General features: G+C 67.4%; 52 protein-coding genes and 1 pseudogene (1 of these 53 running past the window's edge). 17 read left to right on the plus strand and 36 right to left on the minus strand.

What is annotated here, in order from left to right; all coding sequences use genetic code 11:
• Positions 1–152 precede the first annotated feature (152 nt).
• The gene (locus F4Y45_05840) at positions 153–635 is read left to right on the plus strand and encodes a hypothetical protein (GenBank protein MXY24029.1); all 483 of its coding nucleotides are present in this window, start codon (positions 153–155) and stop codon (positions 633–635) included.
• Positions 636–1,004: 369 nt separating this feature from the next.
• Here F4Y45_05840 and F4Y45_05845 read toward each other — a convergent pair whose 3' ends face one another.
• The 8 genes from F4Y45_05845 to F4Y45_05880 form a co-directional block, all read right to left on the minus strand.
• Complete coding sequence (locus tag F4Y45_05845; GenBank protein ID MXY24030.1) at positions 1,005–2,108, minus strand: hypothetical protein; 1,104 nt, start codon at positions 2,106–2,108, stop codon at positions 1,005–1,007.
• 412 nt (positions 2,109–2,520) lie between these two features.
• A complete protein-coding gene (locus tag F4Y45_05850) occupies positions 2,521–6,057 on the minus strand; it encodes a DEAD/DEAH box helicase (protein MXY24031.1) in 3,537 nt (1,178 codons plus the stop codon).
• A complete protein-coding gene (locus tag F4Y45_05855; GenBank protein ID MXY24032.1) occupies positions 6,054–7,451 on the minus strand; it encodes a hypothetical protein in 1,398 nt (465 codons plus the stop codon). The genes F4Y45_05850 and F4Y45_05855 overlap by 4 nt, the downstream gene beginning before the upstream one ends.
• Complete coding sequence (locus tag F4Y45_05860; GenBank protein ID MXY24033.1) at positions 7,435–8,406, minus strand: nucleotidyl transferase AbiEii/AbiGii toxin family protein; 972 nt, start codon at positions 8,404–8,406, stop codon at positions 7,435–7,437. Before F4Y45_05860 ends, F4Y45_05855 begins: the two co-directional genes overlap by 17 nt.
• Positions 8,403–9,125, minus strand: coding sequence for a transcriptional regulator (locus F4Y45_05865; protein MXY24034.1), 723 nt, complete (start codon positions 9,123–9,125; stop codon positions 8,403–8,405). The genes F4Y45_05860 and F4Y45_05865 overlap by 4 nt, the downstream gene beginning before the upstream one ends.
• A gap of 9 nt (positions 9,126–9,134) precedes the next feature.
• Positions 9,135–11,246: an SAM-dependent DNA methyltransferase gene (locus F4Y45_05870; GenBank protein ID MXY24035.1), complete on the minus strand. Its 2,112-nt coding sequence runs from the start codon at positions 11,244–11,246 to the stop codon at positions 9,135–9,137.
• Between the two features lie 90 nt (positions 11,247–11,336).
• Positions 11,337–11,852, minus strand: a complete 516-nt coding sequence (locus F4Y45_05875) for a hypothetical protein (GenBank protein MXY24036.1) — start codon at positions 11,850–11,852, stop codon at positions 11,337–11,339.
• A 99-nt stretch (positions 11,853–11,951) separates the two neighbouring features.
• The gene (locus F4Y45_05880) at positions 11,952–12,734 is read right to left on the minus strand and encodes a DUF1828 domain-containing protein (protein ID MXY24037.1); all 783 of its coding nucleotides are present in this window, start codon (positions 12,732–12,734) and stop codon (positions 11,952–11,954) included.
• A gap of 233 nt (positions 12,735–12,967) precedes the next feature.
• Here F4Y45_05880 and F4Y45_05885 point away from each other — a divergent pair, with 233 nt between their 5' ends.
• Positions 12,968–13,180: a type II toxin-antitoxin system HicB family antitoxin gene (locus F4Y45_05885; protein MXY24038.1), complete on the plus strand. Its 213-nt coding sequence runs from the start codon at positions 12,968–12,970 to the stop codon at positions 13,178–13,180.
• 181 nt (positions 13,181–13,361) lie between these two features.
• Here the strand turns inward: F4Y45_05885 and F4Y45_05890 are convergent.
• The 7 genes and pseudogenes from F4Y45_05890 to F4Y45_05920 all read right to left on the minus strand — a co-directional run bounded on the left by F4Y45_05890 (position 13,362) and on the right by F4Y45_05920 (position 19,520).
• Positions 13,362–13,775, minus strand: a pseudogene (locus F4Y45_05890) (MaoC family dehydratase).
• A 71-nt stretch (positions 13,776–13,846) separates the two neighbouring features.
• Complete coding sequence (locus F4Y45_05895; GenBank protein MXY24039.1) at positions 13,847–14,512, minus strand: hypothetical protein; 666 nt, start codon at positions 14,510–14,512, stop codon at positions 13,847–13,849.
• A 29-nt stretch (positions 14,513–14,541) separates the two neighbouring features.
• A complete protein-coding gene (locus tag F4Y45_05900; protein ID MXY24040.1) occupies positions 14,542–15,642 on the minus strand; it encodes an alpha/beta fold hydrolase in 1,101 nt (366 codons plus the stop codon).
• Between the two features lie 63 nt (positions 15,643–15,705).
• Entirely contained in the window at positions 15,706–16,242 is a 537-nt protein-coding gene (locus tag F4Y45_05905; GenBank protein MXY24041.1) for a hypothetical protein, read from the minus strand.
• Positions 16,243–16,414: 172 nt separating this feature from the next.
• Positions 16,415–16,774: a helix-turn-helix transcriptional regulator gene (locus tag F4Y45_05910; protein ID MXY24042.1), complete on the minus strand. Its 360-nt coding sequence runs from the start codon at positions 16,772–16,774 to the stop codon at positions 16,415–16,417.
• A gap of 23 nt (positions 16,775–16,797) precedes the next feature.
• On the minus strand, positions 16,798–17,538 hold the full coding sequence (locus tag F4Y45_05915) for a beta-ketoacyl-ACP reductase (GenBank protein ID MXY24043.1): 741 nt from the start codon (positions 17,536–17,538) through the stop codon (positions 16,798–16,800).
• 26 nt (positions 17,539–17,564) lie between these two features.
• Positions 17,565–19,520 (minus strand): ketoacyl-ACP synthase III, encoded by a 1,956-nt coding sequence (locus F4Y45_05920; protein MXY24044.1) that lies wholly within the window; start codon positions 19,518–19,520, stop codon positions 17,565–17,567.
• A gap of 380 nt (positions 19,521–19,900) precedes the next feature.
• Here F4Y45_05920 and F4Y45_05925 point away from each other — a divergent pair, with 380 nt between their 5' ends.
• Together F4Y45_05925 and F4Y45_05930 are read left to right on the plus strand one after the other, a co-directional pair.
• A complete protein-coding gene (locus F4Y45_05925) occupies positions 19,901–20,125 on the plus strand; it encodes a ribbon-helix-helix protein, CopG family (protein ID MXY24045.1) in 225 nt (74 codons plus the stop codon).
• Between the two features lie 4 nt (positions 20,126–20,129).
• The gene (locus tag F4Y45_05930) at positions 20,130–20,333 is read left to right on the plus strand and encodes a hypothetical protein (protein ID MXY24046.1); all 204 of its coding nucleotides are present in this window, start codon (positions 20,130–20,132) and stop codon (positions 20,331–20,333) included.
• A 34-nt stretch (positions 20,334–20,367) separates the two neighbouring features.
• On the opposite strand, the gene F4Y45_05935 is transcribed toward F4Y45_05930, so the two are convergent.
• Positions 20,368–21,297 carry an alpha/beta hydrolase gene (locus F4Y45_05935; protein ID MXY24047.1) on the minus strand — a complete coding sequence of 310 codons (930 nt, stop codon included), beginning with the start codon at positions 21,295–21,297 and terminating at the stop codon, positions 20,368–20,370.
• 4 nt (positions 21,298–21,301) lie between these two features.
• On the minus strand, positions 21,302–22,525 hold the full coding sequence (locus F4Y45_05940) for an ATP-binding protein (GenBank protein ID MXY24048.1): 1,224 nt from the start codon (positions 22,523–22,525) through the stop codon (positions 21,302–21,304).
• A 138-nt stretch (positions 22,526–22,663) separates the two neighbouring features.
• Here F4Y45_05940 and F4Y45_05945 point away from each other — a divergent pair, with 138 nt between their 5' ends.
• Positions 22,664–23,032, plus strand: coding sequence for a helix-turn-helix transcriptional regulator (locus F4Y45_05945; protein MXY24049.1), 369 nt, complete (start codon positions 22,664–22,666; stop codon positions 23,030–23,032).
• A gap of 50 nt (positions 23,033–23,082) precedes the next feature.
• Here F4Y45_05945 and F4Y45_05950 read toward each other — a convergent pair whose 3' ends face one another.
• From F4Y45_05950 to pcaH, 5 genes are all read right to left on the minus strand, one after another.
• Positions 23,083–24,627 carry a DASS family sodium-coupled anion symporter gene (locus F4Y45_05950; protein MXY24050.1) on the minus strand — a complete coding sequence of 515 codons (1,545 nt, stop codon included), beginning with the start codon at positions 24,625–24,627 and terminating at the stop codon, positions 23,083–23,085.
• Positions 24,624–25,013 (minus strand): gamma-carboxymuconolactone decarboxylase, encoded by a 390-nt coding sequence (locus F4Y45_05955; GenBank protein ID MXY24051.1) that lies wholly within the window; start codon positions 25,011–25,013, stop codon positions 24,624–24,626. The genes F4Y45_05950 and F4Y45_05955 overlap by 4 nt, the downstream gene beginning before the upstream one ends.
• 65 nt (positions 25,014–25,078) lie before the next feature.
• Positions 25,079–26,440 (minus strand): 3-carboxy-cis,cis-muconate cycloisomerase, encoded by a 1,362-nt coding sequence (gene pcaB, locus F4Y45_05960; protein ID MXY24052.1) that lies wholly within the window; start codon positions 26,438–26,440, stop codon positions 25,079–25,081.
• Entirely contained in the window at positions 26,433–26,993 is a 561-nt protein-coding gene (pcaG, locus tag F4Y45_05965) for a protocatechuate 3,4-dioxygenase subunit alpha (protein MXY24053.1), read from the minus strand. Before pcaG ends, pcaB begins: the two co-directional genes overlap by 8 nt.
• Positions 26,994–27,052: 59 nt before the next feature.
• Entirely contained in the window at positions 27,053–27,760 is a 708-nt protein-coding gene (gene pcaH / locus F4Y45_05970) for a protocatechuate 3,4-dioxygenase subunit beta (protein MXY24054.1), read from the minus strand.
• A 93-nt stretch (positions 27,761–27,853) separates the two neighbouring features.
• Here pcaH and F4Y45_05975 point away from each other — a divergent pair, with 93 nt between their 5' ends.
• A complete protein-coding gene (locus F4Y45_05975) occupies positions 27,854–29,113 on the plus strand; it encodes a valine--pyruvate transaminase (GenBank protein ID MXY24055.1) in 1,260 nt (419 codons plus the stop codon).
• Here the strand turns inward: F4Y45_05975 and F4Y45_05980 are convergent.
• The 5 genes from F4Y45_05980 to F4Y45_06000 all read right to left on the minus strand — a co-directional run bounded on the left by F4Y45_05980 (position 29,110) and on the right by F4Y45_06000 (position 36,492).
• On the minus strand, positions 29,110–30,117 hold the full coding sequence (locus F4Y45_05980; GenBank protein MXY24056.1) for a cyclase family protein: 1,008 nt from the start codon (positions 30,115–30,117) through the stop codon (positions 29,110–29,112). The two genes, F4Y45_05975 and F4Y45_05980, sit on opposite strands and share 4 nt — an antisense overlap.
• A 24-nt stretch (positions 30,118–30,141) precedes the next feature.
• Positions 30,142–30,642, minus strand: coding sequence for a DUF4440 domain-containing protein (locus F4Y45_05985; protein ID MXY24057.1), 501 nt, complete (start codon positions 30,640–30,642; stop codon positions 30,142–30,144).
• A gap of 48 nt (positions 30,643–30,690) precedes the next feature.
• Positions 30,691–31,878 (minus strand): ATP-binding protein, encoded by a 1,188-nt coding sequence (locus tag F4Y45_05990; GenBank protein MXY24058.1) that lies wholly within the window; start codon positions 31,876–31,878, stop codon positions 30,691–30,693.
• Between the two features lie 142 nt (positions 31,879–32,020).
• Positions 32,021–33,487, minus strand: coding sequence for an amidohydrolase family protein (locus F4Y45_05995; protein ID MXY24059.1), 1,467 nt, complete (start codon positions 33,485–33,487; stop codon positions 32,021–32,023).
• 59 nt (positions 33,488–33,546) lie between these two features.
• Positions 33,547–36,492 carry a S9 family peptidase gene (locus tag F4Y45_06000; GenBank protein ID MXY24060.1) on the minus strand — a complete coding sequence of 982 codons (2,946 nt, stop codon included), beginning with the start codon at positions 36,490–36,492 and terminating at the stop codon, positions 33,547–33,549.
• A gap of 137 nt (positions 36,493–36,629) precedes the next feature.
• Here F4Y45_06000 and F4Y45_06005 point away from each other — a divergent pair, with 137 nt between their 5' ends.
• From F4Y45_06005 to F4Y45_06020, 4 genes are all read left to right on the plus strand, one after another.
• Entirely contained in the window at positions 36,630–36,962 is a 333-nt protein-coding gene (locus F4Y45_06005) for a PadR family transcriptional regulator (protein ID MXY24061.1), read from the plus strand.
• Positions 36,963–37,036: 74 nt separating this feature from the next.
• A complete protein-coding gene (locus F4Y45_06010) occupies positions 37,037–37,246 on the plus strand; it encodes a hypothetical protein (protein ID MXY24062.1) in 210 nt (69 codons plus the stop codon).
• Positions 37,247–37,260: 14 nt separating this feature from the next.
• Entirely contained in the window at positions 37,261–38,217 is a 957-nt protein-coding gene (locus F4Y45_06015) for a hypothetical protein (protein MXY24063.1), read from the plus strand.
• Positions 38,151–39,458, plus strand: coding sequence for a carboxylate-amine ligase (locus tag F4Y45_06020; protein ID MXY24064.1), 1,308 nt, complete (start codon positions 38,151–38,153; stop codon positions 39,456–39,458). Before F4Y45_06015 ends, F4Y45_06020 begins: the two co-directional genes overlap by 67 nt.
• A 15-nt stretch (positions 39,459–39,473) precedes the next feature.
• Here the strand turns inward: F4Y45_06020 and F4Y45_06025 are convergent, their stop codons facing one another.
• On the minus strand, positions 39,474–40,427 hold the full coding sequence (locus F4Y45_06025) for a PepSY domain-containing protein (GenBank protein ID MXY24065.1): 954 nt from the start codon (positions 40,425–40,427) through the stop codon (positions 39,474–39,476).
• On the opposite strand from F4Y45_06025, the gene F4Y45_06030 reads away from it, so the two are divergent.
• On the plus strand, positions 40,339–42,498 hold the full coding sequence (locus F4Y45_06030) for a hypothetical protein (GenBank protein MXY24066.1): 2,160 nt from the start codon (positions 40,339–40,341) through the stop codon (positions 42,496–42,498). The genes F4Y45_06025 and F4Y45_06030 overlap by 89 nt on opposite strands.
• Before the next feature lie 69 nt (positions 42,499–42,567).
• Positions 42,568–44,565, plus strand: a complete 1,998-nt coding sequence (locus tag F4Y45_06035; GenBank protein MXY24067.1) for a pyrroloquinoline quinone-dependent dehydrogenase — start codon at positions 42,568–42,570, stop codon at positions 44,563–44,565.
• Positions 44,566–44,574: 9 nt separating this feature from the next.
• Here the strand turns inward: F4Y45_06035 and F4Y45_06040 are convergent, their stop codons facing one another.
• Entirely contained in the window at positions 44,575–44,874 is a 300-nt protein-coding gene (locus F4Y45_06040; protein MXY24068.1) for a hypothetical protein, read from the minus strand.
• A 173-nt stretch (positions 44,875–45,047) separates the two neighbouring features.
• On the opposite strand from F4Y45_06040, the gene F4Y45_06045 reads away from it, so the two are divergent.
• Together F4Y45_06045 and F4Y45_06050 are read left to right on the plus strand one after the other, a co-directional pair.
• On the plus strand, positions 45,048–46,538 hold the full coding sequence (locus tag F4Y45_06045; protein ID MXY24069.1) for an amidase: 1,491 nt from the start codon (positions 45,048–45,050) through the stop codon (positions 46,536–46,538).
• 120 nt (positions 46,539–46,658) lie between these two features.
• Positions 46,659–49,001, plus strand: a complete 2,343-nt coding sequence (locus tag F4Y45_06050) for an amidase (GenBank protein ID MXY24070.1) — start codon at positions 46,659–46,661, stop codon at positions 48,999–49,001.
• Positions 49,002–49,130: 129 nt separating this feature from the next.
• Here the strand turns inward: F4Y45_06050 and F4Y45_06055 are convergent, their stop codons facing one another.
• The 7 genes from F4Y45_06055 to F4Y45_06085 form a co-directional block, all read right to left on the minus strand.
• Positions 49,131–49,514 (minus strand): hypothetical protein, encoded by a 384-nt coding sequence (locus tag F4Y45_06055; GenBank protein ID MXY24071.1) that lies wholly within the window; start codon positions 49,512–49,514, stop codon positions 49,131–49,133.
• Positions 49,515–49,594: 80 nt separating this feature from the next.
• Positions 49,595–50,191 carry a response regulator transcription factor gene (locus tag F4Y45_06060; GenBank protein ID MXY24072.1) on the minus strand — a complete coding sequence of 199 codons (597 nt, stop codon included), beginning with the start codon at positions 50,189–50,191 and terminating at the stop codon, positions 49,595–49,597.
• A complete protein-coding gene (locus F4Y45_06065; protein ID MXY24073.1) occupies positions 50,188–51,372 on the minus strand; it encodes a sensor histidine kinase in 1,185 nt (394 codons plus the stop codon). Before F4Y45_06065 ends, F4Y45_06060 begins: the two co-directional genes overlap by 4 nt.
• Positions 51,373–53,226 carry an amidohydrolase family protein gene (locus F4Y45_06070; GenBank protein MXY24074.1) on the minus strand — a complete coding sequence of 618 codons (1,854 nt, stop codon included), beginning with the start codon at positions 53,224–53,226 and terminating at the stop codon, positions 51,373–51,375. It lies immediately after the preceding gene.
• A gap of 16 nt (positions 53,227–53,242) precedes the next feature.
• Positions 53,243–54,031, minus strand: coding sequence for an ABC transporter permease (locus F4Y45_06075; protein MXY24075.1), 789 nt, complete (start codon positions 54,029–54,031; stop codon positions 53,243–53,245).
• Positions 54,031–54,936, minus strand: a complete 906-nt coding sequence (locus F4Y45_06080; GenBank protein MXY24076.1) for an ABC transporter ATP-binding protein — start codon at positions 54,934–54,936, stop codon at positions 54,031–54,033. The genes F4Y45_06075 and F4Y45_06080 overlap by 1 nt, the downstream gene beginning before the upstream one ends.
• A gap of 72 nt (positions 54,937–55,008) precedes the next feature.
• Complete coding sequence (locus F4Y45_06085) at positions 55,009–55,722, minus strand: hypothetical protein (protein ID MXY24077.1); 714 nt, start codon at positions 55,720–55,722, stop codon at positions 55,009–55,011.
• 92 nt (positions 55,723–55,814) lie between these two features.
• On the opposite strand from F4Y45_06085, the gene F4Y45_06090 reads away from it, so the two are divergent.
• The 3 genes in view from F4Y45_06090 to F4Y45_06100 are tightly spaced (at most 31 nt apart) and all read left to right on the plus strand, a layout consistent with a single transcriptional unit that may run on beyond the window.
• Positions 55,815–56,381 (plus strand): helix-turn-helix transcriptional regulator, encoded by a 567-nt coding sequence (locus F4Y45_06090; protein ID MXY24078.1) that lies wholly within the window; start codon positions 55,815–55,817, stop codon positions 56,379–56,381.
• A 1-nt stretch (position 56,382) separates the two neighbouring features.
• Complete coding sequence (locus F4Y45_06095) at positions 56,383–56,898, plus strand: hypothetical protein (GenBank protein MXY24079.1); 516 nt, start codon at positions 56,383–56,385, stop codon at positions 56,896–56,898.
• 31 nt (positions 56,899–56,929) lie between these two features.
• Positions 56,930–57,191, plus strand: the 5' portion of a protein-coding gene (locus F4Y45_06100) for a nuclear transport factor 2 family protein (GenBank protein MXY24080.1). Its footprint extends 188 nt past the window's final position; the window shows 262 of its 450 coding nt (coding positions 1–262); the start codon lies at positions 56,930–56,932; its stop codon lies off the right edge, out of view.

Genomic DNA, 57,191 nt, shown 5'->3' on the forward strand with positions numbered 1-57,191 from the left:
GGAGGCTGACGCCGGCAGCATAGTCAACCCGTCCACGAAAGTGGATCAAGCCCACTTGGTGCTCTTCTTGGGTCGGATGCAGTTGTCGGCGTCGTGGCCTGACGACGGTGCGGAGTTGTTACACTGTTTTGGGAGATTGAGGGGATGCGCGGATGCCTACGCTAGATGAAGTCTACAGGAAGTTCGGCGAAGTATCCGAAGGCGCGCAGCTTCTGGAGACAGAGCTCGGTAATTTGCTCCTGACCCACAAGTGCATCGAAGCGGGTCTCCTCGATAACCCGGACTCGAACAGAGCGACTGATATATACGATCGCCTCAATAGGCAAACTCTCGGCCAACTAGTGCGGAGCCTCGGACAGGCGGGGCTGCCGATTGGGAATATCGAGCAACTGCTCAGCGATGCCTTAGTGTCACGCAATCGATTGGTACACTCCTTTTACCTCAAACACAACTTCCGCCGCAATTCAGATGCTGGTCGTGAAGTAATGCTTCGCGACTTGGAAGCAATACACGGGACTTTGCTGGATGCTTACAAGGCGGTCTTGCTCCATTCGGGCGTCGACTTGGACGAGCTTGCTGCAGAAGACCTCGGCGATGGCGAATTGCCGACGGGCCATTTGCCGATTCGGACATAAGCCGGCGAAATCGGATTGCACATGGACGTGGCCGATGCGCTACAACAGTCGACAATTCGAACGGGCCGGACTCCACTCGCTCCGCTCCCTGCGTCCAGCCCGAAACGCGTGGTCGGCATCAACGGGAGAACATCCGCTGAGCCCGAGACGTCTCCCCCAAGAGTGTGCAGTTTTCGATTGCCATTGACAACACCGCGAACAGCGCCGCGTGGTGTAGATCCGGTAATGATTTCTGGTCGACGGCCCGACCGGGCGATTGGTCGCGACCACGGCGACGGTGACATATACGCTCGCCAGCCATCACTGACACCCGACTTCCACGCCCGGCGCCAGCTACGCGGTGCGTGTGGGTGTTGCGCGGCAGATTGCCTACCTTCCCGCCGCATGCACCAGCAACACTATCGCAGCGGCCGTGGTCGTGATGGCGTATTGGGCAGTATGTCGCTCAACGTCCCGGACAGCCGTCCCGCCACCGTGGGAGCTGCTCAGCTTGTTTCGCATAGTTGCGATCAGCGCGAGAGGATCCTTAAAGAACTTGTCGAGAGTTGAATGAGAGATGATGGTATCCAAGAGTAGCCAAGCCGTCGCTTTATTTTCGTCGAACGGCCATTGGTGACGCTGACAAAGAGCCTTCATCACGCTTTCGAACGCGCTGTTACATTTCGTGAGGCAGTCGCCGTAATGGCCTTTGCGGTATTCCTCTAACGCATCACGGAATTCGAGATTGGCCGCCTTGAAGTGCGGTGCCGCCAGGACCGACAGAGCTGGGGCGACCGCTTCGGAATGCGTCACCTCGTCCTCCACCCTGACAATCTTTGGCAACGCAACGGTATGGATGTACGTTCCGCCGCCAGGTGCCTCTTCGTGCTCCGTCACCACCGGCGTCAGCTGGTATGGCGCGTCCTCTACACGGAATATCTCATTGATCGCATCGACGAGTTCATTACGATCGAAAATGACGTGCCGGAGACACTCTGTCTTGAAAGTCAGCTCCAGAAAATCGAAGAAGTGGGCAGGGTCGCATTCGTAGACGAAGCGGTGGGCATCCTCCGCGGCTGAATGAGTCCGCGTCGTTGACAGCCTGGGCCGGCCGTAGAGGTGCTGGAGGAGCCTGGCTATGTCTTCCCAGAATTCTCTGGTGAAGCCGCCTTGCGAGGCATAGCGATTCGGCCATTGACCCGACAGCAGGTCACGGTATAACAGCAACACTCGATTTCGCAGCGTGTCGGAGATTGCGTCTGGCTTGTATCCCTTCGCCTGAGGCGCTGAGCGCCTGGAGAATGCGTCAAAGATGGAAACGAGCTTGTCCTTGAGTGCCATAAGGCCACTTCCGAGCAGTTGTTGATCTGTAGCGTCCAGCAGTCCGAGTTGCCCGTCATTTCGATCGTATCCTGGCGCGCTGGTTGTCAGCCCGGCGGTCTCAAGCCATTCGAGCAGTTCAAGAAACGCGAGTTGGCGGCTGGCGGGTGGCATACAACAACGGCTCCAGAAAAACTGTTGAATTCAGTTCATCGCCCATGGTGGCACGGCAGCCTTGGCTCTTCCGCCAGTTCGCCGATTGCATATGCGCGGCGTTGCCAACGTGCTCGAGCGACTGCTCGTGCATGTCTGCGGGGGCGAATCTGGATGTGCTCATGCGGGAACTGGCCGGTGTCGGGACGCCGCGCAGCCTCCAGGGCCGCGCCGCGGCACTTCTGGACGGCCTGATCCGGGCTCTCAGCCGCCATTGGCACCTCGTAGCGCCTTCCCGAGCGGCAGAGCCGCTTGATCCGCACCCTGCATCGTGGATTGTGCCCGCCACGCAGCGTCATCGACTTGGTCCGCTCACGTTACAGAGTGGCTGTTCTGCCAGAGCCTGCGAGCGCGGTGTGTTTCCTGGCAGGGGCTATTGCGAGTTGAATCGGGTGGCGACGTACTTGTTGGCGTCCTCTTCGCCGAGTCGCACGGAGCCAGGACCCGTCCGAACGTAGAGGTCGCCGCCATCGGTCTTCTCAACACCCTTCCAGCGCAGGTACACGGGCTCGGGGCTGCGCTGGCAGCTCACGAGGCAGACGGTCTTGCCGTCGACGATCTGCGTCTTGGGATCGATGCAGGTGCCGGCGCGGTCGCCGAGGCCGTTGCGCACGGCCTGGGTCAGGTGGCGCATGAACTTGTCGTCGCCCTCCAGGCGGTCGTGCTCGATGCCGAGCACTTTGCGGTCGTCGTCCACGCCTATGAGGAGGTCGCCGCCCTCGGTGTTGAGGAACGCGGCGATGGTCTTGAGCGCCGCGTGGGTCACATGCCGGTCGTCCTTGCGATCCTCCTGCAGGTTCCAGCGCAGGCTCGACTTGAACTCGAGTGTCTTCGATTCCTGCAGCTTGAGCAGTTCCTCGGCGCGCCTGTGCCGCCGGATGTAGTCGTCGAAAAGGAAGTTCTTGAGCGCTTGGCCGAAGTCCGGGTCGTCGGTGATGCGCTTGTAGAGGTCGAAGTTGGTTTCGACGATCTCCTGGATCTTGTCCTCGACCTTGGGATCGAAGGTCAGCCGCACGTTCTCGCGGGTGTTCACGCGGGCGCTGGCATCCAGGCCGGCGTCCTCGTCGAGAGCCGAGCGGATCTGCTCCAGGGCGACGCGGTGCTCGGGACCCAGGTTCAGGCCGAAGCGTTCGTTCAGCGCCTCGATGATCCGTGAGAGCGACTCGATCTCCTCCGCGACCCCGCCTCCAGACGGCTTGCTTCCGGCGGGGTCAAGGGCCTGCCCTTGCCGTTCCAACTTGATCCGGCCGCGACTCGTTTGCTGGATGCGGAACGACTCCATGTCGATGTTCTGCTGGACCTCGCGAGGCAGCTCGTCGGGGTCGGGCGGGAGCAGGCGCCGGAGGTACCGGGCGAAGACGTTGAGCTTCTCCAGGTCCGGGTCGGCGAAGGTCAACACTTGGGAGAGGAACGAGTACAGGCGTACGTAGTCGGTGAGCTGGCCGCGGAAGTCGCCACGCTCGTCGGGACCGAGCTCGACGAAGCGCTGGCGAGCGGGTTCCAGTGCCGCGTAGAGCCGGTCCTGGTTCGACTTTGGGTCGAAATAGACCCGCGCGAAAGACTCGACATCGTATGCGGTGAAGACGCCGAAATCGAGCAGCCGGCCCTGGACTTCGTAGAGTAGGTTGGGGTCGGTTTCTTCGGAGAGCAGCGTGGTCTCGTAGTACGGCTCGAAGGCCTTCTTGATCTCGTCCGCCTCGTTCGCGAAGTCGAGCACCATCGTGCCCTGCTTGCCGGGGTGGGTGCGGTTCAGACGGGACAGCGTCTGCACCGCGTTCACGCCGCCGAGCTTCTTGTCCACGTACATGGTGTGGAGCAGCGGCTGGTCGAAGCCGGTCTGGAACTTGCTGGCTACCACCAGGAAGCGGTACTCGGGCTTGTCGAACTCGGCCGCCGTTTGCCGGTCGCTGATGACGCGATCCTCTCCGGCCGAGTTCATGCCCGACTCCGTGTAGGACTCGCCGCCGTCCTTCACGGTGCCGGAGAACGCGACGAGCGCCCTCCACGGATGGCCCTGCCCGGCGAGGTAACTGTCCAAGGCGATCTTGGTGCGGACCGCGTGAAGCCGCGAGCGCGTGACGATCATCGCCTTGGCCCGGCCGTCGATCTCTGCGGCAACCTGGGCGGCGAAGTGCTCGACGCAGATGGCGATCTTCTCGCCGATGGCGTGCGGGTGCAGCTCGACGAACGACTTGAGCAGGTACTCCGCCTTGCGCTTGTCGTAGCGGGGGTCGTTCTCGATCTTCTTCAGCAGCCGCCAGTAGGCCCGATAGGTCGAATAGCTCCGGAGCACGTCGAGGATGAATCCTTCCTCGATGGCCTGGCGCATGCTGTAGCGATGGAACGGCTCGAACTTCCCGTCGGGCCGCTTGCTGCCGAACAGCTCCAGGGTCTTGGGCTTCGGGGTGGCCGTGAAGGCGAACGTCGACAGGTTCGGCAGCCGCCCACGTTTACGGATCTCCTCGAGGACTCGATCCTCGATCTCCTCCTCCGGGGTCTCGGCGCCCGCTTCTTCCCGTTCGGCGTCCTCCAGGCTTCCTGACGCGAGCACCGCCTTGAGGCTCTTCGTGCTTTCGCCGGACTGCGACGAATGCGCCTCGTCCACGATCACGGCGAAGCGCTTGCCGGGAAGCTCGCCGATCTGCTCCGCGATGACGGGGAACTTCTGGAGCGTGGTGACGATGATCGTCCGTCCTGCTTCGAGCGCCTCGCGGAGCTGGCGCGACGTCTCGTCGATGTTCTCCACCACACCGAGGGTCTGCTCGAACTGCCGGATGGTGCGCTGTAGCTGGCGGTCAAGCACGCGCCGGTCGGTCACCACGACCACCGAGTCGAAGACGCGGCGGTCGTCGGCATCGTGCAGGACCGAGAGTCGGTGGGCGAGCCAGGCGATGGTGAAGCTCTTGCCGCTGCCGGCCGAGTGCTGAATCAGGTAGCGCTGGCCCGCACCGTGGTTGCGTGCGTGGCCCACGAGCCGGCGCACGCAGTCGAGCTGCTGGTAGCGGGGGAAGATCAGGAAGCGCTTGCCGGTCCTTCGTCCACGGTCGTCCTCCACCTCGACCTCGTGGATGAACTGGCGGACGAGGTCGAGCACGCTGTCGCGAGCCCAGACGCGTTCCCACAGGTAGTCGGTCGGGAGGCCTTTGCGGGTGGGCGGGACCGGTGGGTTGCCCGCCCCGCCGAAGCGGCCCTGGTTGAACGGCAGGAAGCGCGTCTTCGGACCGGCGAGCGCCGTCGTCACGAACACTTGCTCTGGGTCCACCGCGAAGTGGGCGAGACAGCGCCCATAGGCGAACAGTGGCTCGCGTGGATCGCGGTCTTCGCAGTACTGCTGGATGGCGTCCTGGACGTCCTGCCCGTTGAACCGGTTCTTGAGCTCGGCCGTGAAGATGGGGATGCCATTCAGGAAGAGCGCGAGATCGAGGCTCTGCTCGCCCTGTTCGCTGTAGCGGAGCTGGCGCGCGACGGCGAAGAGGTTGGCCGCGTGCAGGCGCTGCAGTTCTTCGTTGAGACCGCTCGCGGGGCGGAAGTAAGCCAAGTCGAACTTGCAGCCGGAGTCCTTGACGCCGTTGCGAAGCACGTCGAGGGCGCCGCGCCGGGCGATCTCGCGCGAGAGCCGGCCGAGGAAGCGCGGCTTGATGTCGGCGCCGTGGTGCTGCCGTAGCCGCTCCCATTCCTTTGGCTGTGTGGCCAGGAGGAAGTCGACGACGTCCGTTGGGAGCAGGCAAAGCCCCCGGTCGTAATCCTCCGGACGCCGCTTGCGGTAGCCACCCGGCAACGGATCGTCGCCGTAGGTCGGCGATGATTCCCGTGCCCGTGTTGAGCTGCTGCGACGGGCGCTGGGGCCGTGGCGCAGCAGGGTCGCCTCGATCGTGTCCTCAAAGGCTCGCTCGGACACATCGGGGGTCACAGCGCGCCTCCCTGAGTCGTTGCTTGGTCGGGGGCGTCTCGGACGTCGATCTTACCGGTCACCGCAGCGGAGATCAGGGTGGTGCGGAACTCCTTGAGGTGGTCGACGGCTTCGCGGATCTTGGTGACGAGAGCGTCGAGCTTCGTGGTCCTGAGGTCGAGGAAAGCGGCAATCTCCCGCTGCTCGGATGCAGGAGCCAATGGGACCACGAACTCTACAGCGTGAGCGACGTTGAACTGTTCCTGGGCAGCACCGTACTGAACGAGTTCAACCTGATGCCGGACGATCCTACTGTTCATCGCATAGCAGAGCCACTGTGAATCGAAGGTGCTCGCGTGGCGGACGATCAGAACGGAAGCGCAGTTGGCCCCTTCGAGCTCAGGCGAGATGACAGCAGTGACACCGGGTGCGCCCACGCGCACGCACACTAGGTCGCCGGCGCTCAGACGAGACTTGCTGAGCGACTTACTATCCTCGTCGCTCATGCGTCTTGCAGTAGCGGCAACTGCGCGCCCTTCGCGAATGTCGCTACCGTACAAGAACGGAACCCCTTCCGTCTGGACGTACGTGGACGGATTGACTACCACTCCAACGGTGATTTCGGGAGAAATCCGCTTGAGTGGTCCGAGCTGCCACTGGGCGGGGATCTTGTCCAGCCACTGCACACCGGAGTCCTTCATGGGGACGTTCGGGTCGAGGCCCCGGGTGACAGCGCGGGTGACTAGAGCCGTGCGTTTTTCCTGAAGCAGTTCGATCAGTCGCTCCTTTTTCGCCAAGAGCGCATCGATCTTCGCCGTCTCACCGTCGAGGAAGTCGGCGATGACGCGTTGTTCGTACAGCGGTGGTACGGCGAGCTCAGTTGATTGCAGGTCTTCGCTCCCGAGTTCCTTGAACGTGCTACCTCGACCTGCCGCCTCGAGCACAGGTCTTGCCGCATGGAGTTGGAAGTAGAAGTACCTCTCGTCACCTAGGCGTCGAAATACGAGCGATCGGCAACCTTGATTCGTGCAGACCGCAGTGCCGGCAATCCCAAGATGACCGATCGGGGCGCGAGTAGATAGAACAAGGCTTCCGGCACGCACCATCTGTGTGCCGCAACTCTCGTATCCCTTGCGTGTGAGGTGCCGTGAGGGCTCGTTGATCACGCGGTCGTTCATCTTGCCGAGGTCGTCCGGAGTGACCCAGGGGATGTCACCATCCCAGTTCTCAGCCGCACCGCTCTTGGGGGTAGACCCGTTCACAACGCGAAACTGGCGTTTCACCGCCTTGGACTCCCAGTGCTCCGGGATCTCGCCCAGCCACTCGACACCGGACTCCGTGTATTTGGGGTACGGCCGGAAGCCACGATGTCGCACCTCCGGAACCGAATCGGTCGCGTCAGTCACCGCCCTCACCTACGGCTCGAACCTGTTCTGTCGGCAGCCACGGCCCGCCAGCGGGCCACGCGTGCGTGAACGGACGCTTCTCGATCAGGCTGTCGCAGACCGGGCCGAGGAAGCGCCGCAGATCGTCGCCTGCATCCTCAAGGCGGTCTGGCCCATCGATGTCGCTCGCGATCTGCCGTCTCAGTTCGCGCCAGCGTTGCCCGCGGGCGGGTGACTCGTGCTCGTCGTAGTAGGCGGGGAGCAGAGCCGTCGGCCGGCCGCCCGCGAGCGACGTCCCGCGGTGACGGAACGCCTCTTCGATGGCGGTGCGCAAGGTGTCGCCGTCGAACGCGAAGCGGCGTGCGAGGCAGGCCACGTCCCAGAGATCCTTCACGCGCGAGTTCGCGTCGCCCAGGCTAGCCATCGCGTGGAACTTTTCGGCGACCATCGTCTCGCGCGGGTATGTCCAGAGGCGGGGGGCAGGCAGATCGAGGAGCGTGGGGTAGTCATCCTCCCTACGCCCGAGTGTGAGGACGTCGCCGAAGCCGATGTCGATCGGAACCGTGAGTCGGACCCGGCCGAGGCTGCCCCGGATGTGGACCCGAAGGCCGCCGTTCGGCTGATCGATACGGATGCTTGTGATCGCGATCGTCGCAGGGTCGAAGACGACGCCGTCCTGTAGGCAGGAAACGCCGCAGATATCGCGCAGGCCGGCGCGAATGGCGGCCTCGTCGCGGTCGCCGCAGGCCAGGAAGTCGATGTCGCGGGTCGGCCGCAGCTCGTGTCCGGTCCACATGCGGAGGAGCGCCGCGCCCTTCAGGGTGTATCGGTCCACCTCGTCCGAGGCGGAGAGGCGGTAGAGGAAGCGCTCGACGGCGAAGCGCTGGAGCACGGCTTCGAAGCGGAGTTGCTGCTCGCGGGCGAGGTTCAGCAGGTGCTGGCGAACGGACGCGGGTACGTCCCGGATGGCCTTCTTGGGAGTCATGCCACCAGCGCTTCGAGCGCCGGGCCGACGAGCGACTTCGCGCGGCACACTTCGGCCGCCCGCCAGATCTGGTCGACGCTCGCCTTGCGGTCGAACAGGGCGTCGCGCAGCGCCTCGATCGCGACGTCCTTGCCGACCAGCCGACGGAAGCGGAAGCAGTCCACGACGGTGCGGGCCGGGCTGGTGATGCGGACGGGCACCCCCTCAAAGGTCGTGTTCACGACGCCGTAGTGCAGCGCGGCGCCGGAGAAGCGCACCACCCGGACCGGAAGTCCGGGCAGGCGGGGCACGCGGGCCTTGTGGGGGATGGCGATCCACTCCTGCCACGCAATCTGCGTGGTGAGCTCGTGGACGCTCAGAGCGGAGAGCAGGCAGACGATGGCGTCCGGGACCCGGGCGCAGACAGCGGCCAGGGTGTAGTGTTCGGTCACCTCGGCATCCGCGACGCGGTAGAGGCCGCGCGCTACGCGCTCGACGGATCCATCGTCTACCAGTCGCCGCAGCGTACGGGAGTCGACGCCCATTGCGGCCGCATCGCGCTGGCGGAAGAACGTCTTCCTGCCGAGGTTCTCCAGGCCGACGGCGCCAGGCCCGGAATCATGTCTTGAAATGTCGGCAGATACAGACAGTTGCCTGCTGTTCGGATCGGTCACCTTGCAATCATAGCTCGGGCGTCCGGATGAATCAAATTGTCGGCATGTGTTTGCAACTGCCGACATTAAACTGCATCAGCCCGTCATCTCCCGGAGCATGGCCACGATGTCTTCCTCTACCTTCTTGATGTCGGCCTCGATCTCCTCCAGCGGCCGGGGCGGGCGGTACTCGTAGAAGTACCGGTTGAAGTTGATCTCGTAGCCGACGAGCCCGACCTCGCCGTCCTGCGGATCCCGGCGCGTCGTGTCGATCCAGGCGTCGGGAACGTGGGGCCTTACCTCGCGTTCGAAGAACGACTCGACAGACTCCCGGAGAGGTACGTTCTCCGTGTCGCGCAGTTCCGGATCGGGTTCGGGGCGGCCCTCCCGATCGCGGCAGATTTCCGCCTTGGCGTTACGCTCCGACAGTGCGGAAAGAATCGCCTTCCGGATGGGGGCGGCGAGCTTGAGTTCAGCGTCTCGGGCGGCGCGGGAGAGCTCCTCGTTGAAGTCCGCCCGATCCAGAAACAGCTTGTCCGGCAGGCTCCGGAGCAGGGCCCGGATGGCGTCTTGCTGCTGCCGGCCATCTTGTTCGTCGCGAGCCTTGGCGTCGCCCTTCTTGCGCGAGACAGCCAGGTTGGCGAAGGCGCTTTGGTCGTCCACCCGTGCGATCCGCTCGGAGTTGGCCTGGAAATCGAGTCGTAACGGTCTCTCGACCGTGATCTTGCGGAACCCGAAGTGCGTAGTGGGGTAGACGCGGCTGACGACGGTCCCTCGCTCTTCGTCGTCCTGATCCACGTTGCGCGTGGCGCCGTCCTCGAAGTCGGCCAGCAGACGCAGAATGTCCTCCTTCCGCTCGAACGGTACCTCGCGGCGCTTGGCGCCCAGACTCTTGCGCAGCAGGATCCAGAACGAGGTAGCGTCGATGAGCTGGACCATGCCGCGCCGTTCCGGCCGCTTGCGGTTCGTCAGCACCCAGACGTAGGTGGCGATGCCCGTGTTGTAGAAGAGCTGTTCGGGTAAGGCTATCAGCGCTTCGAGGAGGTCGTTCTCCAGGACCCAGCGCCGGATCTCGCTCTCGCCGCTGCCGGCGTCGCCGGTGAATAGCGGCGATCCGTTCATGATGATCGCCACGCGTGAGCCACCCTGGGACGGCTCGTTGACGTGCGCCAGCATGTGCTGCAGGAACAGGAGTTGGCCGTCGCTGATCCGCGGCAGCCCCGGCCCGAAACGGCCGCTCCCACCCCGGTCGTGCTCGTTCCGCACGGCGTCTTGGTCGCGCTTCCAGTCCTTGCCGTAGGGCGGATTGGCGATCATGTAGTCAAAGCCGCGTCCGCCGTGCCGGTCGTTGGAGAGCGTGCTGCCGAACAGGATGTTCTCGGCGTCACGGCCGTCCGCGGACTTCATGAAGAGGTCGGACTTGCAGATGGCGAAGGTCTCCGGGTTGACCTCCTGCCCGAACAGGTGGATGTCGGCGTCCGGGTTCACCGCCTCGCCGCGACGTTCGCCGTCGCGCGTCTCGCCGTCCGTGATGTGTTCCTTGGCGATGGTGAGCATCCCGCCCGAGCCGCAGCACGGGTCGTAGACGCTGAGCACGACCCCCTTGGTCCGCAGCCGGTCCTCGTCGCCTGCCAGCAGCAGGTCGACCATCAGGTGGACGACGTCGCGGGGCGTGAAGTGCTCGCCGGGGTTTTCGTTCAGCGCCTCGTTGAACTTGCGAATGAGCTCTTCGAAGATGGTGCCCATCGCGGCGTTGTCGACCGCATCGGGGTGGAGGTTCACCTTCGGGTCGCCGAAGCGCTGGACGACCTGGAACAGGAGGCCAGCCTCGTCGAGTTTTGAGATCGTGTTGTCGAAATCGAACTTCTCGAGCACCTCCCGCATGTTGGGACTGAAACCGGCTTTGTAGTTGCGCAGGTTCTGGGCGATGTGGGGAGCATCGGCCAGCAGCTTCTCGAAGTCGTAGCGCGACGTGTTGTAAAAGGCGAATCCGGAGGCGCCCTGGAGCAGTTGATCCGGGTTGTCGATCTTGCCCGCGTACTTGGCCTGGACATCGAGGACTCGCCGCTTGGTGGGAGCCAGCACGCAGTCGAGCCGGCGCAGCACCGTGAGCGGCAGGATCACGTCCTGGTACTTGCCCCGCTTGAAGGTGTCGCGGATCAGGTCCGCCACGCCCCAGATGAAGCTGACGATCTGGCTGTGGTTCATGGGTTGGTCTTGAGTTTATAGGCGCATAGTGTCGCCCTCGTTGGCAACATGTCGAACATCGGTCCTTGCGTTCGGTTGTCTCCCAGCGCGTCACGCGCCGTCATCAGCGAACAGCTTCAGCGCCTGCCGCTGTGCATCGGTTAGCGTCAGTAACGCTTCGGGCGCTGCCTCCGGATAGATCCTCGCCGCCTCCCACTCGTGTTGCCGCACGTAGGCGGCGACGCCAAGTTTGCGCTTCTGAACCCGGAAGCGCTCATGAAGCGCTCGCGCCTCGAACAGGAACACCTCCGTGATCAGCCACGGCAGCGTTTGGCCCCGCGAAGTCGTCGCTGCCGCCTTCGGCCCGGTCATTACCAGGTAGCAGTGCGGGATGCCATCGGGATTGATGTCGAGTATCCCCTCGCGCTTGCCATACCACTTCGCATTCACCGTCTTTCCGGCCAACCGACCGTCGGTAAATCGGCCGTCGAAGCCCTTCTGAGTCGCGGATTCCTCCAGCTTCACCGCAAAGATCTGCTGCGCGATCCACTCCCCGACATGACCCCTGAGAGCTGGACGGCCGATCAGCTCCGCAATCCTCTCGTCGATGGTGTTGCGGTTCGCCAAGAGGGAGGCCAGTTGCTGCAGTTCGCCGGGCGCTGCGGAGTCAGCAGAATCGTCGCCAACGTTGTCAGCCGCTCTCCGCAACCGGGGCACCTCTTCGAGCTACGCGACGCGCTTGAACAGCTTCCGGTCGAGATCGGCCCTGGACTCCAAAGACGAGATCATCTCGCCGCCGACGTCGGACAACCGCGCCAGATCGAGTCGCGGGATTTCCGATTGATCCTCGAAAACAAGAATGGACTCGAACTCCAGGTCCTGCCGATGGAAGTGCGAGAGCATGACCGTTGTCAGGCGCGCCTTGTCCCGGTTCGGCACCCCGTACAGGAACAAGGGAGTGTTGAACTTGCCCTCGATCCTGTAGTCGACGCGGTACGCCTCGGGGTTCGGAAGTTCATCCGGCAGGTAGTCCGCCTGCATCTTGTCCTCGTCGATCAGGCTCTTCAGTATCTCGGCGAGGTCGTCGTAGAACGTCGACTTGACCCGGGATCGGGACAGGAAGGTCAGGTCGTACACACGCGTCAGCGCCTGGCCGAAGCGGAATACCGCCTCCGGGAGTTTCTCGATGGGTGTGTCAAGGCGGAAGGTGCCCCCCTCTCGTTCCACTCCCATTTCGGCCACGATCCGTTCGAGCAACTGTCCTCTTGTGCCATCCAGAAACGCGTCGACATCGTGGTCGTAGCTGATGTGCATAAGCGTGTGACCGCGATCCGACAGACGCACGCCACCCACGCCGGCGTCGGACACGTGGATCGGAAACCTGTCTCCGTCGGGGAACTCGAAGTGCGTTCGCAACATCAGTGCGCCGTCGGGGCGCGTCGTTAGTTGCACGTCCGTGCACAGTCTCTCGCAGAGGCGTTTCTGCAGAGCGTCGACATCAAGATCCATACGGCAACCGTTGTTCGTCGCCTCGGCTCGTACCGAGCGTCCTTCGTGAAGCCCCGGTGCTCACGTAGAGCATCGATCGTCCGGACGCCTACCGCCAAGAAAGGACCGATCTCTTCGGCTCCCATGGTAGAGCCTCGCGGACGCTTGCCCTCGACGAGTATCCTTGGCAGCCATGCGAAACCCTATCAGGTGCGGCGGATCCTGATGAAGTACGAACTGGCCGGGTAAGAGTGATGTACAAGTACGAGATCATCCTCTACTGGAGCAACGAAGACGACGCGTTCGTCGCCGAAGTGCCGGAGCTCCCCGGCTGTATGGCGCACGGGCGCACGCAGGAGACGGCGCTCCGGGAAATCCAAGAGGCGATACGTCTTTGGATCGAGACAGCCCGCGAGGGTGGTGATCCGGTGCCGGAACCGAAGGGCGAACGGTTGATGCTCGCCTGAAGAGCTACTCAGGGACGCGGTTCGACCGCGTTCCGTGCGGCTTCTTGTGCCACGCGGACACCCACGCGGTGCCCAGCCGCGCCCAGGCGCTGGTGGCATGCGCGGCCCAGAGGGTCGGCTGCAGGGTCCAGTGGGCGACGTGGGCAGATCCGGTCTTCGGCTTGACGTAGGCGACAGCGGCCTTCGGCGGCAACAGCACGGATTCGCCGGTGAGGACCTCTTTGCCGTCCTGGTTGGTGCACGCGATGTTCAGCCGTAACCGGTTGCGCTCCGGCAGCCGTTCGACGACCTCCGCCCGCGCGGTGATGCGGTCGCCGAAGTAGACGGGACGGGTGAACTGGATCTGCAGGTTGACGTAGATGCAGCCGGGTCCGGGAAGCTGCGTGCCCAGGACGGCGGAGACGAGGCTGGCCGTCCACATACCGGGCACGATGGGTTCCTTGAAGTGGGTTGAGGCGGCGTAGGCGCGGTCGTGGTGGATGGGGTTGCGGTCGCCGACGGAGTCGATGAATCCGGCGACGTCACCGGGGCTGGCGACCCGCGTCAGTTCCGCGGAGTCGCCGACGGCGATTTCCTCTATCGGGAGTCCTCGCATCCGCGCCATCCATCCGTCACCGGCCACCCAAAGAGGGGGGCGACGGGCGGCGAATTATACACGGAGGGCGGCTACGCGGGCTTCTTTGGTGTCTTGGCGCCGCCGGCGGGTTTCCGGCGGGTCGGCCGGCGGCGTGGCGCTGAGCCGGCCGCTTTGGGTGGCGCTGGGCCAGCCGCTTTGGGCGCCGCCGCGGGAGGGGTCGTGGCCGCAGGGGCCGCTGCCGCGGGCGGGCGAGCCGCGAGGGCGTCGAGCTTGTCGGCCAGCGACTCGATGCGATCTTCGAGATCCATCATCTGCCGCGAGAGGCCGACCACTTGGTCGCGGGACGGGAGTCCGAGCGAGTCGATCACGGTCTTGGTCGTGCTCTCCGTCGCCTGCCTGGCCTTGGCCTGGACGTTGAGGAACTGGTCGAGGGTCTTGCCGAGGGCTTGGGCGAACTCCTCGGTCTGCATCACCTGCTCGAGGGCGCGGCTCCACGCCGCGAGCCATTCGTCGAGGAAGCGCTTCCACTGGGCGAGTACGTCGGGATCGATCGGTCCGGTCCCCGGGAACGGAGACGCGCCCGGCATGCCGAAGCTCGAGAACTGACGCCAGAACTGGGTGGGATCCGGTGGGTTGGGGACCTGGCCCTGGCTCGTCATCTGCTGGGCCGCCTTGACCCAGGCCTCGGTGCCGGCCTCCACCTGCTTCCGCCACATCGCGAACAGATCGTCGGGCGACGAAGTGGGTTCTGCCATCGGTTCAAATCCTCCCGGAGTGACGGGCGCTACTGCGCTACGGCGGACTCGTGCGAGCGCGCCGCGAGCCAACTCGCCACGTGCGGCCAGCAGTCGCGGGACGCGCTCCGCCCGGCGATGAGCGAGATATGGCCGCCGGGAAGCTCCTTGTACTCCTTGTCCCGGCTGCCGACCAGGTCGACGAGCGCCCTGACGCCCGCTGGCGGGGCGATGTTGTCTTCGCTGGCGCCGACGACGAGCAGGGGACAGGTGATGCTGCCGACGTCGACGGGCCGTCCGTTGAGCCGCAGCGTGCCCTGGGCCAGGCGGTTCTCCTGGTAGAAGTCGGTGACCCACTGGCGGAAGAACTCGCCCGGGAACGGGACGTACTCCGAGCTCCACTTCCGGAGCGCCTTGTAGCCGGCGAGATAGCGGTCGTTCCAGGCGTTCCACCACAGGTTCAGGCCGGTGCTCATGTCCATCGTGGGGCGGAGCAGCTTGAAGCCGAGCTGCACCATCTCCGCCGGCATCTGCCCGAGGGTGTCGACCAGCTTGTGGACGTTGAAGTACCGGGGGGCGAGCCAGCGGCCGAAGAGGCCGGCGTGGGTGAAGTCGATGGGTCCGGCAAGGTTGACGAGGTTCTTCACCGGGAAGGCGGGGTGGGAGCCCAGAAAACTGACCGCGAGGGGGGCGCCCATGCAGTAGCCGATGACGGAACAGGAGTCGGCCTCCGCGTGGGCCAGCAGCTTCTGGCCCATGCGGGGCAGGATGCGGGTGGAGCAGTCGGCGACCGTCAGATGGTCGTCCTCGGGACCGAAGACGCCCCAGTCGAGCAGGTAGAAGGGAAATCCCTGGCCCACCATGTACTCGATGAAGCTGGCCCCCGGCATCAGGTCGAAGACGGTGGGACGGCTGATGCCGAGGTTGGGGACGAACAGCACCGGCGTGTCGTAACGGACGGGGCCGTCGTAGCGGTACAGGCGCGCCTTGTGCTTGCGGTAGACCTCCTCGCGGGGGCTCTGCGCCAGGACGGGCTCGTTCGATTCGGCCACGAGTTCGCCGACGTTGCGGACCCGTTGAACGGTGCGCTCCATCTCCGCCTGCCAGGCGGACCGGGCGCTCGCGTCACCCGCGGTGGATGGTTCCGACATGCCGGTCAGCTCCTCGGAAGGTGAATGATGGCCGAAGCGGCGGGCGGAAGGCGAGCGCCGCGGCTACGCGGCGGCCTTGCCGGTCGACTTCGCCTTCGCGGTGGTCGTGGTCGCGGTCGGTGCGGCGGCGGCGGCATTCTCGGTCCACATCTGCGCCCACGCCAACTGGGCCGCGCCGATCTTCTCCACCGACTCCTGCCACGTCGCGAACAGCTTCTGGTTCTCGTCGTCGATGGTGCCGAGCATCTTCACCGGCACCGCCTTGCGGACCATGCCGAAGTAGCTTTCCCACAACTCGGCCTGGGCCTCGGTCCAGCGGGCGCTGAGGGTCTGGGTCTGCGTGGCCCAGTCCGCCAGGTCCGAGGGGATGCCGGGGACGGCCGACGCGCTGTCGCCGAAGCTCTTCATCGCCGCGTTCTGCGACTCGATGCCGTTCTTGACGGTGGCTTCCCAGGTGTCCACGGCCTTCCGCCAAGTCTCGGCCAACTGCGCCTGGCTGGCCTGCTGGCCGGCGGCCTCGGCCCAGATGCCCCAGATCTTCTTCTGCGTGTCGGTCAACGCCTGCAACGTGTCGTCGGTTTGCTTGGTCCAGTTGATCATCGGTCTCCCTCAAGTAGAGCGTGCGGTGTGCGCCTCGGAAGGCGTGCGGATTCGCCGCGTTGACGGCCGCGAGAGCGGCTATTTCTTCGAACTGTGCGGATGGTAACAAGAAGTGTTTACTTTTGCAAGCGCTCTCGGGACCGTGGTCGCAAACGGCGCGCTGACCCCGGGTTCAGTCGGCGTCGTTCAACTTGCGGAACGACTCGTACATCTCGACGAGCACTTCGCGCTGGCGGGCCGACAGGTAGGGATCGTGGCGTATCGCCTCGATGACGTCGCCCGCCTCGCCTTCGGTCGGATCGATGATGCCGGCCTGGGCGTAGAGCGTCTCGGCGGACATCTCCAGGCCGTCGGCGAGCGCCTTGAGGACGAAGCTGCTGGGGTTCCGATAACCGCGCTCGATCTGGCTGAGATAGGCGTTCGAGATGCCGCAGGCGTCGGCGAGTTGGCGGACGGACAGATGCCCCAGCTCGCGCTGGCGGCGGATGAACTCGCCGAGGCCGGTGTCGGGGCCGGGTCGCTTGACGGTCATGCGTCTGTGGTCTGGCGCTCCGCCTACATCTCCAGGCCGCCGTTGACGGCCACGACGGTGCCGGTAATGTACCCCGCCTCGTCTTCGAGCAGGAACCGCACGCAACGGGCCACTTCGTCAGCCTGCCCCAGGCGGCCCACCGGGATGCGGCCGATAATCGTGTCGAGGACCGGCGCGGGGATCGAGGCGACCATCTCGGTTTCGATGAACCCGGGGGCGACGCAGTTGACGGTGATCCCCTTGCGGGCCACCTCCAGCGCGAGGCTCTTGGTGAAGCCGAACTGGCCGGACTTCGACGCGGCGTAGTTCGCCTGCCCGATATTGCCGCTCTGGCCGATGACGGAGCTGATGTTGACGATGCGGCCGAACTGGCGCTCGACCATGTGGTCGAGCACCGCCTTGGTCATGTAGAACGCGCCGGACAGGTTCACGCGGAGCACGGCGTGCCAGTTCTCGACGGTCATCCGGCGCACCGTCTTGTCGACGTTGATGCCCGCGTTGTTGACCAGGAAGTCGATACGCCCGTGCTCGTCGAGCACTTCCTGGACCACCCGCTGGCACGCCTCGGGCTCGGCGACGTTGCCCTGGTGCAGCGAGATGGAGCGGCCTTCCGCGCGCAGGCCGGCCGCGAGTTCTTCCGCCGCGTCCGACCCCCGGTTGTAGCCGGCCGCCACGTGGGCGCCGGACTCGGCCAGTGATTTCGTGATGGCGGCGCCGATCCCGCGGCATCCTCCGGTGACGACGGCGACCTTTCCTGCAAACATTGGTTTTCCTCTCCGGCCGGCCCCGGTCAACTTGCCAGGGCCGCGCCGACTTCGGTGGACGTGGAGATGTGGGGTAGCGCCGGCGACAGGGTGCGGTCCGACTCCGGCGGCGCGGTTTGTTCCTCGGCGACGACGGCCGGATCGATGCGCAGCACGGCGTAACCGGCCACCGCACCGGCCCCGAAACCGGGCGTGAACACGCGGGTCGGGGCCGAGATGACGCCGTCGCGCACCGCATCGTGGATCGCCAGCGGAATGCTGGCCGCCGACGTGTTGCCGACCCGGGCGATGTTGAAGTACATCCGGTCGCGGCCGATGCCCGCCTGCTCGGCCAGGTCGATCACCATCCGCTTGTTGGCCTGGTGCGGGACGATCAGGTCGATGGCCTCGATGAGGGTTCCCGGCCGGCCGTCGGGATGGGGCAGGGCCTGCAGCTCCTCGATCATCTGGTCGAGGTAGCGGCTCACCAGCGCCCTGACCTCCGGGCCGTAGACGGTGATGTCGCAGCCGAACTCGGTGTTGGGCCAGATGATGGAGTTCACCTGGCTGACGGGGCCGCTGGCGTAGGTCTGCAGCACGTCCACATCGCCGGGCGCGCCCGCTTCGGCCGGGGCGACGACCAGTCCGGCCGCCGCGTCGCCGAAGATCATGCGCGACGTGCGCACGCTGCCCACCTTGTCGGAGAACTTCTCGGCGCAGACGAGCAGGATCGGACGCTCGACTTCCTGCATGATGCGAACGGCGTCCGCGAGGCCGTAGGGAAAGCCGGCGCAGGCCGCGACGAGGTCGACCGACGTGTGGGTCTGGAACATGCCGAGCTGCCCGGACAGCCAGGTGGCGGCCGAGGGCAGCAGGCGGGGGTTCGTGCAGGTGCAGAAGAGGACCGCCCCGATCTCCTCCGGGGAGCGGCCGGCCCGATCCAGCGCGCTCACCGCCGCGTCGAGGGCGAGGTTCTCGAGGCCGCCCTCGGTATAGCACCGGCTCTCGATGCCGGTCTTGGCGGCGATCTGCGCCGCGCTCATGGGCGACCAGCTCGAGGCCGAGTTGCGGACGATGTCGTCGTTGGTGCACAGGATCTCGCCGCGGCGCACGGCGAGGGCCTCGATGCGCGGCTGCACCGCGAACTGCGACCGGACCTGCACGGCGGGGAGCGGCGCGGCCGGCTGTCGCGGCGGGCGGGCCGGAGGCGGAGTGGGACGCCGCCGAGCGCCGTTCTTCACGCGTCGAATGAAGTCCAGCACGTCGGGCGTGCGGGGGTGGTAGATGACCACGACGTCATCGTCCTTCAGCCCGCCCACCGGGACCAGCCCGGTGTCGGAACGGTCCCACGGATACTGGTTGTGCAGGGTCATCGCCCAGCGCCGCAGGGCCTCGAGCTCCGGCACGCTCTCGTGGCAGTCGAGGATGTCGTCCAGGCTGAACCGGGGATAGTCCGGATCGAACGATCCGAGCCGGTACACGAGCTGGGAGCCGCCGGCGACCGCCTCGGCGACGGTCGGCTTGATGGCGGGAAGGTCGGTCGCATGGTGCCGCTTGTGGCGGAACACGTCGAAGAGCATGCGGTACAGCTCGTCCTCGACATCGGCCGACCACGTGGCGGGAAGGTGGGGGTAGCAGGACTCGACCGCCGCCACCTTGCGCGGGCCGTCCTCCCACGGGGTCAGCGCGGGGAGGAAGATGTCGTTGCGTCGCCGGGCCACGTCCCGCCAGCGGGTCGGCCGCTTCTCGTACATCGTGATCACGTAGCGGTTCATCCAGAACAGGTGCAGGCCCAGATCGCGCAGCAGCTCGTACCGATTGGCGTACCCGCCCGATTCCGCGCGCGCCGCGATGTCCGACCCGGTCGGCGCCTTGGCTTCGAAGTCGCGCCGAACGATGGCGGCGAGGTCGTCGATGGTGTCGATGGACGAGAAATCCGGCTCCGGAAAGAAGTTGGACGGAAAGACGAGCCGCCGGTGCGAGTTCACGACGAACGGTTTCATCCTGTTCTATCTCCGGTGCCCTGACCGTGGTTTGCCGCCGCGACTCTGCGGGCGCGAGAGTGGGACGGGCCCGACCTGGGATCGTCGGGCGAGCGATGACGAGACTGTCGGCGCCGCGCTAGCTGGTGTCGGTCACCGCGCTACCGGGCGCATTCAGTATAGGCCGTTAGGCCGTTCGTGTGCGTGCAGCCAGTGTTAATTTTTGTTAACACGGTGAGGAGCCGTCCCGGTTTGGCACCCCGTACAGGAACAAGGGAGTGTCGGAATACCGCTTCTGGAAGTCTCTCGATGGAGGCAATTGTGGAGAGCGCCCACATCAAGATCCATAGGGCAACCTCGGTTCGTCCCTTCTCCCTGCTGGAGGTGATACGGTTTTCCATATGAAGACCACCTTCAACATCGATGATTCCGTCATGCGACGACTGCGCGAAGAGGCAGCGCGGCGAGGAACAACGATGTCGGCTCTGGTGGAGGCAGGCCTCCGTCGTGTGCTGGGCGCCCAAGTGGCCGGCCAGAATCTGCCGGAGCAACTACCTCCGTTGCCGTCTTGGCAAGGTGGGAAGGAGTTGGTCGACATCGCCAACCGTGAAGAGCTGTACAGGTGAGACCATGATGGAGTACAAGGGCTACGTGGCTGCGGTCGAGTTCGACGATTCCGTCGGTCTGCTTCACGGGCGGGTAGTCAACAGCGGTCCGTATCCCATTGCGACGTTCGAAGCGACCGACGTTGACGGGATTCGGCGCGAGTTTCAACGGTCTATCGATGAGTACCTCGCCTCGTGCGAGGAAGACGGGGAGAAGGCGTCGCGGTGACGATGCGGCGGATCGCGACGTACGCTCAAGCGCGCTATGGGCTCTTTCCTGTGGCGACCTCGTTGTCGGCGAGGAAAGCGTCGAACAGAGCGAAGCACTGTTCCGGCTCCTCGAGCTGCAGGAGGTGGCTCGTATCGGGCACAAAGGCGTAGTCGATGCCGAACGTCTCGCAGAATAGCCTGCAACATGGCGCGGTCTTCGGCGCGTCCTTCGGCGCTGGGTCGGCGCCGACGATCAGGAGCGGGCGCCCCGACGGGTTGGGCTGTCGCCATATTGCCAGGTCGGCGATGTCGGTATAGAGGTCCGCCTCGACCGCGCCAGGGCAACCGAGCAGCCATTCTCCGCTGGCGGGATCGAAGTGCAACACCGAGCGTGCATTGAGTTCCGCCACTCCTGGCCGCAGGCGACGGAACAGGGGCAGCCAACGGTACACCTCGGCAAGTTCCTCGGGGTCCCGGAACCGGTTCTGGCGGGCCAGGGCGGCGGCGCGCAGCGTCTCGCCGTCGGCCATCAGCGGGCCGCGGTGCGGGTCGCCCTCAGGCGGGACCAGCGGCGGGTCGAACAATACCAGCGCGTCCCAGTGCCAGACGCCGTCGATGATCGCCAGCAGGGCTGCGAACGCCGTCATCGAATGGAAGACGCCGATCGTGGTCTTCTCGCCCCATGCTTCCGCGATCGCGCTGTGCACGCGCGCCATGTCACGCACGAAGTGGGGATAGTCGTGAGCCTCGCCCGCGTGAAAGGGGTTGCGCCCGCAGTTGCGGACGTCGTACAGGGCAAGGTCGAACCGCTCGAGCATATGTCGCCAGAACGGGAAGTAGGAATCGCTCGCGAAGCCGTTGCCGTGGCTCAGCACGACACGTGGTCCTGACGGGTTGCCGTGGCGCACGACGCGAATCGGCGCGCCATCGTCCATCACGACGTCGAGGGTTGCGGAATATTCGGGAAGGATGAACCCAGCCATCGTTTCAAGGTGTGAACGTCGCCGTCATCACCTCCGCCAGGTCGCCGGAAGACGCTGGGCGCAGTCGCCATCCGGGCACGGCGGTTACGCCCGGCGTCACCTGGAAGGCGGTCGCGGTCGTGCAGGCGATGAAGCCTTCCGCGACCGCGTCGCCATAGAACGCGCGCAGGCGCCGGATGCCTGCTGCGTCGCCGGGATCCGGACGCTCCTTCCACTTGCACTCCACCGGCACGAGCCGCTGGTCGGTTTCGATCAGCAGGTCGACCTCGCGGCCGGTTCGATCCTGCCAGAACCAGAGCTGCACGGCCGGCGCGTGCCAGTCGCGATAGCGGATCCACTGACCCACCACGTGGTTTTCCCAGAACGCGCCGATGGCCGGCGAATGGAGGAGGGCGCCGGCGGACTGGAATCCGGCCAGCCAGGCAGCCAGTCCGGTGTCCGCGAAATAGAGCTTCGGGCTCTTGACCAGGCGCTTGCCGAGGGAGCGATGATAGGGCTCCAGCAGCACGATCTGGCCGGAGGTCAGCAGCACGCTGATCCACTCGCGCGCGGTCGTGGCCGAGACGCCGACGTCGCGTCCGAGCTCCGACATGTTCAGAAGTTGGCCGGTGCGCACGGCGCACGCCCGCAGGAAACGCTCGAAGTCGCGCAGCCGCGCAACATTGAGCAGGTTGCGGACATCGCGCTCCAGGTACGTCGCGACATAGCCCTGATACCACCGGTCGCGAGTCGGCGCGCTGTCGTCGGGCGCCCAGAGGCCGGGATAGCTGCCGCGCCACAGGAACTCCGACGGAACATGCGCCGCGGCCAGCTCCGGAACCGACAGCCATTCATCCGCCGAGAGGCCGAGTAGCGGCACCACGGCCGCACGACCCGCGAGACTCTCGGAAACCGACTGCATCAACGGGAAAGTCTGCGAGCCGGTCAGCAGGTATTGCCCGGGCTCGCGGCGCCGGTCGACGCGGGCCTTGATGTCGCGGAGCAGTCGAGGCGCGTACTGAATCTCGTCGAGTATCACCGGCGGAGCGTGCGCGTCGAGGAACTCCCCCGGACGAGTCTCCGCAGTTTCGGCGTTCTGGCCCGCGTCGAGCGCCACGAACCGATGCGTGGGAAACGAGCGCTCCAGCAGCGTCGTCTTGCCTACCTGCCGGGGGCCGGTCAGTACGACGACCTGAAACGAATCCGCCAGGCGCCGCAACTCCGGGGCCAGCGTGCGCGGAACCCACATGGTCAGACAATTTTAAGGCAGCGCCGCTAAATTGTCACGGTGGAAGCGGCAGACTGCAGGCCGCGTTGGTCGGCGGGGATGGAGAGACGAAGTCCGACGTGCTCGATCAGCGATACTGTCACGCGGGGAGGCTTACCGATGAGCCCTACGCCGCAGACCCTGACCCTCGCGGGCGAGGACTACGTCGTGATCCGCCGCGAAGAATACGAGCAGTTGCGCGCCGCCGCGGACGAAGACGCTGCCGACCTCGCCGTCATCCGGCGCGTCCTCGATGACCCCGACCAGATCTGGGCGCCCGCGGACCTCGTACGGCGCATAGCCGAAGGAGAACATCCTGTGCGCGCCTGGCGTACGCACCGGAGCATGACGGCGCGCGCCCTGGCCGCTAAGGCAGGAATCCCGAGTTCCTATCTCTCGGCCATCGAGCGTGGAGCAAAGCCCGGCTCCGTGAAGGCGCTCAAGAGTCTCGCGACAGCCCTTGGCGTGTCGTTGGATGATCTCGTGTGACTGTCAAACGCCTAGCTTCGGGTCGATCCTGCCGGTCGGTCGGCAGGCTGCTACAACAATCCCACCAGTGGGCCGACGACGATCAGTAGCGCCGTCATCAAGACCACCCACACGGCGCTGATGACAAGCCCCGCCGGCAGCATGTCGAACATCCGATAGTAGCCCCGGCTGTAGGTGACGAGGGGCACGGCGTCGAGCGGCAGCAGGAAGGCGCAGGAGGCGGTGAAGATGACGGGCAGCGCGTAGAGGGCCGGGTTCACGCCCGCCGCGGCGCCGAGGACCATGATGGGCGGGATCATGACGGCGTTGATGACCGGCGCGATGGGCAGCATGAGGTGGATGACGACGGTGAAGGCGCTGATGGCGGCGATGAGGGCGACGGCGTTCCAGTCGGCGAGGCCGCCGAGGGCGGATTCGGCGAGCCAGGTGGCGAGACCGGTCTGCGACGACGCCTGGCCGAGCGACGTGACGCCGCCGATGACCATCAGCGTGTCCCAGCCGGTGACCCTCTGAATCTCCTTCCAGGTGAACAGGCCGATGCCGGGGAGGAACATCGCCACCGCGCCGACGACGGCCACGAGGAAGGTGTCGAACACGGGCAGCCACGTGCTCGCGATCCAGAGGGTGAGCATGGCGCTCATGATCACGACCACCTTCCATTCGTCGCGGCTGACCGGGCCCAGGCGGCGTCGCTCGTCGTGAATCTCCTCGAGATCGCCGATGGACGCGATCTCCGGCGGAAAGAACTTCACCAGCACCCAGGCCGCCACCGGCAGCAGGATGGCCACCATCGGGATGCCGATCGCCATCCAGTGGAGGAAGGGAACGCGCTCGCCGCCCGCCTGCTCGATCATGACCAGGCCGAGCAGGTTGATGGAGCTGCCGGCCGGCGTGCCGACGCCGCCGATGAGGGCCGCGATCGGGATCCCGAGCATCACCGCCCGGCCGAAGCGCGATCCGGGCCGCAGCCCCAGCTTGTCGAGGATGCCGACCGCGATGGCCATGAAGATGGCGGCGGCGGGCACGTCGGAGATCACCATCGAGATGGCGCCGGTGCCGATCATGAAGACGTAGACGGCGCGCGTGGCGTCGGTGCCGGCCCGCGCGATGAGCCACAGCGCGAAGCGGCGGGCGAGGCCGGTCTTCACCCAGGCGTGGGCGATGGCGAACATCACGAGCACGAAGAAGAAGACGCTGCTCATGAAGTTGGCGGCGGCCGCGCCGAAGATGGCGCCGGGGGTGGGCGGCCGGCCGGTGACGAGCGACGTGAGCCCGAAGATGGGCTGCAGGGCGACGGCGAGCAGGGCGGTGACGGCGATCGGCAGCGCCTCGGTGGCCCACAGCACGAGGATGCCGGCGAACAGCGCGGCGAGCCGGTGCGCCTCCGGGGGCATGCCGTCGGGCGTCGGGAGGATGAGGATGAAGGCGGTGAGTGCGGCGGCGCCGATGAGGCCGGGGGTGTTGGTGGATGCCGGCCCGGACGCCGGCGCACCGGGAGATGCCGGCCTGGAGGCCGGCGCACCTGTGTGGGGCCTCGGTCCGCCGGCCTCCGGGCCGGCATCCGGCGTACCTGCGGGTACGTCGTCGGAGGTCATGAACGGCCCTCGATTTCGTCCCGCAGTTGGCGGGCGATGTTGACGGCGGTGAGGGCGGCGGGCGCGCCGCAGTAGATCGCCTGCTGGAGGACGATCTCGTTGACGTCGTCCATCGTGAACCCGCCCTCGGTGAGCGCCGCCCGCACGTGGATGCGGTACTGGTCCCACTGCCGGAGGGCGATCTGCGTCCCGATTACCAGGATGCGGCGCGTGCGGTGGTCCAATCCCGGCCGCGTCCAGATCTCGCCCCACGCGTAGCGCGTGATCAGGTCCTGAATCTCCGCCGTGACGTCGGTCGTGTCGGCGACGGCCCGGTCCACGTAGGCGTCGCCCAGAATCTTCCGTCGGATGGCCGTGCCTGCCGCGTGCCGCTGCTTTTCGTCCATTGCTGCCTCAGTCTGTCAGGAACTCGATGACTGCCGCGTTGAAGGCGGCGGGGAGATGTGCATCGTCATGCGTCGGATGCGGCGACTCGTGCGAGCACGCGGTCGATATAGTCGCGGGTCGCGCCAAGGTAGTTGTCCGGCGACAGCCGCCGGGCGATTTCCGCTCGGTCGAGATGCTGCGTGACGAGCGGATCGTCGCCGAGCACGTCGGCGAACGGGCGTCCCTCGGCCGCCGCGCGCCGGCAGGCGGCGGCGATACAGGCGTGCGCCTCGTGCTTGCCGACGGACTTCGCCAGCGTCATGGCGATGGACTCGGCCAGCAGCAAGCCGCCGGACGCCTCCGCGTTGGCGCGCATGCGATCCGTGTCGACCTGAAGGCCGTCCAGCGCGTCGGCGGCCGCCCGGGTTCCGCTGGTCGCGCAGATCACGAGGTCGGGCAGGGTATCCCACTCGACCTGCCAGCCGCCGAGTCCGCGCTCGTGTTCCTGGATCATCGCGCCGAGCAGGGTGGCGACCAGCCCCGGCGCGCGACCGGCGGCGGCGAGGGCGACGGAGGACGCGACCGGGTTCTGCTTCTGCGGCATCGTCGACGATCCGCCGCGTCCCGGCGCCGTCGCCTCGGACGCCTCGCCGACCTCGGTCTGAGCGAGCAGGGCGATGTCGCGTCCGATCTTCCCGCACGTGCCGGCCGCGATGCCGAGGGCGGAGGCGAGCTGTGCGAACCGGTCGCGGTGGGCGTGCCAGGGGATGTCCGGCACGGGCAGGTCGAGCCGGGCGGCCAGCCGCTCGGTGACGGCGAGGCCCTGGGATCCGAGCGACGCCAGCGTGCCGGTGGCGCCGCCGAACTGGAGAACGAGCGCGTCGTCGAGGGCGGACTGCAAGCGGCGCCGGGACCGGTCCATAGCGTCGGCCCAACCCGCCGCCTTGAGCCCGAACGTCACCGGCGTTGCTTGCTGCAGCCACGTGCGGCCGGCCATCGTGGCGTCGCGGTGGCGGTGGGCGTGGGCGGCGGCGGCGCGCACGCCCTGCGCCAAGTGGTCGATGGCGCCCGGAACCGCCGCCCGGAGCTGGAGCAGCAGGCCGGTATCCAGGATGTCCTGGCTGGTCGCCCCCCAGTGGACGTAGCGCGCCGCGTCCGCGTCGGATTTCGCCACCCGCGCGGTCAGATGCCGCACCACCGGAATGACCGGATTGCCGGTCTCCGTCGCCTCGGCCTTGAGAACGTCCAGGTCGTACAGCTCGGCGCGGGCCGCCGCCTGAATGGGCGCCACGCAGCTTGCCGGCGCCACGCCGGCGTCGGCCTGCGCCGCCGTCAGGGCCGCCTCGACGTCCAGCATCGCCTGGAGCTGGGCGCGCCCGGAGAAGCACTCCGCGGTGTCCGCGTTGTGCAGGACGCGAGCGTGGAGGCGTGTGGCGCGGTCAGACATCGAAGAACACCGTTTCTCCCGGTCCCTGGAGCGTGATCGTGTGCGTGTAGCGCCCGTCGTCCCGACGCGCCGCGACCAGCGTCGGCCGGCGGTCCGGCGCCACCGCGGCCAGGATCGGGTCGTCGCCGTTCGCCGGCTCGTCGGAGAAGTAGATCCGCGTGACGAGGCGCGAGAGCAGCCCGCGCGCGAAGAGTCCCACCAGTAGATGCGGCGCCTGGGGCTGGCCGTCGGGTCCGGGCACGGGCCCCGGCTTGATGGTCTTCAGGGAAAAGCCGCCCGCACCGTCCGTACGCACGCGCCCGAACCCGCCGAACGCGGGGTCCGGTCCCGTGCAGCGGGCGTCGTCCGGATGGTTGTAGCAGCCTGCCGCGTTTGCCTGCCAGATCTCGATGAGGGCATCGGGCACCGGCTGGCTCGCGCCGTCGTGGACCGTCGCCTCGATGACGATGCGCTCGCCGGGAACGTCGGCGCCCGCCAGCGTCAGGCGCCCCTGCTCGGGGACGAGGATCGCGAAGAAGGGGCCGACGGTCTGGAAGGGGGTGAGGGCGAGCATGGCGCTGGCGCCGGTCTACCGCTCGGTCTCCATCCGGCGCGCGGTCGCCCTGCCGGGGCTCACGCCGGTCCCTCCATCGGGGTCGCGTCCCGGCCGCGCAGGACGATGTCGAAACGGTAGCCGAGGGCGCGCCCCGCCTCCGTCACGTCGAGATCGAAGGCCGCCACCATCCGCTGGCGGCCACGCTCGGTGGGGACCGCGTTGAAGATGGGATCGAAGGCCAACAGCGGGTCGCCGGGGAAGTACATCTGGGTCACGAGGCGCGTCAGGAAGCTGCGCCCGAAGACGGAGAAGTGCACGTGCGCGGGGCGCCAGGCGTTGTCGTGGTTCCCCCAGGGGTATGCGCCGGGCCGGATGGTCGTGAAGTGGAACCGACCGTCCGCGTCCGTGAGCAACCGGCCGGCGCCGCTGAAGTTCGGATCGAGCGGGGCGTCGTGGGTGTCGAGGGCGTGGGCGTAGCGGCCGGCGGCGTTCGCCTGCCAGACTTCTACCAGGGTATCCGCCACCGGCCGGGCGTCTTCGTCCAGAACGCGGCCGCCGATGACGATGCGTTCGCCGAGGGGCTCGCCGGCGTGCTGGCGGGTCAGGTCGGCGTCGTGCGGCCCGACCGCACCGTCCCCGTAGCCGTAGACCGGGCCCGTCAGCTCCGACAGCGTCTGCGGAATCACCACGAGCGGCCGGGCGGGGTGGCGCAGCCCGGTGGACCGGTAGTCCGGCACGTCGTTCGGGGGATGGGCGTCGGCCGGCGGTCGGCGATACGGGAGAATCTGGGACGCCACGGCGCGCGACAATCGTAGCGGACTTCAGTCGGGCCCGCACGTTGCCGGGAGGGGTCCCCGGTCGTACTATCGTTAGCGGAAATGGACATTTCGGCGTACGGGCGGCGGCTGACGAGCGACACGGGTCCGCTGTCGCTGATGAAGGATCTCGGCGACGCCGCGGAGGCCGGCGGCTCGCTGATGAACCTTGGCGGCGGCAGTCCCAGTCTGATCCCTGCCGCCGAAGCACTGTTCCGCCGCCAGATGGAGGCCCTGCTGCAACGGGAGGGGTCGTTCGAACGGGCCATCGGCCTCTACGGCGGCCCCGACGGCGACCGCGACTTCGCCCGCGTCCTCGCCGGTTTCCTCCGGCGCGAGCTCGGCTGGGACATCAGCGAGCGCAACATCGCCCTGACCAACGGCAGCCAGTCCGCCTTTCTGCCGCTGTTCACCCTGCTGGCCGGGCCGATGGGCGACGGCCGCCCGCCGCGGCGCATCCTGCTGCCGCTCGCGCCGGAGTACATCGGCTACGCGGACCTGGGTCTCGTCCCGGGGCTGTTCACGGCGCGGCACTCGATCATCCATGAGCTCGACGATCAGCTCTTCAAGTACGGGGTGGACCTGGCGGGGCTCGACGGGGTGGAGGACATCGGCGCGATTTGCGTGTCGCGCCCGACCAACCCGACGGGAAACGTGATCACTGACGCGGAGGTCGAGGAGCTCGGCGCCATCGCCCGCGCCCGCGACGTGCCGCTGATTCTCGACACCGCCTACGGCGCGCCGTTTCCCGGCATCGTGTTCGGCGAGTCGACGCCGGTCTGGAACGAGAACACGGTCGTCTGCATGAGCCTGTCGAAGCTCGGGCTGCCCGGCTTCCGCACCGGCATCGTGATCGCGAACGAGGAGATCATCGAGGCGCTGGCCGCCGCCACCGCCATGTACTGTCTATCGCCGGGGCGGCTCGGCCCCGCATTCGGCGCCGAGCTGATCCGGAGCGGCGAGCTGATGCCGCTGGTCCGCGACGTCATCCGGCCGCACTACGCCGGCCGCGCCACGCGCGCCCTCGACCGGCTCCGCGACGGCCTGCGCGGCTATCCGGCGCGCATCCACACGCCGGAGGGCGCCTTCTTCCTCTGGCTCTGGATGCCGGGGCTGCCCATCACCAACGCCGAGCTCTACGAACGGCTCAAGCAGCGCGACGTCATCGTCGTCTCCGGCCACTATTTCTTCCCGGGGCTCGAGGACGACGACTGGCTGCACAAGCGCGAGTGCGTCCGCATCAGCTTCGCCGACGACTGGGGACGCACGGAGCGCGGGATCGACATCATCGCGGACGAGGTGCGGCGCGCCTACGACGGCTAAAACATCGCTATCGGGTTGACCGGCGATCCGGTGCCGTTCGGAATCCGCAGCGGCGCGATGGTGATCATGAACTCCCAGCGGTTGCGCTCCGCCGCGGCGTTGGCGAGGTCCTGGAAGTCCGCCCGATCCAGCAACTGGATGCCGAGGATGGTCAGCGCGAAGTTGTGGAGCGCGGTGCGGGGCAGGTCGCCATCGGGCTGCGGGGCGTAGCCGGGCGTCTCCCAGCCGGCGATGGCGACGTCGCGCTCCTTCAGCCACGGGATGACGTTGTTGTCGAGACCCGCCGCCTCGCGCCCCGTGTCGAACGGGCCGAGGGCGTCCTGGCGGGCCCAGCGTCCCCAGCGAATCAAGAACGCGTCGCCGGGGCCGGCGCGGACGCCGGACATCTCCTCCCAGGCCTCCAGATCCTCGACCGTGATACGCGTCCCCGGCTCCAGCCACGGCACGCCTTTCAGGCGCGGGATGTCATACAGGACGCCGCGCGTCACGAGGCCATCCTTCACCGCCATGATGGAGTTCTTCTTGGCGCCCTCGTCCATCGTGACCAGCCCGTCGACGTCGTAGCCGTTCCACATCTTGCCGTCGAAGAAGACGTGGGCGAACGCATCCAGGTGCGTGGTGCCGGGACCGTGGATGCAGGGGTACGCGATCTGGTCGCTGGCCCCCGTGCGCGTAGCGCGGACCATCTGCCATTCGACCGGGCACGGCACGTCGGCGGTCTCGTAGTTCTGCGCGTTCGACGCCAGCGATACCGCGAACCCTTCCGTGACCAGCCGCGCCGCCTCCGCGCGCTTGGCCGGCGTGATCAGGTTCGCCATGCCCAGCTCGTCGTCCGGACCGAAGCGGCCCCAGTTGGACAACTCGGTGAGCCAGCGGTCGAACTGCTCCTGGCTCACGAGAGGCGGTTCCGATGATTGCTGCGCCGACGCCGGAGGCTGTCCCGCCATCGCAATAGCAGCCGCCAGGGCGCCGACGACGATCGCGCCAGTCCACCATGTCTTCATGATTTCCCCCGCTCGTGTGTCCACCTACTCGTTGCTCGCGTCCGGCACCGTCATCGCCCGGTGCATCTTCCACGACCCGTCGGGCTGGCGCTGCAGGATCCGCAGCAGCTTGCCGCTACTCGAATACACCTCTCCGGTCTCGATCGCCCGGGAGCTCGATCGGACCGTGCCCCACTGGAACGCGTAGTCGCCGGCGACAATCGTCTCCTCGAAGTCCAGATCGTGTTCGACCGGCTCGAGCAGGTGCGCCGTCGCCCGCGCGCCTTCCGTCAGGGCGGCGTTGGCGTCGCGCCCGCGCACGATGGCGCCGCCGGTAATCACGACGAAGTCCTCGGTCCACTGGGAGATCAGTGCGTCGAAGTCGCCGGACAGCACGGCATCGACGTCGTGCTGGTTGAGCGCCTCGATGGCGCGCAGATCCTCCTGCGGATCCGGCGAGGCGGGTGCGCACGCGGCGGCCACGACCCCCGCTGCGGCCGCTACCGCAACGAGGGCCGGAAGCAGGCGACGGGACGGTTTGTTCATCTCCGGCAGCCTACCATCATCCGGACCGCCCCACGTGCGGTGTTCCGGCTAGATGTCCGACCACCGGTACACGGTGGAGCCCAGGCGCCGGAACGATCGGTCGCCGCCGTAGACGAGCACGGCTTCCCGGGTTCGGGAGAGTTTTCGCCAGAACTCCAGACCGGTGAAGAAGCCGCCGGCAATGGTCTGCCCGGACCTCGCCTCAATCGGGGTCAGTCTCTCGCCATCGTCGATGAGGAAGTCGATTTCATGACCGGCCGAGTCGCGCCAGAAGTAGATGTCGGGCTCTTTGCCGTGATGCAGTCGCGCCTTGAGCAGTTCGGACAGCACGTAGCTCTCGAATACCACGCCCCGGGCAGCGTGCGTGCGAAGCTCCTCGGGCGTCCGGATGCGAAGCAGGACGCAGAGCAGGCCGGTGTCGAGGAAGTACAGCTTCGGCGACTTGATGAGTCGCTTGTTGAAGCTGCGCTGATGCGGGCGGAGCAGGACGACAAGACAGTTGACTTCGAGGGCGAACAGCCACCTTCGCACTGTCGTGTGCGTGACGCCGGCATCGCTCGCCAGGCTGCTGAGATTGAGCAACTGGCCGTTGCGGCCCGCGCACATGCGGAGGAACAGGAGGAACGTGTCCACCTCGGCCACGTGGACGTGCCGACTGAGATCGCGTTCGACGAAGTTCCGCAGGTAGTTGCGCAGCCAGGACCGCGCATCGAGCTGCCTGTCGTGAATCCTGGGGTAGAAGCCTCGGAACAGCGTTTCCATCAGGTCCGCCTCCTCGGGAGGCCTGCTCGGGGGCGGCCGCCGGCCGAGGACGGAGAGGTCGACGGCGGGACGCGACGCCAACTCGGAGAAGGAGAAAGGGAACAGGTGCAGGACCGTGTAGCGGTCACTGGGCATCTGGGCAGCTCGTGACGGCAAGTAGTTCCCCGAGCCGATGAGGACAAAACGTCCGGGCCGCTCATCGCGTTCGACGAGTGCCTGCACATGTGAGAGGAGTTGAACGCCGTGGTGGAAGTCGTCAATCAGGACGTTGCGGCGGAACTGCTTGAGGAAGCCACTCGGATCCTCGTGGGCGAAGGAGCGGACGTCCGGATCCGCAAGTGAGATGTAAGTGTGGCGCGGAAGCGCGGCGCGGGCCAGCGTGGTCTTGCCGGATTGCCGCGGGCCGCTCAGGACTACGACCGGCACCTGGCGCGCGGCGGAGCGGAGTATTGGTTGGAGCTGTCTCGCGATCATGTGTACATTGAATATCTAAAGTTCAATGTACACGCACGGTCGAAATGGCTCGGAGGATACCCTCGGGCCGTCGGCTAGCGTGAGCAGATAGACTTGGGCCCGCCCCGCGGCCGGAAGGACTCAGCCGGCGCGAGGCGCCTAGTCACAGTGGCGGGTTCCGCCACGGCTCGCGCGGCACGAGCTCGCCGCTGCCGGCGGCGCCGAGGATCTCGCCGCCGCGATAGACGATCTCGCCGCGCCGGATCGTGAGTTGCGGCCAGCCGGTCACCTCGCGCCCCGCGTGAATGGAGTAGCCGCTGCCCGAGAACATGTCCTCGTTCCGGATGGTGCGCGTCTCGTCGGGATCCCACAGCACGAGGTCGGCGTCGGACCCGACGGCGATCGTTCCCTTGCGCGGGTAGAGCCCGAACAGGCGGGCGGGGTTGGACGAGGTGACCTCCACGAAGCGCTCGAGGGAGATGCGCCCCTCGCCCACGCCGTCGCTGTAGAGCATCGGCAGCATCACCTGGAGGTTGCTCATGCCGGCCCGGTGCTGCACGACGTTCTGCGAGGGATCGAGCTTCTGTTCGCGCGTATAGGCGACGTGGTCGGTGGCCACCACCTGGACGGTCCCGCGGGCGATGCCGTCCCAGAGGGCGTCGACGTCGCTCTGTGCGCGGAGCGGCGGCTGGCCGATGTAGAGCCCTGGCGTGTCGCCCTCGAACCGTTCACGGGTCAGGTGCAGGTAGATGGGGCGGGTCTCGACGTAGACGGGCAGGCCGCGCTGCTGCGCCGCCTCGGCGACGCGCAGGGCGCGCTCGGACGACAGGTGCACGATGTAGACGGGCGCGCCGGTCACCTCCGCCATGGCTACGGCGCGGAGCGTGGCGGCTTCCTCCGCCTCCACGGGTCGGGCGTCGGCAAAGTAGCGGAGCGAGCCGCGTCCCTCGGCGAGCATCCGCTCCGACGTGATCTGCACGATGGCGGCGTCCTCGCAGTGCATCATCATCAGCACGCCCGTCTCGCGGGCGGCGTGCATCGTGGTGAGGAAGCCGGGCGCGTTGGCGTCGAACGTCGGCCGCACCATGAACACCTTGATGGTGGTTTGGCCCGCCTCGGCCAGCGCCGCCAGCGATTCCGCGGTGGCGCTGGCCGGATCGGAGACGATGGGGTGGTAGATGATGTCGGCGATGGTCTGCGCCTGGATCTCCGGCATCGCCCGCGCCAGTGTCTCGGCCGGCGTCTCGCCCTCGGCGACGCCGCCGAAGTTGGAGATGGTGGTAATCCCGCCGGCCAGCGCCGCGCGCGAGCCGGACGTGTAGTCGTCCACGCGGCCAATGTGCACGTGGGGGTCGATGCCGCCCGGCAGCACCTGCAGGCCGCCGGCGTCAATCTCCTGTGTGTTCGCGTCGCGCGCCGCGAGTCCGGTTCCGATCTCGGCGATCGTCTCGCCCACGATGCGGATGTCGGCCACCCGCAGGCTTCCCTCGGTGAAGACGTTGCCTCCCCGGACGATGAGCTCGCGTTCGGCTTGGGCAGTGACGACCGGGGCGACCGTGCGGTAACCCGTGGCGAGCAGGGCTGCGGTAGCGAGTCCGGTGATGACGACGGCGTTGCGCAGGCGGTTCATGGCGCCCTCCACTTAGTCCGCAGCTCAGTCTAGACTGGCCATTGGCATGATTGTCAGCATCAACGGGCGTGGGGCTCCACGAGCTCGAGGCCCAGCGTCCGGCCCTTGTCGACGGCCGGCACGCCCTTCTCCATCCACGCCGGGGCGGGGGCGCCCTGCAGGTAGTGGTCGAAGAACTGCTGCATGCGGACGGCCCAGTCCTTGCGGTTGGCGTCGCCGCTGAGGCCGTGGCCCTCGCCGTTGTAGTTGAGCATCCACACCGGCTGTTGCAGGCGGCGGAGAGCGACGAACAGCTCGATGCCCTGGTACCACGGCACGGCGCCGTCGTCGTCGTTGTGCATCATGAGGAGCGGCGTGCGGATCTTGTCGGCGTAGAAGAGGGGCGAATTGTGCAGGTAGGTGTCGGTCGCCTCCCAGAGCGAGGCGCCGATGCGGCTCTGCGTCCGCTCGTACTGGAACATCCGGCTCATGCCGGTCTGCCAGCGGATGCCGCCGTAGGCGCTGGTCATGTTGGCGACGGGCGCGCCCGCCTCGGCCGCCGCGAAGAGGTTGGTTTTCGTGAGCATGTAGGCGATCTGGTAGCCGCCCCAGGAGTGGCCCTGGACGCCGATCCGGTCCCGCGCCACGAATCCCTGATCGACGAGGCTGAGCACGCCGGGGACGACCGCGTCGAGGGCGCTCTCGCCGGGGTAGCCAAGCTCGTAGGGGATGTCGGGGATGAAGACGACATAGCCGCGGCTGACGTAGAAGGGGACGGCGACGGATGAACCGCCGGGCCGGGGCGTTCGCCAGGTGTAGACCCCGTCCGACATCCGCTCGTAGAAGTAGACGAGCAGGGGATACTGGGTCGCGGGATCAAAGCCGTCGGGCGTGAACAGCATGCCCTGCAGCTCGTCACCGTCGTTGGACGTCCACTCGACGATCTCCGCTGAGCCCCACCGGTAGTCGGCCTGCTGCGGATTGGCGTCCGACATCCGCTGCATGTCGGTGATGGCTCCGCCGGACACCCAGAGGTCGGGGAACTCGCGGAAGTCCTCGCGAGTGACGAGCCAGCGGTCCGCCTTCTTCGCCTTGCCGCGCAGGCGGAAGCTCTTGTCCGCCATGACGATTTGCGCCGGCGGCGCCTCCCGGTCGGTGCGGCCGCGATAGAAGCCGCCCTGCTTCTCCGTGTCGTGGAACGCCTGCCAGAGGGCTTCCCCTTCCGGGATGTGGTCCAGCTCGGGGTCGGTCCGCGCGTAACGGAACCGGATCTCCGCCGCCCGGCCCGCACCGGCGGTGAGATTGACGGTGCGGCCGGTCTCCGGCTCGAAGCGCCAGACGTCGAATCGGTCATAGAAGAGGAAGGCGCCGTCGTCCGCGGTCCAGCCGGCCGAGCCGTAGGGAGGCGGATCTTGGGGGCGGTCGTCCAGCTCGTTCCAGACGGGGTGCGGAACCGCCGCGTTGGCGGTCAGCGGCTCGCCGCTGCCGCTGCCACCGTCCAGGCGGGCCACCTTCCAGTGGCGCTCGGCGCCGTCCCACCACGCCGCGTGCGTTCCGGCTGGCGAAATGGCGGCGCGGGCGAAGACGCCCGTTTTCTCGGCGATGCGTCGCTGCTCTCCGCTGGCCAGGTCGATGGCGTAAAGGTCGTTGTAGCGCCCGTCCCAGGAGAGGAGCTGCCGGTAGGGCAGGTCGGTGACGCCCAGGGCCTGCGGCGCGTCGCGTTCGGCGGCGAACCGGACGTTGGGGACGTCGAGCGTGCCGAGCTGCACCACCGCGCCGCCGTCCAGGTGGACCGCCGCCGCGTAGGTGCGCTCCCGTTCGTCGTCGGCCTGCACGAGCTGCATCGGTTGCAGGTAGGGGTCCTTCCAGTTCCAGACGTCCAGACGCACCTTGTCCTCGTCCAGCGTGTCGTCTTCGGGTTCCGGGGTCGGGCGCGGCGCGGTTCCGAAGAGGAGCAGGCCGCCCCCCTCCGAGAAGCGGACGTCGCCGTGCTCGCTGACCCACCAGTCGTCGGGGAGGCCGGGCGTGCCGGAGTCGGCGAGCGGCGCGGCCTCCCAGCCCGGCGCCGCCGCGCGATACAGGGTGAAGTCGGGCTGATCGGCGTCGACGTCGTCACGGTCCGTGAGGAAGGCGACCTGTGCGCCGTCCTTCGACAGGGCGAGCCGTTCGTAGTGCCCTTCACCTTCGAGCGCCGCGCGCGGGGTCGCATCGTCGAGCGGGACGACGTAGGCCCCGTCGCCGGAGCCGTCCGCCGTGGAGGTGGTGAAGGCGAAGACGGCGGCCTCCTCGGCGAAACGGTAGTCGGCCACGAGTTCGTGGCGTGTCTCGTCGCCTGTCGCCAGGTTCAGGAGGACCAGGGTGGAGCCGTCCTCCTTCGCGTCGTCGTCGGCGTCGCTGTCGTCGTCGGAACCCTCGGCGCCAGTTTCGATCTCGGGGGCTGGCGCAGCGGACGGCGCAGGCTCCTCGGCGGCGGCCGGTTCCCCGGCGCTGGGCGCCTCCGACTCCGCCGAGTCGGCGTCGTCCTCTGGCAAATAGGCGACCCAGCTTCCTTCCGCCGCGACCCTGTAGCTCTCTACCGGACCGAGGTCACGGACTCCTGTTTCCTGGGGCTCGGCTCCGGCAAACACCGCCGCGATGTCCGCCACCGCGAGGGCATCCTTCGGCAGGTCGTCGCCCTCCATGCCTTCCCGCTTGAGCGCGTCGACCTCAGCCTCAGGCGCCGGGACGGCGTAGACGAGGTAACGCGAGTCCGACGTGAAGGTCGGCTCCGTTCCGCGCACCGTCAGCGCCGGTCCGCCCCCGGTCGTCGCTTTCAGCGTGAGCTCGGGGTCGCCCTCCAGGGGCGTAAGGACGAACGCGAGCCATTCGCCGTCGGGCGACAGCGACGGGTCGTTGATCGTCTTCCACTGGAGCACGTCCTGATGATCGAGCGCAGGCTGCTGCGCGCCGGCGGGCACGGCCGCTCCCAGCAGCAGGGCCAGTGTGATGGTGGAAACAACGGTGGTGCGTGCGCCTGGGTATCTCATCGCTTCGTCTCCCCGGCGTACCCCGCCGGTCAGCGGCGCCCCTGCGCGAGGCGCCGCCGTCAGTTTCGAGTGCTTCGATAGTAACGGGTGACTTGGGGTTGATCGCGAGGAGCTATTAATATATATTTTGTGAAGAAATGGCCCGAAGCCTTCTGACCGACTTCGAGCTGATGATCCTCCTGGCGACCCTCAGGGTCGGCGAGGGAGCCTATGGGGTGGCGATTGCCCGCGAGATCGAGCGGACGGGCGGCCGCCGCGTCGTGCTGGGGGCGGTTTACACGGCCCTCGACCGGCTGGAGCGGAACGGCCTGGTGACGTCCACGGTGGGCGAGCCGACGGCGGAACGGGGAGGTCGCGCCAAGCGCATCTTCGAAGTGACGCCGGTCGGCGTGCGAGCCGTCAGGAGCACGCAAAATGCTCTGGTCTCGTTGTGGACGGGGCTGCCGGAGCTGAAGGGAGCGCCATCATGATGACTTCGCGTTCAACGAAGACCAGAACAGCGCGGTCCGAACCTCCGCGGATAGATCCAGGCGTCGGCCGCAGCTTGAGCGGCGGACCCGTTCCCGGCGTCGGAGGGCTGACTACGCTGGCGCTCGTCTTTCACGTGGCGGTGGTGAGTCCGCAGTTCCTGTGGCTGCCGGTCGCTGGTCTGGCTGCGGGGAGTTTCCTGAGCGTCGCGCTCGTCGTGCGTCATCGGCGGCAGCCGTATCCGACGACGGGCCGCCCCTCGCTTGGCCTGTCTACGTCGCGCTGATCGCGGAGACCTCCGTGCGTCGCGCCACGGCACTTGTCATCCTGGTTGCGGTTTCGTCCGGCCTCTGGGCCCAGGAAGGCGCGCCCGCTCGCCCGGCAGCGCCACTGGAACCGATGGCGGCGCTCCTTGACGCGTTCGAGTCGTACGACGTCGTCGCCCTCAGTGATCCCCACGGGAACCAGCAGGTGCACGCCTTTCATCTCTCGCTGATTCGCGATCCCCGGTTGGCGCGGGCGGTGGACGACATCGTCTTCGAGACGGGGAATGCGCTGTATCAGGAGGTCGTCGATCGCTACGTGAACGGCGCGGACGTCCCTATCGACGAACTGCGCCTCGTCTGGCAAAACACGACCCAGCGTCGGGTGGGGGAGCCTCCGGTCGAACGGCCACTGGTGGCAGCGTTCTTTCGCAACGTCCGCGAGGTCAATCTCTCCCGGTCGCCCGGGCAGCGGCTTCGGATCTTGCTTGGAGATCCACCCATCAACTGGGCCGAGATCGAGACACAGTCGGACGTGCAGCCATGGCTCTACCTTCGGGACACGCATCCCGCTGAGCTCATTCAGCGCGAGGTGCTCGACAAGGGGCGGCGCGCCTTCGTCATCTATGGCGGCATGCATCTTCAGCGTCAGAACCTGTTCAGCAACTACGAGCTCGTGGACGACCGGCGCGTCCACACGCTGGTCCAGCAGCTCGAGGGCGCCGGAACTCCCGTGTTCACGGTCTGGGTGAACGCGAGCACGGATCTGGAGGCATTGCAGGCCGACATCAGCACGTGGCCGGCACCGAGCCTGGCCCACGTGCGCGGCACGCTGCTCGGCGCAGCCGACTTCGAGACTTTCTATCCGTTTGACGTTCCGCGGGCCAGGTTGGTGGAGGGTGCTCTGGTTCCTATTGCCCGCGAGGAATGGCGCACGTTGCCTATGGAGGAGCAGTTCGACGCCGTCCTGCACCTGGGTTCTCCCGCCCGTTAGGCATCGCGACGCGATCCTTAGTCGCGGGCGGCGGCGTCGGAATCGACTTCCGCGGTCCAAAACCGGCAGACTGTATGGCCATGACCGCGAGCGAACCGAAGTTGGACATCACACTTGGAGTCGAGGAGGAGTTCTTCCTCGTCAACCCCGAAACCCGCAATCTGGAGTCCGATCCGGACCCACGCATCTTCGAGGCATGCGAGCGCAACCGCGGCCCGCACACGGTTTCGCACGAGGTGCTGCGGACGCAGATCGAGACCAGCACCAAGGTGTGCCACTCGGTCGCGGAGGCGTGCGGAGCGGTGCGGGAGACCCGCCGCTTCGTGATCGAGGCCGCCGCGCAGTACGGCCTGGCGGTGCTGGCTGCGTCCACCCACCCGTTTGCCGAATGGAAGGCCCAGTTGATCACGCCGCGTGAACGCTACGAGCGATTCGCCGTCACCTTCCAGGAAAGCGTGCGGCGGCAGATCGTCGGCGGCATGCATATCCACGCCGGCTTCGGGGACCCCGACTCGCGGGTCCGGGTCATGACGGCGATGCGGCAATACCTGCCCCTGTTCCATGCGCTGTCGACGTCGTCGCCGTTCCATGGAGGGCGCGAGACGGGCTTCAAGTCCCACCGGTTGAGCATCATGGGGGTGCTGCCCCGCACCAGCCTGCCGCGCCCGCTGAATTCGTGGACCGAGTATGAGGATCTACTGGCTGCCTACCAGCGCATGAAGTTCATCCGGAGCGGCAGCGAACTGTGGTGGGACATCCGCCCGTCCCAGCACTTTCCGACAGTGGAGATACGGATCTGCGACATTTGCCCGCGTCTTGACGACATGGGGGGTATCGTGGCGCTCTATGCCGCGCTGATTCGGCGCCTGTTGCGCCTCGACAGTGCGGGGCAACTGCCAGAGGATCCACCGACCGAGATCATCGCCGAGAATCGCTGGCTCGCCCAGCGCTACGGCGTGCTGGCGTTCCTCGGTGACGTGTACGGCGGCGAAGGCAAGGTGGACATCGAAGACTATGCCGCGCGGCTGGTAGAGGAAGTGGCGCAGGATGCCCGCGAGCTCGGCTGCGAGCAGGAGCTTCACCACGTGCTCAACGTCATTCGGGACGGCAGCAGCGCCGACCGGCAGCTCGACCTTTTTCGGCTCCGCCGGCTGGAGGGCGACACCGAGGAGGAAGCGCTGCGCGCGGTGGTCGATCTGGTGATTGCCGAGACTCGCGAGGGCGTCGACGCCGAGACCTAGCGCTGGCGGCCGCACTCACGCGGCCGGGCCGGACTTCAGCCAGCGCCGCACCACGCGGGTCCACCACATGAAGGCGCCGGTGACGAACAGCGCGGGCGGGACCAGCCCGACGAGGGCCCAGATCGCCTTGGTGGTCTCGCCGCAGACGGATCCGCAGCCGGGGATGCCACGGCCGCCGAGCCGGCCGAAGTGCAGGTAGGCGAGCCAGTACATCACGCGGTCGCCGACGCGCTCCACGGGGTTCGACTCGTCGAACGGCTCCAGGTAGTCGACGACCGCGGCGAACAGGGCGGGGTACGACAGGTAGAGCCCCGTGATGGCCCAGAGGACCAGGAACGGCCAGCACCAGAAGCCGAACGCGCTGTGGAGGCTCCAGTTGAACCGTTTCCAGTCCGCCCGCCGGTCAACGGTCAGGCTGCGCCGCCAGCGCAGGATGCCGGGCCACCAGATCACGGCGCCGGTCAGCGCCAGCAGGAGGAGGAAGACCGCTCCGATGCCGTTCACGCGCCGGCCCGTCTGGCCGGCGAGGAGGTTGTCGTGGAGGTCGAGGGTCCAGGCCGAGATGCGGTAGCCGAGCGGGAGAGGGTCGCCGAGATCCTCGCCCGTGTAGGGGTCGAACAGCCGCCGTACCCGGTCGCCATCGCGCGTCAGGGTGATCTCGACCGCCTGGTCTTCGGTCCGGCCCGGCCGCAGCTCCTGCACGGCGTAACCGGGGTATGCCTCAACGGCCACGCGCTCCAGGCCGTCCTCGCCGAGCGGCGCCGCCGCACTCGGGTTGTCCACGATGACGGGTTCCGGCGAGAAGGCGCGGTACAGCTCGTTCCGGTAGACCAGCACGCTCCCGGTCACGCAGATCACGAAGATGTAGGCGCCGAGGCCGATGCCGGTCCACAGGTGGACCTGGAAGACGGCCTTGCGCAGCCAGACGCTCTGCGGCGCCTGCACCCAACGTGACCAGCTATTAGCCATGGAGCTTCGACCGCCTGTCTCGAAGGACCCGCGCCGGTCGCGCACCGAAACGCTGATAGATTACTGCGGGAAGCGTTACAGGCTTGACTTGCCCCGCGTCGGGGCGCATTCTCGTCACGGTACATTCCATCGTTCATCGAAGGAGCAGGTGATGGTGCTTTCAAACGCGCGCGGTGCAAACCGAAATCGTGCCCGGCTGGTCGCCGTGGCGATGTCCGCGGCCGTCCTGATACTGACCGGGGTCAGCCTGCAGGCCGAGGTGCCGGGCACGGCGACGCTGACGGGGACGGTGACCGCGCCCCAGTCGTTCCAGGCGGCGCAGGTCTACATCCGGAACGTCGACCGGGGCATCGTGTACATGGTCTACACGAACGGCGGCAACTACCGCGCTGTCGCCCTGTTCCCCGGCACCTACGAGGTGAGCGCGAGCACGAAGCACCTGGAGTCGGGCACCCAGACCGTGACGCTGGGGGCGGGCGACGCGGGAGAGGTCGATCTCGCGATGAGCGCGCTCGCGGGCGATGCGCCGCAGCTCGTCATCCCGGCCGGGCGGACCGCGATGGAGAGCGGCAACGCCGGGCCGTTCGAGTACGCGAGCTACGACGAGATCTATCCGCCGGGGCCGGGCAAGGAAGTCGCCGAACAGGTCTGCATGGCGTGCCACGGCGAGAATTTCTTCCCGACGCGGCCGGGTACCGAGCGGCAGTGGATGGCGTGGATCGACCACATGGTCGGCAGCACGCTCGGCGAGCAGGACCCGACCCGCTACGGCCAGGGGCTGCTGTCGTTCCGGGCGTCGATGTTCCGCTTCGGGCGGCAGGACCGGGACGACCTGCTGGCATACGTCGTCAAGAACTTCGGGCCCGACAGCAAGCGCCGACGCGTGCGCATCGAGCAGCAGACGCCGATCGACGAGGAGGAGCTCGGCAAGGCGATGTACATCGAGTACTACCTCCCGCTGGACGGTCCCGGCGAGGGTGTGAACGATCCGCAGTGGGCTCGTGACGGGGTCCGGCGCTACGGCCAGGATCCGCGCTTCGACGCGGACGGCAACGTCTGGCTGGTCGACCGCGGCGTGCCGCACCGGCTGGTCAAGCTGGATCCGCGCACCGGCGAGCAGAAGGCGTATCTCTATCCCGATCCCCGGAACGGGAACCACGAGATCCTCATCGATCCGGCCGGTCTGATCTGGCTGCCGGAGCATCGCGGCCGCACCGGCGACAAGGAAAAGCGGCTCCTCGGGTTCAATCCCGAGACGGAGAAATTCGAGTACCAGATCCCGATGGACCCCGACAACGTGGTCCGCAACCCGACGAAGTTCCTGCAGTCGCTGGCGATGGACTCGAAGGGCAACATCTACATCGGCTGGATCATGGGCGGCGCCCTCAGCAAGTGGGACCGGGCGACGGGCGAGGTGTCGGTGTTCCGCATCCCGACCCCGCACTCGATTCCCTACGGCGTGGTGGCGGACCGCAACGACAACATCTGGGTCGCCCTCTGGAGCGGCGGCAAGATCGTCAAGTTCGACACGTCCAACAACTCGTGGACGGAGTACACGGCGCCCACCTATCCGGGCCACACGCGGCGCCTGAACGTCGACTCCCAGAACAACATCTGGTGGGGCATCTACTCGGCCGGCAAGCGGCCCGGCAAGCTGGTCAAGCTGGATCAGTCGACGGGCAAGATGACCGAGTGGTCGATTCCCCAGCAGAACGCGGAGCCCTATGACGTCGCGGCCGACCCGGACGACAACATCTGGGCTCCTGACGTTGGCCAGCGGATGGACGGTGAGTCCGGCGCCACGCTCTGGAGATTCAATCCGCGCACCGAGGAGTTCACGTTCTATCCGAAGCCGCAGCGGCACGCCGACTCGCCCAAGATCCAGATCACGCGGGACGGCGCCGTCTGGTACTCACCGCGCGGCAGCCGCGAGGCGCCGGCCTTTGGCGTGCTGTATCCGGACATGGACAAGATCGACAACCTGGGAGCGTTCTACCAGCACGGACCTCCGGGGTATCCGTTCCCGGTGCCGACGCCGTCGATTCCCGAGGCGACGACCGGAGGACAGTAACTTCCACCTCGGCCTGCGGCCCCGCGTCGCAGGTCCGCGGCTGCGTGCCGCGGGGAACAGGAGCGTCGCATGTCGACATGGTCTGGTCGGTGTGTCCGGAGGAGTGTCGCTGTTGCCGCCGTACTGCTCGGCGCAGGGGTTTCCGTCCCCGCCCAGCAGGACGCCGGTGAGGGCGAGTGGCGGTACTACGGTGGAGATTCCGGCAGCACCAAGTACTCGTCCCTCGACCAGATAGATCGCGACAACGTCGCCGACCTCGAGATTGCGTGGCGGTGGCGGACGGACAACTTCGGCTCGCGGCTCGACTTCAACTACCAGGCGACGCCGCTGGCGGTGGGGGGCGTGCTGTATACGACGGCCGGCTGGCGGCGCAACGCCGTGGCCATCGACGGGGCCACCGGCGAAACCCTCTGGATGTACCGCCTCGATGAAGGCGAGCGGGGCGACGCCGCACCGGTGCGGGCCAGCTCCGGCCGGGGCGTGGCGTACTGGACGGACGAGCGGGGCGACGACCGGATCATCCACGTCACGAGGGGGTATCACCTGGTGGCGCTGGACGCCGCGACGGGACGGCCGGTTTCCGGCTTCGGTGAGGACGGCGTCGTCGATCTCTACGACGGACTCTACGAAGGGGTCGACCGCTCGCCCATCGAGGACGGCCAGATCGGGTGGAACTCGCCGGCCATGGTGGTCGGCGACGTGATCGTGGTGGGGGCGGCGCTTCTCGCCACGGCGCCCGCGCCCGAGTTCACGGCCGGTTTCGTCCGGGGTTTCGACGCGCGCACCGGCGAGCAGTTGTGGGTCTTCCACACGATCCCCCAGCCGGGCGAGTTCGGCAACGACACCTGGGAGAACGATTCCTGGCGCTACACCGGCAACACCGGCGTGTGGGCCCCGATGGCGGCGGATCAGGAACTCGGCTATGTGTACCTGCCGGTCGAGACCCCCACGAACGACCTCTACGGCGGCCATCGGCCCGGCGACAACCTGTTCGCGGAGAGTCTGGTGTGCCTGGATGCCAGAACCGGCGAGCGGGTCTGGCACTTCCAGTTGGTCCATCACGGGATCTGGGACTACGACATCCCGACCGCGCCGACGCTCGTCGACATCACCGTGGACGGGCGCGAGATCAAGGCCGTGGCCCAGATGACGAAGCAGGCGTTCACGTATGTGTTCGACCGGGCCACCGGCGAGCCGGTCTGGCCGATCGAGGAACGTCCGGTGCCCGCCTCGACCGTCCCCGGGGAGCAGGCCGCGCCGACCCAGCCGTTCCCCACGCGGCCTGCCCCGTTCGATCGCCAGGGGGTGTCAGAGGATGACCTCCTGGACTTTACGCCGGAGCTGGCCGCCGAGGCGCGGCGCATCGCGTCGGAATACCAGATGGGTCCGTTGTTCACGCCGCCGATTCTGGCCGGGCCGGACGGCCCGCGCGGACTGCTGATGCTGCCGCAGATGACCGGTGGCGCGAACTGGCAGGGCGGGGCGGTGGATCCCGAGACGGGCATCCTCTACGTGGCGTCGGTCACCCATCCGACCGTCGCGGCGCTCGCGAACAATCCGGACCGGTCGACGATGGACTATGTGCAGAGTTACTCCGGCCGTCCGCGTGGAGCCGCCGCCAGGCAAGGTTGCGGCGAGATCGGACCGCTGGGCCTGCCCCTCATCAAGCCGCCCTGGGGACGCATCACCGCCATCGACCTGAACAGCGGCGACCACGTCTGGATGATCGCGAACGGCGACACGCCGGACTGCGTGAGGGACCATCCGGCCTTGAGCGGCCTCGACATCCCGCGGACCGGCAAGCCGGAACGGAGCGGCTTGTTCGTCACAAAGACGCTGCTCTTCGCCGGGGAGGGCGGCGGGCTCTTCGCCACGCCCACATGGGCCGGGGGACGGATGTTCCATGCCTACGACAAGCTGACGGGCGAGACGATCTGGGAGTTCGAGCTGCCCAAGCGCCAGACCGGCATTCCGATGACCTACCTGGTCGACGGGAAGCAGTACATCGCCGTGGCGATCGGGGACCGCGGTGAATCGGCGGAGTTGATCGCGCTGGCGCTCCCGTAGGGACGTCCGTCAGCCGCCAAGGAGAGCGGCGGAGAGAATGCTGACGAGCGTCAGCATGGTGGCGACCAGGGTGCCGGTCAGCCAGAGGAACCGGCGGTCGATGGCTTCGAAGCGCTGGTCGATGGTTTCGAACCGGCGGTCGATAGCCTCGAACCGTCGGTCGAAGCGTTGTTCCATGGCCTCGAACCGTCGGTCCATCCGCTCGCCCAACTCGGCGATCGCTTCGCGCAGCCCGTCGATCCGACTTGCGTTCTCTGCCATCTTGTGCTCGACGACGGTTAGCCTTTCCTCAACGGTCTTCACTGCCACTCGGTGCCTCCTCAGTATAGGTGGCGCGCGTGCGCTCACAACGCCGCCGTTCGAAAAAACCCCGCTGCAAGAAACATGCCGCCGGAAGGCAACAAACCGGTCAAGAGCGTTCGTCAACGGATGTATGATGGCCGGACTACAGCCGTCTAGAGCGAGATTACGCACGCGCGGTCATGATCGAATCCTCTCCAGCAGGAATGGCCAGAGCCCTCGATCGGCGTGAGTTCCTGGCGGCGAGCACGCTAGCCGCCGCGTACGCGTTGAGCCGTCCCGCGTTCGCGCAGGCCACGGATCCGACGACGCTGAGCATCGCCGAGGCGCAACGGCTGATTCGGTCGGGCGCGCTCTCGCCGCTCGAGTTGGTGGAGGCCTATGTCGAGCGCATCGGGCGCTTCGACGATCGCCTCAACGCCTTCGTCACCGTGACCGAGGAACGGGCGGTGGAGCGGGCGAGGGCCCTCGAAGCAGAGCTCGCGGGCGGGCGGTGGCGCGGCCCGCTGCACGGTATTCCGATCGCGCTCAAGGACAACATCGACACGGCGGGCGTGCTGACCACCGCCGGGAGCGCCGTGTACGCGAACCGCGTCCCGGACGAGGATGCCGAGGTGGTGACCCGGCTCGAGGAGGCCGGCGCCATCGTCGTGGGCAAGCTCAACATGCACGAGTTCGCCTACGGCGCGACGTCGGCGTTCACGCATACCGGCCCGGTGCGCAATCCGTGGGACGTGGACCGCATTCCGGGCGGGTCGTCCGGCGGGTCCGGTGCCGCGGTCGCGGCGCGGCTGTGCGCGGGCGCGCTTGGGACGGATACCGGGGGCTCGGTGCGCATTCCGGCCGCCCACTGCGGCATCGCTGGCCTGAAAGCGACCTACGGGCTGGCGAGCATTCGCGGCATCATCCCGCTGAGCGTGTCGCTCGATCACGTGGGCCCGATGTGCCGGACGGCGGCCGACACGGCGCTCATGCTGCAGGCGCTGGCCGGATACGACCCGCGGGGCATCGCGAGCATTCGCGCGGACGTGCCCGACTATGCGGGTGCGTTGCAGCGCCGCACGTCGTCGCTGCGGCTCGGCGTGCCACGCTCGCCGTACTACGACGATCTGGACCCGCAGATCGCGGAGGCGGTTGACCGCGCACTCGGCGTGTTGAGCGACCTGGCGGCGAGCACGCGGGAGGTGGAGCTACCGGCATTACCGGAGGAGCGCCCCATCGGGGTCGAGGCCTACGCGTATCACGCCGATCTCCTCGCCGAGAACCGGGAACTGTACGAGGCGAGCGTATTGGCGCGCCTCGACCCCGGCGCCGAGGTGCCCGCGGCGGAGTATGCCGAATCGCTGTACCAATTGAAGCTGGCGAGAAAGGCGATCGCGGGGGTTTTCGACGACGTGGATCTACTGGTCACGCCGACTCTGCCGGTGCTGCCAATCGGGATCGAAGCGGCCCAGGAGACGCCGCTGGAGGCGACCCGGATCCTGATTCGCAATACGGCGCCCTTCAACATCTACGGGAGCCCGGCGATCTCCGTCCCGTGCGGATTCAGCCGGGAGGGTCTGCCCATCGGGTTGCAGATCTGCGGCCCCGCCCTCGGCGAAGTCGACGTGCTGGCTCTCGCGCACGCCTACGAACAAGCGACGGACTGGCACGAACGCACGCCGTCGTTGTGAGGCCTCCGGCCCCAGGCGGTGCGGGCGCGGCCCAGGGCCACATACGCGGAGGGGAAGTTGGCTCGAACCGCTAGCGTGGTGCGGAACTTGCCCTATTCCTGTCATGCAGGGAAGGCGACCATGAGTGCATCGAGAACAGCTCGCCGCCGGGCCGGCGGGGCGTCGGGCGGAACGCTGGGAGCCGCAGTCCTGGTGTTGCTGTTACCGGGAAGCGGGCTCGCGCAGTCCGCGGCGGGCCAGCCGGACGGGTTCCGCCTCGAGGAATCGACCATCGAGAGCATTCACACGGCCATCCGGGAGGGCCAGATCAGTTGTCAGGGGCTGGTGCAGGCGTACATCGACCGCGCCCGGGCCTACAACGGCGCATGCACGCGACTGGTCACGCTCGACGGCGGGCCGATCGAGCCGGCCAGCGGCCCCGTACGAGCCGGTGCGCCGGTCAGTTTTCCCACGTCGACGGTTCCGGTTTCGAGCGTCCTTCCCGATTTCGACCGGTATTCCGGCCTTCCGTTGGATCTGGGCCGAATGGAGCCGACGATCTCCGATCCGGCGGTGCAGGCGCAGTACGGGATGGTGGCTGGCGTCCGGAATGCGGGCCAGGTGAACGCGCTCAGCACGCTCAACCTGCGCGGCGAGCGCTCCGTGACCTGCAAGGCGGGCTGTGACGCGCATCCGTCGACGGGGGCGATGCCGGCCAACTGCCCCGCCGCGTGCGAGCGGTTCCGACAGCAGCCCGACGCCCTGGAGCGGGCGGCGGAGCTCGACGCGCAATACGGCGACGACCCCGATCTGGCCGAGCTGCCCATGTACTGCGTGCCGTTCGCCTTCAAGGACGTCTACGACACCCGGGACATGCGGACGACGACGGGGGCGGACATCAACTTCGCCATGGACGCGCCTCCCGCCGATTCCACCATCGTCGAGCGGCTGCGGGAGAAGGGCGCCATCATCTACGCCAAGGCCAACGCCACCGAGTTCAACGGCGGCATCGGGAATCCCGGCGGGGCGGCTACGCCGGCGGCCCGGTACCTGGGATACGACGAACGGAGCACGTGGGGCGGTCAGGCCTGCAATCCCTATGACACCGAGCGCTCGCCACGGGGTTCGAGCTCCGGGTCCGGCGTAGCGGTGTCGGCCAACCTCGCCACCTGCGCCTTCTGCGAGCAGACGGGGGGATCCTGCAAGGGGCCGGCGTCCCGCAATGCCGTCGTCAGCCTGCTGACGACGAAGGGGCTGATTCCCTATGGCGGCGCCGTCGGGTCGAATCCGCTGGTCGACCGGGCCGGCATCAACTGCCGTACCGTCAAGGACGCGGCGCTGGTTCTGGACGCGCTTGCGGATCCGGAGCTCGGCTACTTCGATCCCCGGGACATCTACACCGCGTTGCCGGAAGCCCTGACGTCCGGGGAACCCTATGCCCGCCATGTCGTCGAGGAGGCTCCCCGCGACGGGGAAGAGCCGCCGCTGGCCGGCATGCGCATCGGCATCGTCCGCGAGTACATGGTCAAGCACACGCAGAACGACGCGGCGATCAGCGATCAGATCGACGGCGAGATCAAGGCGGTCCTGCGCGATCGGCTGGGAGCCAGCCTTGTCGAGTCCGTCGATCCGCTCTATCCCGACGACCCGGGCGTCCCCAACATGGCCTACGCGTTCCAGGACGCGCTCGCCGAGATCTTGCCCATCCACATGCCGGAGTACTTCTTCACGGCCACCGGCGACGGCGAGCTGGAGTTCGCGGTGCCGGGGCATGACGTGACGTCCCCGCGGTATCTCGTCGATCTGGCGGAAGGGAACGCGCCGCTCGCACCCAACCTGAACCTGCGGCGCGTGACGCTGTCGCCGGCGACGCGGGCCTTCGCCTTCCACATCGATCAGTACCTGGCCCGGCGAGGCGACGCGCGCGTCACCGACAGGGCGAGCCTGGACGCCAACACCAAGTACTTCGCCGCCGCGGACGAGGCGGGATCCGCGAACTGGGCCGCGCTCGACGACGTCCGGTCGGACGGCAATACCGAGCGGATGAAGATGCGCGCGGTGATGCAGCTCGTGCTGGCCAAGGTGATGCGGGAGAACCGGCTGGACGTGCTGGTAAACCCGGAGAACACGCTGCCGCACCAGAAGGTGGGCGGACCGAGCGAGCCGACCGTCAACGGCCGGGGCCCGTCGGGTGCGACGCAGACCATCACCGCACTCATCGGAGCGCCCGAGATCGCCGTGCCGGCCGGGTTCAACGAGGTCGTCTACGAGCCCCGGTTCGTCTTGAACGAGGCGGGCGATCGTTACCGCGAGGCCATCGGCGACGTGCCGTCGCGGCTCGAGACGCCGCTGCCGATCAGCATGATGTTCTGGGCCGGCCCGGGCGCGGAAGCGGCGGTGCTGAAGGCGGCTTCCGCCTACGAAGCGGCGACGCGCCACCGGATGCCGCCGCCCGACTTCGGCCCGCTGCGCGACGAGCCGTAGACTGAAGGTCGAGGAGTCGTGTCCGTCGGTGCCCCGCGGCTCGACCGGATTGCCCGTCGTAACGCGCAGCAGGACATCGACTGATACGGCGAGCGACTCAGGTCCGGCGCCGGCCGCTATCTGGAGTCGTCAGCCGCCGAGCAGGGCGGCGGAGAGGATGCTGACGAGCGTCAGCATGGTGGCGACCAGCGTGCCGGTCAGCCAGAGAAACCGTCGGTCCATGGTGTCGAATCGCTGTTCGATAGTCTCGAAACGCCCGTCGACAACATCGAATCGCCGGTCAATGGACTCGAATCGCCGGTCAATGGACTCGAATCGCCGGTCAATGGACTCGAATCGCCCGTCAATGGCTTCGAATCGCCGGTCGAAGCGCTGCTCCATGGCCTCGAAACGGCGGTCCATCCGGTTGCCCAGCTCGGCGATCGCTTCGCGCAGCCCGTCGTTACGACTTGCGTTCTCGGCCACTCTGTGCTCGACGACGGTCAGTCTTTGCTCAACGCTCTTAACAGCCACCGGGTACCTCCTCAGTATAGGTCGGCGCGCGTTAGCTCACAACGCCGCTTCGTTGGAGGTACGGGAAGCAAGAAGTGTGCCTAGAGCCAGCCTTTGTGCCGCGCGATTCGCGCCGCTTCCACCCGGTTGGCCGCGTCGAGCTTGCTGATCGCCTCGGACAGGTAGTTGCGCACAGTGCCTTCCGACAGGTGCAGTTCGGCCGCGATGCCGGCGCCTGACATCCCCTCACCGGCCAGCCGCAGCACCTCACGCTCGCGGTCGGTTAGCGGGTCCGCCTCCGACCACGCTTCGGCGGCCAGCTCCGGGGAGATCGCCCGTCCCCCGGCATGGACGTCGCGCACGGCTCGGGCGAGGTCTTCGGCCGGCGCATCCTTCAGCAGGTAGCCCCGGACGCCCGCGTCCAGCGCGCGTCGCAGATAGCCGGGACGCGCGAAGGTGGTGAGGATGATCACCCGCATACCACGCTCCACCAGTCTTGCCGCGAGCTCCAGTCCGGTCACCCGCGGCATCTCGATGTCGGTGAGGACGACATCCGGTTCCAGGCGCTCCGCGAGCGTCTGCGCTTCGGCGCCGTCCCGCGCCCGGCCGACCACTTCGATGTCGTGCTCGAGGTCGAGCAGGGCGGTCAGGGCGCCCAGCACCATCGCCTGATCCTCGGCCACCAGAACGCGTATCACGCGGCAGCCTCCCCGGAGGCGGGCACGCGCGAGGTCGGACGCTCGGGGCCGGCCGGCAGGCGAACCGTCAGGGTGACGCCATGCGCCGTCTCAATCGTCATCTCCCCGCCGGCCTGCCTGACCCGCTCGCGCATGCCGGCCAGACCCGCGCCCTCTCGGATAGCGCCGCCGCGTCCGTCGTCCTGCACCGTCAGGCACGCCCACCCCGCATCGCGGACCAGACTCGCCTGGCACCGGCTGGCGCCGGCATGGCGGACGACGTTGGTTATCGCCTCGCGCAGGCACATCGCCAGCACCGCTTCCTGCTCCGGAGGCATGTCGAGCGGCGGTCGTTCGACCGTCAACTGAATGTCGGCCGCGTGGCAGGCGAGCCGGGCGCTGGCCAGTTCGGCGTCCAGGTCCGCCCGCCGGAACCCGGTCACCGCTTCTCGGATCTCCTTCAGCGCGCCGCGCGAGATGCGCTCCACTTCGCGGATCTCCTGCTCGGCGCGGCTGTCGCGCCGGCCCGCGAGCTTCGCCGCGAGTTCCGCCTTGATGGTGATGAGCGAGAGCGTATGCCCGAGCAGATCGTGCAGGTCGCGGCCTATCCGCTCGCGTTCCGCGACGGCGGCGAGGCGTCGCACCTCGGCCTGCGAGAGCTTGAGTGCCGCGTCCTGACGGTCGAGCTCCTCGAAGTGGATGATCGCGGCGCCGATTACCGTCGTGACCGCACAGCCGAACAGCAGGACGAAGTTGGAGAGGTCCAGCACCAGCCATTCGCCGGCGACCAGCAGCACGATGCCGGCGAGCCAGGCAAAGGCGCTGGGCGGTCGGCTCGCCCTGCCGATGAACGCGGCCGCGTAGACGAAGAAGGTGATGGCGCCTCCGTTGAATGGAGTCCACAGGAGGGCGATGAGGAGGATGCCGGCGATGTTGAGGAACACGCGGCGGCCGGAATGCCAGTGGGCGTCGAAGTACAGCCACAGGAACGGCGGCAGGGTGAGCAGGGCGAGGGAGAACTCCACCGGCTCTAGCGGTACGAAGAACCACTTGAGGGCGAAGCTGATCAGCCAGAAGAGCCAGAGGTAAGGTGTCCAGCCGATGCGCGGCGAATCCGGCAGCAGGCGCCGGTGCACGGCGAGGGTGCCCGCGCGGGCGACGAGGATCGCGCCGCGCAGGGCCTGGGCCAGACTTCCCGACATCTACCGGATCTCCACGTCGTCTATCTCGAAACCGAACGCGCCAAGCGGAGGGGCCTGCGCCACGAAGGCCAGCCCACCGATGATGCCGGGCGACGCCGATGGGAACTGCCCCAGCGGAATCTCCACCTGGCTCCATTCGGCGGTTGCGGTGAACGGCGCCATCGCTGGCACGGTTGTGCTCGTGTCGCCAATGAACAGCATGACGATATAGGTTCGGCCGTCCCCGCGCGCGCGGAAACGCAGCGTCTCGCGGTCCGAGAAGTCCACCGGCTGCATCGGCTGCGCGCCGGGGAAGTAGGTGACGCCGGCCCATGGGAACGGCGACCCCGTGGCCACTTCGCCCTCGACGCGCAGCGCTCCGTTCTCCGCGGCCACGCGGGCGGTGGACGAGCCGCCCTGCATCCCGTCGGTCGTGATCTGCCAGCCGAAGCCGAAACTGGCGCGGAGGCCATCCTCGAAGTCGGCGATCAGCGTCGTCGCGGGCGCCGTCGTCGGCGCGGCCGTGGTCTGCTGCCAGTCCTGATCCAGGTGGTCGCGGTCTACCGGGTAGCCGTCCTTCCAGACGGTGACGATGCGCATGCTGAGCGACAGGTCGCTCTCGAGATCGCCGTCCACCAGCACGAGGTCGGCGAGCCGGCCCGCGGCTATCCTTCCGCGGTCGTCAATCCCGAACGCTTCGGCTCCGGCCACGGTCGCCGCGATCAGCGCCTCGGCGGCGGTCAGGCCGGCGCGCGCCAGGAGCCGCAGCTCGCCGTGCATGGAGAGGCCGGACGCAGTGCCCGGGTTGGGAGCGTCCGTGCCGGCAATCAGCTTCACGCCGGCCGCGTACAGGCGCCGCACGTTCTCGAGCGCGACGTCATCCACTCCCGACGTCGTCTCGGTCTCGGTCCCCGAGAAACGGGCGGCCAGGGTGGAGCGTTGCATATACGAGAGTGGTGTGTCGCCTGCGGCCTCCAGCAGTGCCGGCGCCATCGACTCGCCGCCGACGGTGGCCATCACCGACAGGGTCGGAACGACGAAGACGCCCGCATCGGCGATGCGCGCCGCCTGAACGTCGTCGATGACGGTGTCGCCCCAGACGTGCACGAGCCCGTCCGCGCCGAGTGCGACCGCATCCAGGGCATGCTCCAGCGCGCTCACATGTACGACGGCGCGCAGGCCTTCGCCGTGGGCCGCCGCGATGAGCGCGGCGATCGTGTCGCGGTCGAGGGTGGCGATTCCCTGGCCGTAGGCGCTGCCGTCCTCCCAGATGATCTTGATCCAGTCCGAGCCTTCCGCCTTGCGGGCTCGCACCCAGGCCGGCGCCTCGTCCGGGCCGCTCACGGTTTCCACCGGAACCCCGTACTGCGTGCCGTGCCCGCCGGCCGCGGTCGCCAGCATGCCGGCGGAGAAGAGGTCGGCCTCGTTTCCTCGGTCCAGGGTCTCCCGGGCCGGCCGCTTCGAGGCCGCGAGCTGCGGATCGGTGAACTGATCGAGGACGGTGGTCACCCCGAAGCGCACGGCGTCGTTCAGCGTGCCGCCGAACGTGTGGACGTGGCCGTCGATGAGGCCCGGCGCGAGCGTTCGCCCGCGGCCGTCGACGCGAGCGAGATCCCCCGGCAGGTCCAGTCCGCGTCCCATGCGGTGGATGCGGCCGTCTTCCACCCAGACGTCGGTCTCCGGCTGGAAGGCCTCGCCGTCGAAGACTTTCGCGCCGACGATGGCGAAGCTGCCCTCCGGCGGCGCCTCGGTGGCGGCGTCGGCGGGCGGCGGTGGCGTCGGCTCGGGCAGCGCCATGAGGACGCCGACGAATACGGCGAGCACCGCGGCCAGGTAGGTCAGCGTGCGCGTGACGGTGCTTCCTGTTGCAGGCATTGCTACCCCCTGGCTGCTAGCGCTGGCTGACGCGGCGGAACCCGACGGCCGCGATGACGAGAAAGACCGCCGTGAAGACGCCGATTACAAAGATGTGCATGCCGGCGGCCCCGCCCTCGTCCATGTTGATCACCTTCAGCGCGAGTTGCGCCTGGTGATAGGCGGGGAAGACGATGGCCATGTCCTGCAGGAACCCCGGCAACACGGCAATGGGCATCCAGAGGCCGGACAGGAACGCCATCGGCAAATAGACGAGGTTGACGATGGCGACGGCGGCCTGTGCCTTTACCCAGGCGCCGATCGCGAGGCCGAGGGCGCAGAACGGGATCACGCTCGATAGCACGATGCCGGCCAGCGAGAACCATTGCCAGCGGTACAGGGTCACGTTCGCGGCGTACGCGCCAAGCAGGAACAGACCGGTCACGATGGCGATGCCGAAGACGAGCGCGGTCGCCACGCGCGCCAGCAGGTAGGCCGCGGCGGGCATCGGAGTCGTCTGTTTCAACAGGAGTGCGCCGCTGTCCCGTTCTGTGGCGAATCCGACCCCGAACCCGAACAGGGCCGGTCCGATGAGCCCGAACACGCCATAGGTGGCCAGCAGGTAGGTCGGCGCGGTCGGCGAGAAGCTCATCACCACGCCGAAGAAGACGTAGAACATGAGTGGAAACACCAGCGTCGGGATGGTGAACGCCGGGGTGCGCAGCATGGTCAGGAACTGCGCCCGGGCTTCCAGCACATAGATGGGCGCGCGGCGAGCCGGTCGGAGATGCGGGACACGATCACTTGCTGCTTCCATCGTGTTCATCACGCCACCTCCCGTTCTTCTTTGTTGCGGACCAGGGTGAGGAACGCGTCCTCCAGCCCGGCTCCCGTGACGTGCAGGTCGTGCAGGTCGGGATCCAGCGCAAGCAGGGTCCGCAGCAGTTCTTCGGGCCGCGCGGTCAGAATCTCGAGGTGCTGGCCGCTGGCCTCGACCCGGGCGACGCCCGGCAGGGCTGCCACTTCCTCGCGGTTGACGGAGGTGATGCAGCGGACGCGGCGATCTGCGGCGCGTGACTTGATCTGCGCCGGCGTGCCCTGCGCGACGACCCGGCCCTGGTGGATGACCACGATCCGGTCCGCAAGCGCATCCGCCTCCTCCAGATAGTGCGTGGTGAGCACCGCGGTCCGGCCGGCCGCCTTCAGGTCGCGGATCTCGTTCCACAGGCTGCGGCGCGCCTCGACGTCGAGCCCAGTGGTGGGCTCGTCGAGGAAGACCAGCTCCGGGTCGCCAGCGAGAGCCAACGCGAACATCACCCGCTGCTTCTGGCCGCCGGACAGGCGGCCGTACCGCCGATCGGCCAGGTCCTCGAGCCCGGCCATCGCCAGCAATCGGGAGATGGGCAGCGGAGCCGGGTAGTAGCTGGAGAAGAGCTCGAGGTGTTCGGCGATGGTCAGCGTGGCGGGAACCCCCGAGACCTGCAGCATCGCGCCCCGGCGCATCCGGACCGAGCCGGCGCCCGGTTGGTCGCCGAACACGCGCACCGTGCCCTCCTGTGTCTGCAGCGTTCCCAGGAGCAGACTGATGGCCGTGGTCTTCCCCGCACCGTTCGGACCGAGGACGGCAAGCACTTCGCCGGCACGAATCTCCAGATCCAGGGCGTCGAGGGCGACAACCTCACCGTAGCGATGCGTAACCGCCGACATCGTTGCGAGGTGTCCGTTCGTCATGGTGATCACGATGATACGGACCGGGGCCGATCCCAGGTAGTGCGGGTCGTCACCGGCGTTCCGTGACGAATGTCACGCGCGCCGATACACGAGCGCGTTGCCGCGCTTGCCGCAGATCTCGCTGACGCCCGCCTTGCGAAAGCAGAACGCGGCCTGCTGGCCGAGGCGTCGCGGCGACTTCATGGCGGTTGCCAGGTCGCCGGCGGTGAACTGTTCGGGCAGGTCGGCGTCGACCATCGCGAAGAGATCGGCCATCGAGGCAATCCGATGGGTCGCGACGACGTCCACGAGCTGGCGCTCCAGGCGTATCCAGCCGCGGCGTCGCCAGGCGCGGCCCTCGGCGACCGTGCGTAACTCGTCTTCGACGGTCATCACGATCTCCAGAGTGAAGTCGGGGTGGGCCAGCAGGGCGGGGATGCTGACGAGGGCGGAGAAGACGTCGAACACGGTCCCGTGTTTCGGCGACTTGCGCCGCGACCGGCGGAGTCGGACCGTCCCCCGACCATCCCGGTCGGTCGCCACCTTGACGATGTACTTGTCGCGAGGGATGGGATGCACCAGCGTCACCCGATGCCGCTTCAACAGCCGTGGCAGCTTCGTCTTCAGCCTCGAAAAGCCGCTGGTGTGGATTTCGACGATCCGGCCGCCGATGACCAGGTCGACCACGAAACCGTCGATTGCCTGTTCCGCCGCGGCGCCAACGGTGGCATAGCGCGCTTTCAGGGCCCGGTGCAGCGACCGTTCGTTGAGCTCGCCGATCGACCGCGCCCGGCTCAGGTCGTGCATTGTGGCCTTACTGACATGTTGTCGGACGCGAACGCCGGGGGCTTCATCGCGTGGGAGTTGACGTACCATACTTAGTCAACTAGGCTCCGAGTGTGGAGTTGGTCCGCACGGTCAGGGATCGGCGCGGATTGTCGCAGCGGGCCCTCGCGCACCGTGCTGGATTGTCGTTCCGGGGCGTACAGCTCATCGAGTCGCCCGATCACGACGCTCGCCTGTCGAGCCTGGAGCAGGTCACCCGTGCGTTCGGACTGCCCGCGGGTGGTCTCAGGCGAGCGGTTTCCACCCTCCTTCTGGAACCACCCGACTCGCTGTTCTGCGCGTCCCTCCGCATCCTCGAGGATGGGGAACGTTCGTGGCGCGGGCACCTGATGAACTGCGTGGACGAGGTGCGCCGCTCTCGATCGACGGCAATGTTGGAGACGCCGCCGGCCGCGGAGCTACCCGAGCGGCTGCAGGCGCTTGCGGCGGGAGTCGCGGAAGCCCTGGCGGCGGAATGCGGGGCGGCCCCACCACGGTGGACCGGTGGCGTGGGGCCGCTCGAACGCCCCTGGTTCGTTTCAGGGTACGAGAACCTCAAGGCGGCGGCGCTCGTCGAGAGCCCCGTCCCCTTTCGGTCGCGCAACGTGTTCGTGCTGGCCAACTTCCTGGAGCGGGTCTGAGGTGCTCAGCGGCGACCGTAGCCGGGAGCTCTTCGTGGCCCTCGACTGGGAACTCGCCAAGCGCTCGGTTGTCGGCGAAGTCGGGCTGCTCGGCGGAGCCGTGATGTGTCTGGTCTTTCGGGCCCGTGACAGCACGAAGGATGTCGCCGCGCTCTTTGCTCCGACGCGCGAGATCCGCGACGCGGCGGTCGCCGTCGCCCGCGCGTTTGGCATACCGGACGATTGGCTGAATGATGCCGCGAAGGGCTTCGTCGTGTCGTCACCTCCCCGGCTTGAGGTCCTGGAGCTTCCCAACCTGCGGGTCTGGGCTCCGACCGCCGACTACATGCTTGCCATGAAGTGCGTCTCCGCACGGTTCGACACCCACGACGCTGACGATGTGGCGTTCCTCGTCCGACACCTCGAACTCGCCACGCCGGACGAGGTGTTCGAGCGCATCACCCGCTACTATCCGCACGGGCGGGTGCCGCCCAAGACACGCTTTCTCGTCGAGGAATTGCTGAGCCAAGGCAACTAGTCCGGAAGCGAGCGTTAGACTGATACCACCAATGGACCGCTCATACCGTTTCGCTTGCTTTGTGCTGCTTGCCGTCTGGACGGGAGGCGTCGTTGCCGCCCAGCAATCGACCGATACCGTCGAGCAAACCCTCATCGAGCTCGAGCGGGGCTGGAACACGGCCTTCTACGACCGTGATGTCGCCTTCCTCGACAGCATCCTGGCCGAGGACTTCATCGTCACGTACGACGACGGCACTCGGGGAGACAAGGCGCGGGAGCTGGAGCTGGCCGAGACGTTCAACCAGCGAGTCG

The sequence above is a fragment of the Acidobacteriota bacterium genome, assembly GCA_009838525.1.
Classification (GTDB): Bacteria; Acidobacteriota; Vicinamibacteria; order Vicinamibacterales; family UBA8438; genus VXRJ01.

Coding starts and splice junctions, on each gene's coding strand:
- F4Y45_05935 (MXY24047.1), bottom strand. CDS start 21,297: ATGGCTGGGTTCATCCTTCCCGAATATTCCGCAACCCTCGACGTCGTG.
- F4Y45_06080 (MXY24076.1), bottom strand. CDS start 54,936: ATGACGAACGGACACCTCGCAACGATGTCGGCGGTTACGCATCGCTAC.
- F4Y45_06000 (MXY24060.1), bottom strand. CDS start 36,492: ATGAGATACCCAGGCGCACGCACCACCGTTGTTTCCACCATCACACTG.
- F4Y45_05845 (MXY24030.1), bottom strand. CDS start 2,108: ATGCCACCCGCCAGCCGCCAACTCGCGTTTCTTGAACTGCTCGAATGG.
- F4Y45_06070 (MXY24074.1), bottom strand. CDS start 53,226: ATGCCTGCAACAGGAAGCACCGTCACGCGCACGCTGACCTACCTGGCC.
- F4Y45_06025 (MXY24065.1), bottom strand. CDS start 40,427: ATGGCTAATAGCTGGTCACGTTGGGTGCAGGCGCCGCAGAGCGTCTGG.
- F4Y45_06005 (MXY24061.1), top strand. CDS start 36,630: ATGGCCCGAAGCCTTCTGACCGACTTCGAGCTGATGATCCTCCTGGCG.
- F4Y45_05915 (MXY24043.1), bottom strand. CDS start 17,538: ATGTTTGCAGGAAAGGTCGCCGTCGTCACCGGAGGATGCCGCGGGATC.
- F4Y45_05840 (MXY24029.1), top strand. CDS start 153: ATGCCTACGCTAGATGAAGTCTACAGGAAGTTCGGCGAAGTATCCGAA.
- F4Y45_06035 (MXY24067.1), top strand. CDS start 42,568: ATGTCGACATGGTCTGGTCGGTGTGTCCGGAGGAGTGTCGCTGTTGCC.
- F4Y45_06050 (MXY24070.1), top strand. CDS start 46,659: ATGAGTGCATCGAGAACAGCTCGCCGCCGGGCCGGCGGGGCGTCGGGC.
- F4Y45_05950 (MXY24050.1), bottom strand. CDS start 24,627: ATGACCTCCGACGACGTACCCGCAGGTACGCCGGATGCCGGCCCGGAG.
- F4Y45_05955 (MXY24051.1), bottom strand. CDS start 25,013: ATGGACGAAAAGCAGCGGCACGCGGCAGGCACGGCCATCCGACGGAAG.
- pcaG (MXY24053.1), bottom strand. CDS start 26,993: ATGCTCGCCCTCACCCCCTTCCAGACCGTCGGCCCCTTCTTCGCGATC.
- F4Y45_06020 (MXY24064.1), top strand. CDS start 38,151: ATGGCGCACGTTGCCTATGGAGGAGCAGTTCGACGCCGTCCTGCACCT.
- F4Y45_05870 (MXY24035.1), bottom strand. CDS start 11,246: ATGAACCACAGCCAGATCGTCAGCTTCATCTGGGGCGTGGCGGACCTG.
- F4Y45_05905 (MXY24041.1), bottom strand. CDS start 16,242: ATGATCAACTGGACCAAGCAAACCGACGACACGTTGCAGGCGTTGACC.
- F4Y45_05995 (MXY24059.1), bottom strand. CDS start 33,487: ATGAACCGCCTGCGCAACGCCGTCGTCATCACCGGACTCGCTACCGCA.
- F4Y45_06065 (MXY24073.1), bottom strand. CDS start 51,372: ATGTCGGGAAGTCTGGCCCAGGCCCTGCGCGGCGCGATCCTCGTCGCC.
- F4Y45_05980 (MXY24056.1), bottom strand. CDS start 30,117: ATGAAGACATGGTGGACTGGCGCGATCGTCGTCGGCGCCCTGGCGGCT.
- pcaB (MXY24052.1), bottom strand. CDS start 26,440: ATGTCTGACCGCGCCACACGCCTCCACGCTCGCGTCCTGCACAACGCG.
- F4Y45_05865 (MXY24034.1), bottom strand. CDS start 9,125: ATGTCGGCAGTTGCAAACACATGCCGACAATTTGATTCATCCGGACGC.
- F4Y45_05880 (MXY24037.1), bottom strand. CDS start 12,734: ATGGATCTTGATGTCGACGCTCTGCAGAAACGCCTCTGCGAGAGACTG.
- F4Y45_05885 (MXY24038.1), top strand. CDS start 12,968: ATGTACAAGTACGAGATCATCCTCTACTGGAGCAACGAAGACGACGCG.
- F4Y45_06030 (MXY24066.1), top strand. CDS start 40,339: ATGCCGGTCCACAGGTGGACCTGGAAGACGGCCTTGCGCAGCCAGACG.
- F4Y45_05895 (MXY24039.1), bottom strand. CDS start 14,512: ATGGCAGAACCCACTTCGTCGCCCGACGATCTGTTCGCGATGTGGCGG.
- F4Y45_05860 (MXY24033.1), bottom strand. CDS start 8,406: ATGACTCCCAAGAAGGCCATCCGGGACGTACCCGCGTCCGTTCGCCAG.
- F4Y45_05985 (MXY24057.1), bottom strand. CDS start 30,642: ATGAACAAACCGTCCCGTCGCCTGCTTCCGGCCCTCGTTGCGGTAGCG.
- F4Y45_06085 (MXY24077.1), bottom strand. CDS start 55,722: ATGCACGACCTGAGCCGGGCGCGGTCGATCGGCGAGCTCAACGAACGG.
- F4Y45_05910 (MXY24042.1), bottom strand. CDS start 16,774: ATGACCGTCAAGCGACCCGGCCCCGACACCGGCCTCGGCGAGTTCATC.
- F4Y45_05925 (MXY24045.1), top strand. CDS start 19,901: ATGAAGACCACCTTCAACATCGATGATTCCGTCATGCGACGACTGCGC.
- F4Y45_05975 (MXY24055.1), top strand. CDS start 27,854: ATGGACATTTCGGCGTACGGGCGGCGGCTGACGAGCGACACGGGTCCG.
- F4Y45_06075 (MXY24075.1), bottom strand. CDS start 54,031: ATGAACACGATGGAAGCAGCAAGTGATCGTGTCCCGCATCTCCGACCG.
- F4Y45_05990 (MXY24058.1), bottom strand. CDS start 31,878: ATGATCGCGAGACAGCTCCAACCAATACTCCGCTCCGCCGCGCGCCAG.
- F4Y45_05940 (MXY24048.1), bottom strand. CDS start 22,525: ATGTGGGTTCCGCGCACGCTGGCCCCGGAGTTGCGGCGCCTGGCGGAT.
- F4Y45_06045 (MXY24069.1), top strand. CDS start 45,048: ATGATCGAATCCTCTCCAGCAGGAATGGCCAGAGCCCTCGATCGGCGT.
- F4Y45_05930 (MXY24046.1), top strand. CDS start 20,130: ATGATGGAGTACAAGGGCTACGTGGCTGCGGTCGAGTTCGACGATTCC.
- F4Y45_05920 (MXY24044.1), bottom strand. CDS start 19,520: ATGAAACCGTTCGTCGTGAACTCGCACCGGCGGCTCGTCTTTCCGTCC.
- F4Y45_05945 (MXY24049.1), top strand. CDS start 22,664: ATGAGCCCTACGCCGCAGACCCTGACCCTCGCGGGCGAGGACTACGTC.
- F4Y45_05900 (MXY24040.1), bottom strand. CDS start 15,642: ATGTCGGAACCATCCACCGCGGGTGACGCGAGCGCCCGGTCCGCCTGG.